This window comes from Paraburkholderia sp. J8-2 (assembly GCF_905220195.1).
In the GTDB taxonomy this organism is placed as follows: Bacteria; Pseudomonadota; Gammaproteobacteria; order Burkholderiales; family Burkholderiaceae; genus Paraburkholderia.
In genome coordinates this window covers 1-56,998 of record NZ_CAJMZA010000033.1, presented here as the reverse complement: position 1 = coordinate 56,998, position 56,998 = coordinate 1, and the positions used below count along the sequence as shown (strand labels likewise).

Below are 56,998 nucleotides of genomic sequence, written 5' to 3'. Positions count from 1 at the left end.
ACGGTGGTAGCGCGCTCGCGGCCCACGCGTTTCGCGGTGGCGAGCAGTGCGACGCCCACTACGGCATAGGCGATCGTGCTGAGCGCGAGCGGCCCGCCAATCGCGGCGCCCACGCCAATTTCCTTGTGTGCGGGGTCCCCACCGAAAGCGACCGCAACGAGCGTGACCACGCTCTCGGGCAACGCCGTGCCGAACGCGGCGAGGATCGTGCCGGTGGCGGTCTGCGTGACCTTGAGCTTTTGACCGAGCCACTCGACGCTATTGACGAAGGTCTCGCAGGACAAGTAGATGATGCCGGCCGAGGCAACGAGCAGGGCGAACGTCAAGATCATGACGAACGCTCCGTGGCGCAAATGAGAAGGTGATGCGGGGCGAGACGAGTCATTGTTATTGCCGTATTGTGCGAGCCGGGCACCGAAACCATGACGCTTCCCTTCGCCCGGCCCGGGTGAAAGGGAAAACGTCATAGGTCTCGTCAGGCCGCGCTTTGCAGCGATTCGCTGCAGTCACTCGCAATACGGCTGCCGACGCCATGGTGCAGGGGCACCAATTATGTTGACGGCGGCGCAACGCCCAGGTTGGCGTTGCAGACTACTCCCCTAAGACAGGGGGCGATTATAGCCGAAGTTCATGGCGGCGAGCGATTTTCCGGCGCACTCGCCGCTCGATGCGAATTAGAACTTGTGACGCAGGCCGACCATCGCCATGGCCTGCTTGTCGTTGGTCGCATCGTTGCCGAAGTCGCCGAACGAGGCGACCGCGTTGACGAGTTCGCCCGTCCCCGCATCGATCGTCTTGCCCGAAGCCTTCTGGTAGCCCGCGAGCACGTAGATGTCGGTGCGTTTGGAGAGGAAATAGTCGCCGCCGAGGCTGAACTGGTTGTAGCTCGCGTCTACGCCGTTGCCGTGACCCTTCGTGTAGTTGTAGCCGAAGCCCACGAGCGCGACCGGCGTGACCTGATAGTTGATGAAGGCCTGGCCCGTGTTGAACTTCGTGTTGCTGTTCGCGCCGGCCGCGCTCTGATAGTTCGCGTATTCGACGTTGCTGTATGCGAGACCTGCCGTTACCGGCCCGTACGTGTAGTCGCCGGCTGCACGAATGATCTGCAGCGAGTTCGCGGAGACGAAGCCGCCCGTAATGGCGGTGGAATCCACGTTCACATCGGTGTTCGGATTCAGGCCGTCGAACGTCGCGGCCGTGCCGCCGTTGCTGTTGGCCTTGAAGTAGCCCGCGCCGAAGCCGAACGGACCATGGTTGTAAGCGGCCGCCACGGCCCATGTCTGTCCCGCGCCGGTGCTGCCGGGCTGGCCGCCGAACGCGTACATCGCGCTCATTTGCAGGCCGCCGAAGTTAGGGCTCGCGTACTTGATCGAGTTGCTCGTGCGGTAGCTGTTGTCGTAGTTGTCCATGTCGCCCGGCGTGGCGAACGCGGACCCGAATGCGCCGTCGTTGGTGAGCGGCTGCAGCAAGTCGATGAGCGGATCGTACTGGCGGCCGAGCGTGACGGCGCCGGCGGTGTTCGAATTCAGGCCGACCATCGCCGTGCGGCCGAAGAGACGACCACCCTGGTTCTGCTTGCCGTTGTCGATATTGAAGCCGCTTTCGAGCTTGAAGATCGCCGAAAGGCCGTTGCCGAGATCCTCAGTGCCGCGCAGGCCCCAGAGGTTAGGCGACAGGTTGCCGGACATCATCTGGAACGTGCCGCCCGAGCCGTTCTTGCCTTGCTGGTTGCCGAACCAGGCAACGGAGGTGTCGAGCGAGCCGTAGAGCGTCACGCTGCTTTGCGCGTGGGCGATGGAGGCGAAGGTTGCCAGCGTAAAGGCGGCGGCGAGAGCGGTTTTTTTCATTGAATGATCTTCGTTGATGAGTGGCGTAGGTGAGAGTGAATTCGCGGCGCGCGAAGGCACGTGAAGACACGATGCGGGCCGGCGCCCCGAAATTCAGCGGCGATTATGCGTATCGCCCTGCATGGACGAATTTGAAAAACGGAAAGACTGAGTTTCAGAAAGCGCATGAGCGCCAATGCACCGTCAGTTCGGCATCACAAGGCCGTGGCGTGTACCGGCGTTGTTTTTTCGCGGCAAGTTTCTGTGATTGATGAGAATGCCTAAATAAATTTCGAAGCCGGTATTGGCAGATCTCTGGTTAAATATTTCTTCATTTTCGTGCGGATGTTTGGCGAAAGTCGCGCCTCTATCCTTGCCTCAAGAGCCGCAACGCGACTCGATGCCGGAGCGCTCAACGCTTGCGGCCCTGACCGATGACCCCGGCCGCGAGGCCGCACAGGAGAAACGAGGTGAAGATATTCCAGAGCGGCGTGTGCGTCGCAATCATGCTGTCGATATCGGCGCTTGCGCATGCACAGGCGGCGAGCGCACCACAAGCACCCGCGCAGCAGTTGGCGAGCGCACAAGTTCCCCAGACCGACGCGCCGGTCACGCGCGCACAGGTGCGCCACGAACTCGTGCACGCCGAGCGCGACGGACAACTCCAGACGCTCGATCGAACGCTGTACGCGCATCACTGACGCCGCTTGCGCAATTGCGTCGCGGCGAAACTGGCCGCGCGTCGTGACGGAACTTCGCACCGCGGCCAGTCAATGTCGGCTCATCCCATCCCGTTCATGAAATCACGCGTTCTTTCTTATGTATTGCGCGCCGCGCTGTGCGTTACGGTCGCTGCGGCCTTCTCCGGATGCGCGAACCTGCATCCGCAGCCCAACGGCCCCGGCGATTGCGTCGGGCCGGCCGGCTTTTGCGTGCCGTTCTTCGGTTCGTAGTTCTCGCGGCGGGTCTTTTCGCTGTCGTGTTCGCGCGCCGCTACGGGTTTCCAGCGGCGCGCATAATACGCGTTTGCGCGGCACATCCGCCATCCGCGCTGACCAGGAAACCCATGAATCGCGATATCCGCACCGACGCCGAAGTTCTCGCATCGTGGCAGCGCAACGCGACGCCCTGGATCGCTGCCGTGCGCGGCGGCGAGATCGCGAGCCGGCGCCTCGCGACGGATGCAGCCGTGCTCGACGCCGTGCTTGCGCGCTCGCCGCGCCGCGTGATCGATCTCGGCTGCGGCGAAGGCTGGCTCGCGCTGGCGCTCGCGCGCCGCGGCGTCGCGGTCACAGGCGTGGACGCGGTGCCGGCACTCGTGGAGGCCGCGCGTGAGGCGGGGCTCGCGGACTGCCGTCTGCTAACCTACGAGCAGATCGCGCAAGGTGCGCTGGACTGCCGCGCCGATGCGGTGGTGTGCAATTTTTCGCTCATTGGCGCGACCTGCGTGGATGATCTGCTGCGCGCGGTGCCCGCGTTGCTGGAGCCGCACGGCACGCTCATCGTGCAGACGCTGCATCCGCTTATGGCATGCGGCGATGAACCTTATGTCGATGGCTGGCGCGCCGGATCGTGGGCCGGGTTCGGCCCTGCGTTTCGCGACGCGCCGCCGTGGTACTTTCGCACGCTGGAAAGCTGGATCGCGTTGCTCGATGCGAGCGGCCTCGCCCTGCGTGCGCTGCGCGAACCGCTCGACCCGCGCAGCGGCAAACCCGCTTCAGTGCTGTTCGAGGCGCAACGGCGCGGCTGACACCGCCCCCGAGCGGGGCCGCAAACCAGGAGGCAGAGACGATGGCGATGATGTCTCACGTCTATACCGGCGTGAACGATTTTGAGCAGGCATTTGCGTTCTATTCCCCACTCATGAAGGCGCTGGGCTTCGAGTTGAAATTCAGTGAGCCCGACTACCCCTGGGCAGGCTGGATGGAACCGGGCGTGCCACGCCCGCTCTTCCTGGTGGGCCGGCCGTGGGACGGCAACCCCGCGCAGCCCGGCAACGGCCAGATGATCGCGCTGCTCGCGCCTTCACGCGCGGCAGTCGACGCCGCTTATGCCGCCGCGCTCGCACACGGCGGCTCCGACGAGGGCGCGCCGGACCTGCGTCCTCACTATCACCCGAACTACTACGGCGCGTACTTTCGCGATCCTGAAGGCAACAAGCTCTGCGTCTGTTGCCACGATCCCGTGGGCAGCTGACACGCTGCCGCACGCGCCATCACACGGGCGTCCCATTCGCTGTGCTACCCTTGCCCTGCCTTGGGCCGAGGGTGCCGTGCGCGCGCGTGAGCGAGCGCCGGTGGGCGGCCCGGTGTATCGAAGTCGAAAATCGAAGTCCTGAACCAAAGTCCCGGGCCGCGTGTCATCGCGCGCATTTGCCGGGACAACGATCAATAACAGGAAGAAGACCCAGATGAAAAAGCACGAGATACAACGCGCAGGTTCGCGTGGCCGCTTGCGCACGCTGATGGCCGCTGTGGTGCTGGCCGGCAGCGCACAAGCCGCGCATGCCGCCACCGAAATCCAGTTCTGGCACGCCATGGAGTCCGAACTCGGCCAGCGCGTGAATGAGATCGCGCAGCAGTTCAACGCGTCGCAGAGCGAATACAAGATCGTGCCCGTCTTCAAGGGCACCTACGACCAGACGCTCGCTGCCGGCATCGCGGCCTATCGCAGCGGCGACGCGCCCGCCATCCTGCAGGTGTACGAAGTCGGCACCGCCACGATGATGAACGCGAAGAAGGCCGTGCTGCCCGTGTACGACGTGATGAAGACCGCCGGCGTGCCGCTCGACGAAAAGGGCTTCGTGCCGACGATCGCGAGTTACTACAGCGACGCGAAGACGGGCCATCTCGTGTCGATGCCATTCAACAGCTCGACGCCAGTGCTCTACTACAACCGCGACGCCTTCAAGAAGGCCGGCCTTCCCGACGCGCCGCCGAAGACCTGGCCCGAAGTCGCTGCGGCTGCCGCGAAGCTCAAGGCCTCGGGCATGAGCTGCGGGTTCACCACGGGCTGGCAGGGCTGGATCCAGATCGAGAACTACAGCGCGTGGCATGGCGCGCCAATCGCGACGCGCAACAACGGCTTCGACGGCCTCGACGCACAGCTCGAAATCAACAAGCCGCTGCAGGTCGCGCATATCGCCTTCCTGCAGGACATGGCGAAGCAGGGTACGTTCACGTACGTGGGGCGCAAGGACGAGGCCAACGCCAAGTTCTATAGCGGCGACTGCGGGATCATGATGGGATCGTCCGGTGCGCTCGCGAACGTCCAGCAATATGCGAAGTTCAAGTTCGGCACTGGCATGATGCCGTATGACCCGAGCGTGAAGGGCGCGCCGCAGAACGCCATCATCGGCGGGGCGAGCCTGTGGGTGCTGGGCGGCAAGAATCCGGAGGTCTACAAGGGCGTGGCGAAGTTCCTCGCGTATCTGAGCTCGCCGGCCGTGGCCGCGAAATGGCATCAGGACACGGGCTATCTGCCGGTTACGAAGGCCGCCTACGAACTCACGCAGCAACAAGGCTTCTACGCGTCGCACCCGGGCGCCGACACGGCCACGAAGCAGATGCTCAACAAGCCGCCGCTGCCGTGGACCAAGGGCCTGCGCCTTGGCAACATGCCGCAGATCCGCACGGTCGTCGACGAAGAACTCGAACAGGTGTGGACGGGCGCCAAGACGCCGCAACAGGCGCTCGACTCGGCCAATTCGCGCGGCAACGAACTGCTCCGGCGCTTCGAGCAGCAGGCGGCGAACTGAGGCGCGTGGGCTCGTGAGTTGAAGTGATGTGATGCGGTGCCTTCGCGCGAGGCGTCGCGCAGCGCCCCAAACGGCGGACTTCAGTCCCGCCTTTTGGGGCGCTTTGCTTTTTGGCGCGGCGTTAGACTGCCGCGCCGCCGCGACTACGATGGTTTCGTGTTGCCGTTGGCAGCGGATGGCGCAGGCGGAGTCCAGCCGTAGCCCAGCGCCTTGTACAGATTCACGATCTCCGCGAGCCGCTGATCCTGAAGCTGTGACTGCTGCAACTGCGCGTTGAAGAGACTGCGCTCCGCGTCGAGCACTTCCAGGTAACTCGTGTAGCCGCCTTCATAGAGGTCGCGCGAAAGCCCCGCATACTCCGTAAGCGCGCTCACCTGCCGCGTGGTCGCATCGAGCTGATCGCGCGTGCGCGCCGCGCCCACGAGCGCGTTCTCGACATCGGCAAATGCCTGCTGGATCGTCTTCTCGTAGCTGAAGAGCGCCTCCTGCTGCGCTGCCTCGGCCTGATGCACGGAACCCGCGATCGCGCCGCCCTTGAAGATCGGTTGTGTGACCGCGCCGGCGAACGACCATACGCGAGCGGGTCCCGTCCAGAGGCCCGAAAGCGCGGTGCTCGCCGCGCCGAACATGCCGGTGAGCGAGATATCCGGGAAGTATTGCGCGCGCGCCGCGCCGATCTGCGCGTTCGCCGCAATGAGCGTTTGCTCCGCCTGGAGAATATCGGGGCGGCGCTCCAGCAAGGTGGAAGGCAACCCCGAGGGAATGGCCGGCGCGCTCAGGGCGGTGATCGCCTTGCCGCGTGGAATTGGGCCGGGATTCTGGCCGAGCAGCAGCGAAATTGCATCCTCCTGCTGCGCGATCTGCTGCTGGATGCTGAACACGGAAGTTTGCGCCGACGCGTACTCCGAACGTGCCTGGCTCAACTCCACCTTCGACACGACCCCGCCGGCAAAGCGCTCCTCGAACAGGTCGAGCGACCCCTTGCGGCTCGCGAGCGTGGCCTGCGCGATCTGCAACTGGTTGTCGTAGTCGCGCAGTTGCAGATACGACGTCGCCACGTTCGAAATGATGGCGATGCGCGTGGCCTGCGTACCGAGATAGTCGGCGCGCGCGGCCTCGGTCATGCGGCGCAGCCGGCCGAACAGGTCGAGCTCCCAGGAGACCATGCCGTTCAGCTGGAACTGGTTGCCGACCACGGGCGCGAAGCCGCCCGCCGGCACGCCGCGGCTGCGCGTCGGGTCGAAGTTCACGCCGATTTGCGGAAACAGGCCCGCGCGCGTCGTGACATAGCGACCATAGAACTCCTCGACCCGCGCGGCGGCGATCAAGAGATCCTTGTTCTGTGCGATCGCCTTGGCGATCAGGTCATCGAGCACAGGGTCGTTGAATTGGCGCCACCACTCGAGCGAGCCGTCGACTGCCTCGGCCTGCGGCGAGGCGTAACGGTAGGACGAGGGCGTATCCACCGCCGGGCGGTGATAGTCGGGCCCTACCGCGCAGCCGCCGAGACTGGCCACGCTCACGATCAGTGCAAGAGGGCGCAGCGCGCAATGCATACGGCTTTTCATCGCTCAACCCTCCTGTGACGGCGCCGTGGGCGTCGTGGCTTTGCGCTTGCCGCGTTCGGAAAGCGTTTCGAGGCCCCAGAAGAACATGGGGATGAAGAAGAGCGCGATCAGCGTGGCGCCGAGCATGCCGAACACCACGCCCGTGCCGAGTGAGCGCCGGCTCGCCGCCGATGCGCCGCTCGCGATGGCGAGCGGGATACAGCCGAGAATGAACGCGAGCGAGGTCATCATGATCGGCCGCAGGCGCATTTTCGCGGCCTTCACCGCCGCGTCGAATGGCGAGAGTCCTTCCTTCTCGCGCATCTCCACGGCGAACTCGAAGATCAGAATGGCGTTCTTTGCCGCGAGCGCGATCAGCACGGTCAGGCCGATCTGGAAGTACACATCGTCTTCCATGCCGCGCAGCAGGATGCCCACCAGCGCGCCGAAGACCGCGAATGGCACGGCCAGCAGCACGCCAACCGGCAGCGACCATTTTTCGTACTGCGCCGCAAGGATCAGGAACACCATGAGCAACGCAAAGCCGAACACGAGCCCGGCAGTGGAGCCCGCCGTTTTCTCCTCATAGGACTGCCCGCTCCATGCGTAGCTGTAGCCTTCGCCCAGCGTTTCCTTCGCAATCTGCTCCATCGCCGCGATCGCCTCGCCCGAACTGTGGCCTGGCGCCGCGTCGCCGATGATCTGCGCTGCGGGAAAGTTGTTGAAACGCGTGACGATGTCGGAGCCCGGCACGAAGCGGAAGGTGGTCACCGCCTTGATCGGCACCATCTGTCCGCTGTGATTGCGCACATAGAGCTGCTGGATATCCTCAGGCTGCGTGCGGTACTGCGGCTCGGCCTGCACGATCACCTGGAAGAGGCGGCTGCCCTTGGGGAACTGACTCACGTACGAAGAGCCGAACATCGTCTGCAGCGCGGTGTAGACGTCCTGCACGGCCACGCCGAGCGATTCCGCGCGCTCGCGGTCCACTTCCACGAGCAGCTGGCGCGAGCGCGAGTTGATGGTGGAGTTCACGCCGCGCAACACCGGATTCTTCTTCGCCGTGGCGATGAATTCGCGCACCTTGTCTTCGAGCTGCTGATAAGAGCCGTCGCCTGTGCTTTGCAGCCAGAACTGGAAACCGCCCGTCGTGCCGAGGCCTGGAATGGAGGGTGGACTGAGCGTGACGACCACGCCGTCCTTGAACCCGGCGAACGCCTTGTTGGCGGCAAGCACCAGGTCCTGCGCGCTGCCATTCTCGCCGCGCTCCTTGAAGCCCTTGAGCGCGATGAAGAGCGTGCCGGCATTGGCCTTGTACTGCGAGTCGATCAGGCTGTAGCCGATCGGCGCCGCCACCGCGCTCACGGCCGGCTGCTTCGCGAACCAGTCTTCCGCCTTCTTCGAGACGTCGCCGGTGCGGTCGAGACTCGCCGCATCGGGCATGACCACCGCGCCGAGCAGATAGCCCTGGTCCTCGACCGGCACGAACGAAGACGGGATGTGCTTGAAGAGCCCGCCTGTCGCGATCAGCATCACGGCGATCAGCGCGACGGAAAGCGTCACGCGCCGGATGGCGGTCTGCACCCAGCTGCCATAGCCTTCGGTGAGCCGTTCGAACTTGTCGTTGAACCAGCGGAAGAAGCGGTTCTTCTTCTGCTCGCCGGGTTTGAGCAGGATGGCCGCGAGTGCGGGCGAGAGCGTGAGCGCGACGATGCCCGAGAGCACCACCGAAACCGCGATCGTTACCGCGAACTGCTTGTAGAGCTGGCCCGTGATGCCGGAGAGAAACGCCACCGGAATGAACACCGCGAGCAGCACGAGCACGATTGCAACGACCGGCCCGCTGACCTCGTCCATGGCGCGTTTGGCGGCTTCTCGCGGCGCGAGCTTGAACTCCGTCATGTTGCGCTCGACGTTCTCGAGCACGACGATCGCGTCGTCCACCACGATGCCGATGGCAAGCACCATGCCGAACAGCGTGAGCATGTTGATCGAAAAGCCGAACGCCAGCATGCCGATGAACGCCCCGATGATCGACACCGGCACGGCCAGAAGCGGCACGAGCGTCGCGCGAAAGCTCTGCAGGAACAGAAACACCACGATGATCACGAGGATCACGGCGTCGCGCAGGGTCTTCACGACTTCCATGATCGACTCGTGCACGAACTCGGTCGTGTCGAGCGCGATGTCGTACTTGAGTCCGGGCGGGAAGCTCTTGTTCAGCTCGTCGAGCGTTTGCCGCACCTGTTTGGCCACCTGCAACGCGTTCGCGCCCGGCTGCTGATACACGGCGATCAGCGTGGCGGTCTTGCCGTTGTAGCGGCCGCGCAGCGTGTAGTCCTTCGCGCCCAGTTCCGCGTGACCGACGTCCTTCAGGCGCACGAGCGACGCATCGTTGCTGGTGCCCGCGCGCAGGATGATGTTGTCGAACTCGGCGGGCTCGGTGAGGTGGCCCTTGGTGGCAACGGGAAAGGTCTGGTTCACCGGTCCCTGGGTCGGCGCCTGGCCGAGACGGCCCGCCCCGAACTGCTGGTTCTGCTCGCTGATTGCGTTCTGCACGTCGGATACGGTAATGCCGAGTCGCGCCATGCGGTCGGGCTTGAGCCAGATACGCATGGCGTAGTCCGCCGAGCCGAGAATGGCCGCCTGGTTCGCGCCCGGAATGCGCTTGAGCGCGTCGAGCACATAGACGTTCGCGTAGTTCGCCACGTAATCCTGGCTGTAGGCGTTCTCAGGCGAGTAGACCGCGATCACCATCATGAACGCCGACGAGCGCTTCTGCACCTGCACGCCCTGTGACGTCACGGCGTCGGGCAAGTTGGGCATCGCGAGGTTCACGCGATTTTGCACGTCCACCTGTGCGAGCGAAGGATCGGTGCCGATGTTGAAATAGGCGGTGAGCGTCATGTCGCCCGTCGAGGAGCTCGACGAACTCATGTACATCATGTTGTCCGCGCCGTTGACCTGCTGCTCGATGGGAGCGGCCACGTTCTGCGCGACGATGTCGGCGTTCGCGCCGGGGTAGCTCGTGCTGACCGTGATCTGCGGCGGCGAGATATCGGGGAACTGAGCGATCGGCAGATTGAACATCGCCACGAGACCCGCGACCACGAGAATGATCGAGATCACCGAGGCGAAGATCGGCCGGTCGATGAAGAAATGCGAGAACTTCATCGCTCAGCCTCCCGCGGCGTGCGTGCCGGACGCGGGGGCGGCTCCAGCAGCGGCGCTGCCAGCGCTGGGCGCGCTCGCTGCCGGCGCGCTCACGGGATGCTCCTTGACCGGCGCGCCCGGCATGAGCCGCAGCGTGTTGTCGACGATCACGTGATCTCCGGCATGCAGGCCGGACTGAATGATCCAGGCATTGCCGTTCCACTGGCCGGTTTCGACCGCGCGCTGCTGTGCCTTGCCGTCCTTGTCGACGGTCCAGACGTACGCGCCTCGCGGCCCTTGCTGCACGGCGTTCTGTGGCACGGCGATCGCGTTGGGGCGCACCGCGCCGATCAGGCGCACACGCACGAACTGGCCGGGACGCAGCGAGCCGCCGGGGTTCGTCACGACGGCGCGGATCAGATAGGTGCCGGTTTCCTCGCTCAGCGATGCGTCGGTAAATGAGATATGCCCACGTTCTGGATAGACGCTGCCGTCGGCGAGCACGATTTCCACTTCGAGCTGGCCGCGCTCGGGAAGCTTGAGCGTGCCGTTCTGCGTTTGCGTGCGCATGTCTAGCATCTCGTTCTCGGAGAGCGAGAAGTTGATCCACATGGGATCGAGCTTGGCCACGTAGGTGAGCAGGCTGTTGGAGGTGTCGATGTACGAGCCGTCCTGCTTCTTCGCGAAGCTCGAAAGGCCGGTTACCGGCGCCGTGATCGTCGTGTAGCCGAGGTTGAGCTTCGCGGTCGTGACATTCGCGCGCGCCTGCTCGAGCGCGGCGGCCGCGGCACGCTGCTGGCCGATCGAATCGTCGAGGTCCTTCTGGCTCAGCGCGTTCTTCGCGGCGAGCGGGCGCACGCGGTCGAGGTTGGCCTGTGCCGTCTCGAGCCGTGCCTGCTGTTGTGCGTACTCGGCCTGCGCGGCCTCGAGCGCGGCCTGGTAGGGCTTGCGGTCCATGACGAACATCACGTCGCCTTCGTGCACCAGCGTGCCTTCCTGATACACACGCCTTTCGAGAAAGCCGTTTACGCGCGAGCGGATTTCGACCTGCTGCGAGCTTTCGGTCTGGCCGACATATTCGAAAGCGACCGGCACCTCGCGCAGCGCGACCGTCATGGCGTCGACGTTTGCGGTCGGCAGGGCGCTCTCGGGGGGCTTGGCCTTATGACACGCACTGATACCGAGACAGAGCCCGAGTGTGACGCTGGCTAAAGCGTACTGAAATGGTCGAATCATTGAGTTTTTTACGTGGACGTACCGCCGCGAATTGCTTCATTTCCACCTGGCTGGAAATGGCAACAAGAGGTTGACGGTGCGTATCGGGAGGAAAGGTGAAAAATAAATGAAGATTGCTGCATCTCGAAACTAATCGAGAATGAGTTCTTTGCTTATCGTCATAAGCGGCCGTAATGACTGACAGCGGATGTTTTAGAAACGTATTATTTGGATGGAGGAAATGAGACGATTCTTAAATTTAGGTCGACTTTTCGATCCTTCGTCATCAATAGCCCGACCGGACGTGCTTTACCCAATTCGTGAAAGGTCGTTTCCGCTTTACCTTGCGCATCGCGCGCGAAGTGACCTACGGCCGGTGCATCACGACGCGTTTGCCGTCTGCGTCGAAGACCTGCGGCCAGCCATGCCGGGCGGTAGGGTGCGTTGTGTCGTCCTGCTGCTTTTCCACCAGATTCCACGCGCGCGCAGTGGTGGTGAGCAGTGACGCCACGGTGACTTCGCGTTTGATCGCCGAACCCTTTGCCTGTAGGTTCGTAGTCCTCTTTGAATTCAACATCATGGTGCAAATCGGGAGGGTTGGAAGGTGCGCCATCGCGGGTAGGAGCCGGGATGGCGCACGCGGGCGGCGAAAGGCGAGCGGAGGGCGGCTACAAGCCGCCGTCGACTCGCCGCGTTACGCCGGTGCCGTGACGCTTAGAAGCGGTGGCGAATGCCCGCGCTCACGAGGTACTGGCTCTTGCTCGCCGAGGGCGCGTCTGTGCCGTTGATCTGGGTCATGTTTGTGCCGACCTGGTTGTTGGCGCCGATTTGCGCGACGCTTTCGGCATAGAGGTCGGTGCGCTTGGAGAGCGAGTAGTCCGCCATCAGGCCGAACTGATTCCAGTGCGCGGCGCGGTTGTTCGTGTCGCCGCTGGCGGGGGTGTTGCGCAGACTCTGCGTGTACGTGTAGGCCGCGCCCACAAAGAAGGCCGGCGTGAAGTTGTAACGCGCGTTGACCTCATAGTTGTTGTAGCGCACGGAGATGTCCGCAACCTTGTCCTGGAAGCGCGTTTGCGTGAACACGGTGCCGATGACCGCCGGACCGAACGCATAGTTGGCGCCGAGGCCCCAGACACGCTGATTCTGGATGCCGAGGTCAAGGGCAGCGCCATTCTGCAGCGCGCCGTTGGTGTTGCCGGAGTTCAGGCCTTGCAACTGCAGGTAGGCTGCCGCAACCTGCAGGCCGCCGTAGGTATAGCCAGCGCCCACGCTATATGCGCGGTTGCTGGCGAAGCCGCCTGCCTTGTTCGAGAAGCCATACATGCCGTTCATCGAGAACCCGGCATAGTTCGGGCTTTGATACTTGATCGAGTTGTTGACGCTGAACGTGCCGTTCAGGTTGTCGGCGTCGTCGACGTGGGCGAAGTAGGTGCCGCCCCACGAGCCGGTTGCGGAAATCGGCGCGAGGTAGTCGACCATCGAATCGTACTGACGGCCCATCGTTACCGTGCCGTAGTCGCTCGCGAGACCAACCACCGCCTGGCGATTGAACAGCGAGTTGTCGGCGGTCTTGCCGTTAGTCACGTCAAAGCCGCTTTCGAGGTTGAAGACGACCTTGAGTCCGCTACCAAGGTCTTCCACGCCGCGCAGGCCCCAGCGGCTTTGCTGAACATTGCCGCCGGTCAGGCCGAACATGGCCTTGCCGTTCGACAAACCGCTGGACGTCATATCCGAAGTCGACGCCACCTCGTTGCTCACGTATGTCAGCCCTGCGTCGACGAGGCCATATAGCGTGACGCTGCTTTGGGCGTGTGCTGCGCCGGCAAAGGCTGCGCAAGCCGCTGCGAAAATCAGGGTTTTCTTTTTCATGGGTGATTTACCTACAGAATCTGATCACTAATCGGAGAATGACTACTTCGCGCAGGGGTTATTCTGAAAATCCGGTATCGAGATCGGAATCGGAAATCGCGGCGATGTAGCGCGAACGAAATATAAGATTTATTTGATCATTGAACTACAGATAAACGGGAATTTAATGTTCAAATTATGTGAATAAAAAGCGGGTATATGGGGCGGCATCGAGCGTTTGACTGAAATTTCCTGGCTCATATCTCTAATTAGCTTCGCTTTTTATTCGATTTTGCGTTGTCGCTTCACAACAGGTAATTTGTCTTAAGAAGTTTAAATTGGTAAAAAAACAAATTCGGCCGAAAGAGGTAAATCATGCTTTTTTCTAATTTCCTGAAATATCAGCAAAAGAGTCTGAAGAATCATGTTGAATCAACTGCAGGCAATGCGCGTTTTTCTTAAAGTTGCCGAGAACAACTCCTTCAGCCGGGCCGCAGCGAGTCTCGATCTGTCCAATGCCGCCGTTACGCGCTACGTGGCGCTGCTCGAAGCTCACCTCAATACGCGCCTCATCAATCGCACCACACGCAGCCTCTCGCTGACCGAGGACGGTCGGGCTTATGTGCAGGGATGCCGTCAGATGCTCGAGTTGATGGACTCGATCGAGTCGTCGGTCGGGGGTGGGTCGTTGGAGCCGAGCGGTACGCTCAAGCTGGTGGCGTCCGCTTCCTTTTCGCTGGTCGGATTGCCGCCACTCGTCATGAATTACTGTCAGCGCTATCCGAAAGTGAAGGTGGACCTGACGCTGCTCCATCGCAATGTCGATCTCGTCGAAGACGGCTTTGACGTCGGTATTCTCACGTCGCGCCAGGTGAGCAGCGGTTCGCTGGTCAGGCGGCCGCTTGCGTCGTTGCGCCCGGTCGTGGTCGCGTCGCCTGGCTATCTCGATACGTACGGCGCGCCCGCCACGCCGGCGCAACTGCCGCTACGCGGGTTTCTCGCGCCTTCGCGTGCGATTCACGGGCGCGAATGGTGTTTCGTCAATGCAGCCGGAGAGGAGGAGACGATCAGCATCGACCCGCGCTGCACGGTCAACGACATGATCATGTTGCGCCAGCTGGCGCTGGTGCATATGGGCCTGGCGATCCTGCCCGAAGCCTATGTGAAGGACGACATCGAGAACCGGCTGCTCGTGCCCGTGCTGCGCGAGTACGAAATCCGGGAAGGCGCCAAGGAGTTAGCGCTCGTTTATCCTGGAAGGCGGCATGTTTCAGCGAAGGTGCGCACTTTCGTCGATCTGGCGCTCGAGCATTTCGAGGTTACCCTTGCTTCGACGAACCACCCCGCCATCGCCGATCGCTCGCTTCAGAGTGCGCACGCCCACGGCGAAGTGTGAGGGCCAAGGCACACGTCCCGCGTGACGGGCGTCGTGCAAGCGCAATAGACCCGCGAGTTGAGTTGCGGCCGCCATCGTTGCTCTCATGGGAGAAAGCTGGCCGTCGCAGGGGGCTAGTGAGTCCCCCTGGAACGCACATACCGGGGCAATCGTTGCTTCAGAACCAGGCGTCCTGCATGTCGAGTGTCGTGCGATCGAGCGAAGCAAGCAGGTCGAATTGCGCGCCCGTCTTCGGAAGTTCCCACGCGAAGAAATACGCGGCCGCTGCGAGCTTGCCGCGATAGAAGTCCGCCTCCTCACCGCTTGTTCCCGCATGCGCGGCGAGCGCCGTGCGCGCCACGAGCGCCTGTTCGAGCCACACCCAGGCCATGACCACGTGGCCGAACGCTTCCAGGTACACCGAAGCATTGGCGAGCGTCACCGCCGGGTCGCCTGCTGCCCACAACTGCCGCGTGACTTGCGTGAGCCGCTCGAGTGCGGCCGCGAGCGCGCGGGCGTTGGCGGCGTCGTCGGCTGCGCCCGAAGCGTGCGCGCGCTCGAGTGTGGCCTGCACGCGCTTCACGAAGATCGTGAGCGCGGCGCCGTCCTTGATCACGACCTTGCGGCCGAGCAGGTCGAGCCCCTGAATCCCGTGCGTGCCTTCGTGAATCGGATTGAGACGGTTGTCGCGATAGAACTGCTCGACGTTGTACTCGCGCGTGTAGCCATAGCCCCCGTGCACTTGAATGGCAAGATCGTTGGCGGCGAGACACCATTGCGAAGGCCAGCTCTTCGCAATGGGGGTGAGCAGGTCGAGGAGCAGTGAGAGCGGCTCGCGCTCGGCGGCGCTGGCCGCGTTCGCTTCGTCCACGAGTTTGGCGCACCAGAGGTTGAGCGCGAGTGCGCCTTCCACATAGCTCTTTTGCGCGAGCAGCATGCGGCGCACGTCGGCGTGCTCGACCAGCCTCACCTGCGGCGAAGCCGGGTCTTTGCCCGCCGCGCCCAAAGGACGCCCTTGCGGACGATTGCGCGCGTAATCGAGCGCATGCAGATAGCCGGTATAGCCGAGCATCGTCGCGCCGAGGCCGACACCAATGCGCGCCTCGTTCATCATGTGGAACATGTACGCGAGCCCGTGGTGCGGCTCGCCCACGAGATAACCGATCGCGCCCGCCCGGCCGCCCGGCGTGTGTTGCGTGCCTTCGCCGAAATTCAGCAGGCAGTTCGTCGTGCCGCGATACCCCATCTTGTGGTTCAGGCCTGCGAGCACGACGTCGTTGTGCTCGCCGCGCGAGCCGTCCTCGTTCACGAGGTACTTCGGCACGACGAAAAGCGAGATGCCTTTGACGCCCGCAATGAGCTTGCCGTCGGGGCCGGGAATCTTGGCGAGCACGAGGTGCACGATGTTCTCGGAAAGCTCGTGCTCGCCGCCCGAGATCCACATCTTGTTGCCGCGCAGACGATATTGGGCGCCGAGCGGCGAGTCGCATTCGAAGTCGGCGCGCGTGGCGACGTCTGAAAGCGAAGAGCCCGCCTGCGGCTCGGAAAGACACATCGTGCCGAAGTAGCGGCCGTCCAGTTCGGGGCGCACGAACGTGTCGATCTGTTTGGCGCTGCCGTGCGCGAGCAGCAGGTTCGCGTTGCCGATGGTAAGGAACGGATAGGCGCTCGTGCCCACGTTCGCACCTTTGAACCACGCGAAGCCCGCTTTCTCGACGACAAGCGGCAACTGCATGCCGCCGTATTCATAGTCCTGGCCCGCGGCCATCAAGCCCGCGTCGCTGAAGGCCTTCAACGCCGTCTTCACTTCGGGGATGATCGTGACCGTTTCGCCGTCGAAGTGCGGCTCGTGCTGATCGTTCTTCTTGTTGTGCGGCGCGAAGAGGTCAGTGGCGATCTTTTCGCACGTGTCGAGTGCGGCGTCGAAGGTCTCGCGCGAGTGGTCGGCGTAGCGCGCGATGCGCGTGAGGCTTTCGACATCGAGCCATTCGTAGAGCAGGAAGTTCAGATCGCGGCGGGAAAGGATCAGCGACATGGCGGAACGGTCTCGCATCATGGGAGGAGAAGTTGAGAAGCCTACCTAAAATAGAACGATCGTGCTATTGGTAATTTCTCCTGCCTGAAGGAGCCGAAGGCGTGGACGGACGGCATTCCCACGCGCAAACCCATGTGTTTTCATTCCGTGTAAGAAATTAAAATAGGACCATAACGCTGCAAACGTTTGCAAATACTTGTCCTGTAAAGGGTTTCCTGAAGTTTCGCCAGGCGTTGCCGTAAACTCGTTCGCGGGTCCCGATTATCTTGCCGAGCCCGCCAACGAGTCGCGCCGACGCCATTACGGCGGTCCTTCTTGCAGCCGGATTCCATCAGTCGCTCGAAGGTCCACCAGCCGCCGCCGCTTTAACGCCCACCTGCAACTTACTTTTTCCTCATCAAAGTGTCGTTCATGCTGGCAGATTCGCCGGGTCGCACGCAGCCGCTTCGACCGACCGGCTCGAAACAGCGCGTGGCCATTCGCGCGCTCGACGACGTCGCGCGCGCCGCCGACGCAGTGATGTATTGCACGCTCGTTATCTCCGCTCTCGCGGCGGTGCTGATCGGCTTCGTCTATTACGAACCGCAGCTTGCGCTCGCGGGCGCCGCGCTGTTCCTCGGCGCCGGCAGCTTCGTGTTTTTCTGCGCGCGCGGCACCGCGCTTTCGCGCGTCGTGCTCACGCTCGCCAACGCGGCGCTCGTCGCGCTCCATATTCAGGCGGCGCATGGCATGACCGAGTTCCATTTCGGCGTGTTCGTGCTGCTCGGCCTGTTGCTCGTCTATCGCGACTGGCGCCCGATTGTGCTCGCGGCCGGGTTCTTCGCCGTGCATCACCTCGCGTTCGACCGGCTGCAGGCGCTCAACTTTGCCGTGTACTGCACGCACGAAGCGAATCTGCCGCGTGTGCTGCTGCATGCCGCCTACGTGGTCGCGCAAACCGCCGTTGAAATCGTGCTTGCGCACCGTTTGCGCGTGGCGGCCATCGAGGCGGCGGAGCTGTCGGACATCGTGCGCAGCGTGGTGCGAGAGCGCGAGGTGTGCCTCGCGGTAGAAGGCGTGCCGGCGAGCGCCCCCACGGCGATCGCGCTCAAAGGGGCGATCGCCCAGCTGGCGCGCGCCATGCAAGAGGTGAGCACGAGCACGGCACATGTGGAGCAAGCCGCGCTCGAAATCGCGGAAGGCAACGCGAACCTGAGCGCGCGCACCGAGCACCAGGCGGGCAGCCTCGAAGAGACGGTCGCCTCGATGGACGTCTTCACGCGTACGGTCAGGGCGAGCGCGGAGCACGCGCGGGAGGCGAGCGCATTCGCTCGTGAAGCGTCGACGGTTGCACAGGCAGGCGACGATGTCGTGGCGCGCATGACCACGACGATGGGCGCCATCGAAGCCTCGGCCAAACGCATCTTCGAGATCGTCGACGTGATCGAGGGCATTGCGTTCCAGACCAACATTCTCGCGCTCAATGCGGCCGTGGAAGCCGCGCGCGCGGGCGAGCAGGGACGCGGCTTCGCCGTGGTCGCCGGCGAAGTGCGCAGTCTCGCACAGCGCGCCGCGGCCGCCGCGCGCGAGATCCAGCAACTCGTGGAGAACTCGGCGAACGAGGTCGGCGCGGGCACGCAGCTCGCCGGCGAGGCGCGCGCCGCGATGGAGGGCGTGGTGCGCAGCATTGGCCGCGCGGCCGACATCATGGGCGAGATCACCGCGTCGAGCCACGAGCAGGCGCAGGGCATCGAGCAGGTCAACGCCATGGTCGCCCAGATGGACGACACCACGCGCCGCAACGCCGCTTTGGTGAACGAAGCGGCCGCCGCGTCGTCGTCGCTGCACGCGACAAGCGCGAAGTTGCGGGAGGTGCTCGGCCTCGTCGCATTGTCGTGATAATGTGGCGCGATGCCCGGGGTGAACGCGTGGTGAACCAGGAGACTTTCCCGTGATGAGCGTAGTGGGCTGCATCGTCTACAAGCACAATCTGTGGCTCGTCGTCGTCGCGCTGCTGATTTGCGCCGCGGGCTCGTGGGTCACGGCGCGGCTGCTCCTGCGCGCGTTCGCGACGCATTCGCTGCAGCGTCTCGGCTGGTCGTTCATCGCGGCCGTGGTCGCCGCCGCCGACATCTGGTGCACACACTTCATCGCCATGCTGGGCTTCGAGCCGGGCGTGCCGATCTCCTTCGATCCCGTGCTGACCATTACGTCGCTGCTTATCGCGCTCGTGGGCAGCTTCCTCGGGTTTCTGCTCGCCACGAGCCAGGTCGCGAACCGCGCGACGCGCGCCGCGCCCGCGCTCGGAGGCGCGATTGTCGGGCTGGCGGTCGCGCTCATGCACTACGCGGGCATGCTCGCGTATCGCGTGCAAGGCATCGTGATCTGGAATCGCGTCGGCATCGCCTTGTCGATCGCGTTCGCGGTCGCGATCTGTGCGCTGGCGCTGCATCTTGCCGGCGTGACGGCGAGACGGCCGCAGGAGAACGCGGCCAGCGCGCGGGCAAACGCCGAAGCCGGCGCGCGCGTCGTGGCGGGCGTGCTCGCACTTGCCATTGCCGCGCTGCACTTCACCGGCATGTCCGCGTTCCAGGTCGTGCCGATGCCGATCGACGGCCACTTCTCGAATCCCGCCGCGCTGCAGGCGCTCGCGCTTGCGGTGGCGTGCATGGCGCTCGTGATCGCGGGCGCGGGCTGCGTGAGCTTTCTGCTCGACGACAGCGTGCGCGCCGAATCCGTCGAGCATCTGCGCACGATGGCAATGAGCGACATGCTCACGGGCCTGCCCAATCGCGCGAGCTTCAACGCACGCATCGACGCCGAACTGGCGCGCACGCAGGACACGCGCAAGCTTGCGCTCGTCGGCATCGACCTGAACCGCTTCAAGGAAATCAACGATCTGCACGGCCATCATGCCGGCGACGAAGTGCTGCGCATTCTGGCACGGCGTCTTTCGAGCCTGATGCACGAAGGCGAGTTCATTGCACGCGTGGGCGGCGACGAGTTCGTGGCGCTCACGCGCTTCGCCTCGCGCGAGGAACTCGGCGATCTGCTTTCGCGCCTCGAAACCGCGCTCTACCGGCCCGTGCGCTACGACGACGCCGAAGTGCTTTCGGGCGCGAGCCTGGGCGTTGCGATCTATCCCGACGACGCCACCACCAAGACGGTGCTCATCAACAACGCCGACCTCGCCATGTACCGCGCGAAGGCGGACCTTTCACAGTCGGTGTGCTTCTACGAGCCGGCGATGGACGAGATCGCGCGGGCGCGCCGCTCGCTCACGCACGACTTGCGCGAGGCGCTCGCGCGCGGGCAGTTGAGCGTGCACTACCAGGTGCAGACCTCGATCGCAACGGGCGACATTTGCGGCTATGAAGCGCTGCTGCGTTGGGAGCATCCGCGGCTTGGCTTCATCTCTCCCGCCGAATTCATTCCGCTTGCCGAAGAGAACGGTCTCATTCTCGGCATTGGCGCCTGGGTGCTGCGCGAAGCATGCACGCGCGCCGTTTCGTGGTTGCCGCCTTACAAGGTGGCCGTGAATCTGTCGCCCATACAACTCTCGCACGCTGATTTGCCGAAGCTCGTGGAGACCGTGCTGGTCGAGACTGGCCTCGCGCCCGAACGCCTGGAGCTCGAGTTGACCGAGACCGCCATTTTCGCTGACCGCGAGCGCTCGCTCGACGTGCTGCAGCGGATCAAGGCCATTGGCGTGAGTATCGCGCTGGACGACTTCGGCACCGGCTATTCGTCGCTCGACACGCTGCGCTCGTTTCCGTTCGACAAGATCAAGCTCGATCAGTCCTTCATCGGCGAGGCCGAATCGAACCGGCAGGCCACCGCGATCATTCGCGCGGTGCTCGCGCTAGGCAAGAGCCTTGGCATTCCGGTGCTGGCCGAAGGCATTGAAACCGAGGCGCAGCTCACGCTGCTCGCCGACGAAGGCTGCGACGAAGTGCAGGGCTATTTGCTCGGCCGCCCGGCGCCGCTCAGTCATATTGTCGCGACCGGCCAGCTTTCGTTGCTCGCCGACGATGAAGCGACGCTGGGCGAGGTGCGAGGCTAAGCGCTCGCGCCGCCGTAGCTCACGAAGCGCGGCGCGCATTGCGGCTGCCACGCCTCGCCGCTCTGCGCGAACGCGCCGCGCGCGGTGTTGTGCGCATCGAGCGGCGCTTCCGCGAGACTCAGCACGGGCGTCACACACGCATCGCTGCCTTCGAACACGGCGGTCCATGCGTCGCGCGTGCGCGTGGCAACGGCCTCGGCAATGCGTGCCTGCACTTGCGGCCAGTGCGCCCGGTCACGTTGCGGCAGCGCCAATAGATCTTCCGCGCCGATTCCCTTCATGAACGCCGCATAGAACTGCGGCTCGATGCAGCCCACGGCGATATAACGGTTGTCCGCGCAACGATACGTGCGATAAAAGGGCGCGCCGCCGTCGAGCAGGTTCGTGCCGCGCTCGTCTTGCCAGTGCCCCGCCGCGTAGAAGCCGTACATCATGCTCATGAGCATGGCCGCGCCGTCGGTCATCGCGGCGTCGACCACGCAGCCAACGCCGGTCCCTCGTGCGCGCAGAATCGCGGCCACCACGCCGAACGCGAGCAGCATGCCGCCGCCGCCGAAGTCGCCAACCAGATTGAGCGGCACTACAGGCTCGCCGCCCGCGAGACCCACCGCATGCAGCGCGCCCGAGATCGCGATGTAGTTGATGTCGTGGCCCGCCGTGTGCGCGAGCGGGCCGGTTTGCCCCCACCCGGTCATGCGGCCGTAGACGAGCGAGGCGCGGCGGGCCTGGCACACTTGCGGGCCGAGCCCTAGCCGCTCCATCACGCCGGGACGAAAGCCTTCGATCAATGCGTCGGCACTCGCGATCAGGTCGAGTGCGCGGGCAACGTCGGCGTGGCGTTTGAGGTCGAGGGCGACGTATTCGCGCCCGCGCGCAAGCGGTCCGGTTGGCTCGGGCGCACCCGCGCGGCCGATGCAGATCACGCGCGCGCCCATTTGCGCGAGCAGCATGCCGCAGAACGGCGCGGGGCCGAGCCCCGCGAACTCCACGACGGTAACGCCTTCCAAAGGCTTGATCATGTGTGCCAGTTTCCCGGTGTGTCGCTTGGCGCGCCGTTACAGCGTGCGCGCGATGATTTCCTTCATGATCTCGTCGGTGCCGCCGTAGATGCGCATGACGCGCGCGTCCACCCACGCGGTGCCCACCACATACTCGGACATGTAGCCATAACCGCCGTGCAACTGCAGGAATTCGTCGAGCAACTGGTTCTGCAGTTCCGTGGCGTTGAGCTTCGCCATCGCGGCGTCCACCGGCGAAAGCTCGCGCCGCAGATGTCGCGCAATGCAATCGTCGACATAGATGCGCACCATTTCCGCCTTCGCGCGCGCATGCGCGAGCTTGAAGCGCGCGTTCTGGAAGTCGAAGATCGCCTGGCCGAACACCTTGCGATCGCGCGTATAGCGAATCGTGCGCTCGAGCATGCCTTCGATCGATGCGGCCGCGCGCACCGCAATCACGAGCCGCTCCTGCGCCAGTTCGCGCATGAGGTACGAGAAGCCCTGGTTTTCCTCACCAAGCCGCTGCGTAATGGGAACGCGCACGTCCTCGAAGAAGAGTTCGGACGTGTCTTGCGCGCGCAGGCCGATCTTGTCGAGCTTGCGGCCCTTGCTGAAGCCGGGCGTGCCTTCCTCGACCACGATCAGCGAAACGCCCTTGCCGCCGAGTTCCGGCGCGGTTTTGCAGACCACAACCACGAGGCTGGCGTTCTGGCCATTCGTGATAAAGGTTTTCTGACCATTGATGACGTAGTGATCCCCGTCTTTGCGCGCAGTGGTGCGCACCGACTTGAGATCGCTGCCCGTGCCGGGTTCGGTCATGGCGATGGCGCCGATATGCTCGCCGCGCGCGAGCTTCGGCAGCCATTCGCGCTTTTGCGCCTCACTGCCGTACGCGAAGATATAAGGCGCGACGATATCCGAATGCAGTGGAAAGCCAATGCCGCTCGCGTTCACGCGCGCGAGTTCCTCGATCATGATGGCCGCGTGGCCGAAGTCGCCGCCGCCGCCGCCGTATTCTTCAGGAATCGTGCAGCAAAGCAGACCTTCCTCGCCCGCACGCCGCCATACCGACTTCGGCACGATGCCTTCTTGTTCCCATTGATGATGAAACGGCACGATTTCGCGCTCGATAAAGCGCCGGGCCTGTTCGCGGAAAATTTCGTGATCGTCGCGGAATACGCTGCGCATACTTTGTGTCTCCAGTATCTTTAGTAACTTCGTTATCCGTATCAAACTGCCGGCTGGCGGTAGCGCTCCTTGAGAATGCGCCGTAGCAGCTTGCCGTTGTCGTGGCGCGGCAGCGCCTCCTCGAATTCGACCGAGCGCGGCACCTTGATATGCGAAAGCCGTGCCCGGCAAAACGCAATCAACTCCTCGGCGAGCTGCGGGCTGGCGGCGTCGCGCTCGCGCGGTTGCACGACCGCCTTCACGGCCTCGCCGAACTCGGGGTGCGGCACGCCGATCACAGCAGCGTCGGCCACGGCGGGATGCTCGGCGAGCACGTTCTCGATCTCCTGCGGGTACACGTTCACACCGCCGCTGATGATGAGGTCCACGCGCCGGTCGCTCAGGTACAAATAGCCTTCTGCATCGACATGGCCGATGTCGCCGTAAGTGGCCCAGCCATGGCGGTTGTAGACGCTGCGCGTCTTCACCGGATCGTTGTGGTACTCGAAAGCGGGGCCGCCTTCGAAGAACACGCGACCGATCTCGCCCACGGGCAGTTCGTGGTCCTCATCATCGACGATATGGATCTGTCCGTACTTCGAGCGTCCCACCGAGCCACGATGCGCGAGCCATTCGTCCGAGGCGATCGCCGTGAGGCCCACGCTTTCGGAGCCGGCATAGTACTCGTAGATCACCGGGCCGAACCACGCGATCATCTGCTCCTTGATGTGCGGCGGGCACGGCGCGGCTGCGTGAATCGCCACGCGCAGGCTGCTCACGTCGTATTGCGCGCGCGTGGTCTCGGGCAGGTTCAGCAGGCGGATGAACATCGTTGGCACCCACTGGCTGTGCGTGACGCGGTAGCGCGCGATGGCGTCGAGCGCCGCCTCGGCGTCGAACTTCTGCAGCACGATGGCGCGGCCCCCGGTGTGCAGCATGCGCATGAGGTAACGCAGCGGCGCGGCATGGTAGAGCGGCGCGGTGCTCAGGTAGACCGAGTCGGCGCTAAAGCCGAAGGTTTGACGCCACGCTGCGGTTTCGGTGTCGTCGGCATCGCGCTGCTCGAACGGCACGAGCGGCTTGCGGATGCCCTTGGGCAGGCCGGTCGTGCCCGACGAATAGAGAAAGTCGCGGCCGCGCGGCAACGGCGGCAATGGCGCGCTCGCATCGACACCGGCCAGCGCCGCTTCGAGCGAGGCGAAGCCAGGCTGCGCCTCGGAAGCACCGGCAACGAAGCAGGCGACGCCCGGCGCCGCGCCCTCGGCCACGAGCGTCGCCGCGAGTTCATGCATGGCCTGCGAGGCGATCAACACGCGCGCGCCGCAGTCCTTGAGGACGTGCGCGGCCTCGCGTGTTTTCAACTGGATGCTGATCGGGGTGTAGTAGAGGCCGGCGCGCTCAGCCCCGATGGCGATGACGGCGAGCGCCGGATGATTCTCGAACAGCAGCGCAATGCCGTCGCCGGGTTGCAGGCCGAGGCCGAGGAGCCAGTGCGCGATACGCTCCGCGCGTTCGTCCAGCTCCTGGTAGGTGATGCTCTGCTTGAGTGCGGGGAAGCACAGGGCTTCCCGCGTGGGTGCTGCTACAGCTAGTTCGCGGACACGCTCCACGGTCTCGTCTCCATGTCATGCGCGGCCCCAGTCATGCTGCCGAGCGCTGCCTCCACGCGCCTGACGAGCGACATCAGCCGCGGGGCGATGTCGTCGGTCAACTGGTTGCCGCTGATGTTGAAAACTGCAATCGAACAGCCAAAAACCCAATACTCGTCGTCGATCGGGGCGGACAGCGCAATCGCCACCGAATGGATCTCGCGCTGCATGTCGCCGTGCGAGATCGTGCAACCGTGCGCGCGCAACTCCTGCTGCGCCTGCGCGAGGCGCTGCGAGAGCAACTCGCCCTTCGCGGGATCGCGCGCGAGCGTTTCCTGCAGGTACTGCTCGCGCTCAGCGCCTGGCACGGTCCACAGATACGCGCGGCCCGACGCCGTGCGCGAAAGCGAGAGCCGCGTGCCCGTTTCCGAGCGGTACACCGCGCTGCCTTCGCCCTGAATCACTTCGGCGTACGCCATGTTCAGGCGGTAGCCCACCGCGAGCGTGACCTGGCCGTGGCAGTAGTCGGCCAGCTCCTGCATCATCGGCCGCGCGATCTGCCGGATCGTCATGCGGCCAAGCGCCGGGGCGGCGAGACTCAGCATCTCCGTGCCAAGCACATACTTCGAAATGCGCTCCGAATAGCGCAGCAGACCGAACTCCGCGAGCGTGTTGATGAGCCGCAGCGCCGTGGGCTTGGGCAACCCCGTGCGCTCGACCAGATCGCGCGCCGAAAGCTCCGCGTCGCCCATCGAGAAGCACTGGAGGATCCGGATGCCGCGCGCGAGCGCGCTCACGAGCTGCGAGTCGGGTTGTGACTCGGCGGCGTCGTCGGTGCGGGAGTTGGCCTGGTCGTTCATTTCGGGTCCTTCGTCGGGGTAAGGGTGCGGCGTGCCGATGTGGCCCGCGGCAAACCCCGGATTCTAGCTTTCCGATACTCGCCGGAACAATTTTTTAAGACGCCAGGCTCATTTTTTCGCCCTCGCGATGCGGCGCAGCGCTCCGCTGCGCGCCGATGTCTCCTTTTTCGGTCTTGTGGTGTCAAGTCGTGCAAACAGTGTTGCGGATCGTGAACGAGAAATCAATAAAAATGATCCTAGAGAACCGAAATATGTTTACCACTATTGAAATTGTGATTCGATGAGGTGTATTTTGAGTCAAGCGATTCATTTTCCATGACACTTCCAACCGTTGAGAGAACCATGACCCATAGCGCGGTAATCGTCGACGCAGTGCGCAGCCCGATGGGCCGGACCAAGGCAGGCGGCGCGTTCGTCGACCTGCATCCTGTGGATCTGCTTTCGCAGGTCCTCAAGCAACTGATCGAGCGCAACGACCTCGACCCCGGCAGCGTGGACGACGTGATGATCGGCTGCGTGAGTCAGGTGGGCGAGCAGGCCTCGACGCCCGGCCGCCTCGCGTGGCTCGCGGCGGGCTTTCCGCAGCACGTGCCTTCCACCACCATCGAGCGCAAGTGCGGTTCGAGCCAGCAAGCCATCCATTTCGCGGCGCAGGCGATCATGGCGGGCGTGAACGAGATCGTGGTGGCCGGTGGCGTGGAGTCGATGAGCCGTGTGCCGATGGGGTCGTCGCGCATCGGCCGCGATCCGTATGGCGCGCTGTACCACGTGCGTTATCCCGAAGGCATGGTCGGCCAGGGCGTGAGCGCCGATCTCGTGGCGCAGAAGTGGGCGCTCACGCGCGAGGCGCTCGACGCCTACTCGGCGCAATCGCACAGCCGTGCCGACGCCGCGCGCGCGGCGGGCCAGTTCGCGCGCGAGATCGTGCCTATCGAGGTTCCGGGACCCGAGGGCGTGCGCCGTGTCGACCTCGACGAAACGATTCGCGCCGGGACCACGGTCGAGCGGCTCGCGGGCCTCGCGCCGTCGTTCGAAAGCGCGGAGCTGGAAGCGCGCTTTCCGGGCATCCGCTGGAACGTGACGGCGGGCAATGCCTCGCAAATCTCGGACGGCGCCTCGGCGCTGCTCATCATGAGCGAGCAGAAGGCGGCGCAGCTGGGGTTGAAGCCGCGCGCACGCATTGTGGCGTTCGACGTTTGCGGCGACGATCCGCTCATGATGCTGACGGCGCCGATTCCCGCCACGCAGCGTTTGCTGAAGAAACGCGGTCTCACCATCGGCGATATTTCGCACTTCGAAGTGAACGAGGCATTCGCCGCTGTGCCGCTCGCCTGGCAGAAGTCGCTGGGCGCGGACGCGGCGCGCCTGAACCCGGCGGGCGGCGCGATTGCGCTCGGGCATCCGCTCGGCGCCTCGGGTGCGCGCCTCATGACGACGATGCTCAACGCGCTCGAAGTGAGCGGCGGCCGCTACGGCTTGCAAACGATGTGCGAGGCGGGCGGGATGGCCAACGCGACGCTCATTGAACGCCTCTAAATAAAGCAACCACGAACGACGAAGGAGAAACGACACATGGACGAGCAGAACAAATTCGCCGGCACGGTGGCGGTGGTGACGGGCGGTGCATCGGGTCTGGGTCTCGCGAGCGCGCAGCGCCTGCTGGCTAAAGGCGCACAGGTCGTGATCGCCGACCTCGCCAGCTCGCGCGGCGCGGCGGTGGCCGACGAACTCGGCGCGAACGCGAGCTTCGTGGCCGCCGACGTGACGAGCGCCGACGACATGGCCGCCGTGTTCGAAGCGGCGACCAAGCGCGGCACGCTGCGCTCGCTCGTGCATTGCGCGGGCCGCGGCGGTGCGGTGCGGGTAATCGAAAAGGACGGCTCGCCGGGCTCGCTCGAAGCCTATGAAAACGTGGTGCGCGTGAATCTGTTCGGCACCTTCAACGCACTGCGTCTCGCGGCGGCGGCCATGGCGCGCAACGAGCCCGACGCGGGCGGCGAGCGCGGCGCGTGCGTGCTCACGGCGTCGGTAGCGGCATACGAAGGGCAGATCGGGCAGGTGCCGTATGCGTCGTCGAAGGCGGGCGTGGTGGGGATGACGCTCGTGGCCGCGCGCGACCTGGCGAGCAAGGGCATCCGCGTATGCACGATCGCCCCGGGGCTGTTCGACACGCCGCTGCTTGCGCGGCTGCCTGAGGAGATTCGCGAATCGCTTGGCCGCATGGTGCCGTTTCCGCCGCGCCTGGGTGTTGCCGACGAATTCGCCGCGCTCGCGCTGCATATACTCGAGAATCCGATGCTCAACGGCGAGACCATTCGCCTTGACGGCGCGATTCGCATGCAGCCGCGCTGAGTGAGGCCGACCATGAGCGACGAATTGCTGATCGAGTATCGCGACGGAATCCAGATCCTCACGATCAACCGTCCCGAGGCGCGCAACGCCTGCACGAAAGCGGTGGCCGAAGCGATAGCCGCCGCGCTGGACGAACTGGAACGGCGCGACGACCTGCGGCTCGCCATCATCACCGGTGCGGGCGGCACCTTTTGTGCGGGCATGGACCTGAAGGGCTTTCTGAAGGGCGAACGGCCGAGCCTGCCGGGCCGCGGCTTCGCGGGCCTCACGCAAGCGCCGCCGCGCAAGCCGCTCATCGCGGCGGTGGAAGGCTATGCACTCGCGGGCGGCTTCGAAGTCGTGCTCGCGAGCGACCTCGTCGTGGCGGCGAACAACGCGCAGTTCGGGCTGCCTGAAGTCAAACGCGGGCTGTGTGCGGCGGCGGGTGGATTGTTGCGTCTGCAACAGCAGTTGCCGGAGCGCATCGCGATGGAGCTAGTGCTAACGGGCGACATGTTCGGCGCGCAACGCGCGTTCGAGTTCGGCCTCGTCAACCGCCTCACCGCGCCGGGCGAAGCGCTGGCGGGCGCGATCGAACTCGCGCAGAAGATTGTGGCGAACGGCCCGCTTGCGGTGGCCGCGAGCAAGCGCGTGATGCGCGAGTCGCGAGACTGGTCCAGCGCGGAGATGTTCGAGCGTCAGCGCGAAATCACCGACCCGGTGTTCGCTTCCGCCGACGCGCGCGAGGGCGCTTCGGCGTTCGCGGAAAAGCGCAAGGCGGTTTGGCAGGGGAAGTAGGACCGCCCCTTCCTCAGGCGTGTTTGAGCGTTCTTCGCAGCGCTGCGAAGAACAGTTCCGACTGCAATCGCTCACCCTGAATCTGGTCCGCCACGCGCTGCGCCACATCGGCCGCTACGGGTCGCAACGCGCGCCCGGTCGAGCCCGCGAGCACCTGCGCGGCGCATGCGCGCTCGAGGTAATAGAGGTCGTCGAACGCGTAGTCGATACGCTCGCCGCACACCACCACGCCGTGGTTGCCGAGGAAGCCGATGTCCTTGCCGTCGAGCGCATGCGCAATGCGCTCGCCTTCCTCGGGACCGAGCGCGAGGCCGTTGTATTCGCGGTCGAGCGCGATGCGGCCGTGGTAGCGCATGGCGTTCTGCGACAAGGTGGTATCGAGCCCGCAGTCCTGTGTGAGCGTGAGGGCGGTGGCGTACGGCATGTGGGTATGCAGCACACAAGCCTTCTTTGCGATGGCGTGGATGGCGGCGTGAATGAACATCGCCGTGGGCTCCACGGCATGGCGGCCCGCCATCACGCGCCCTTGTGCGTCGACAATGACGATGTCGTCGGCCATGACCTCGCTCCACATCAGGCCGCGCGGGTTCAGCAGGAAGAGGCCGTCTTCGCCGGGAAGCGCGACGCTGAAGTGATTGCAGACGCCTTCACCGAGCCCGTAATGCGCGGCGGCACGCAGCGCGAGCGCGAGGTCGGCCCGCAGCGTGGCGACTTCCGGGTGGTGGAACAACGCGTCACCTTCAATGGCTCCAGCATGATGCGCCGTGTTGCTCATGTGTCGTGGCTCCTGTTTTCCAAAGGGCTGTGTTGCGTCGAAATGCGCGTTTCTCATTCGCCGTTCAGCGCGAGCGGCACTTCGAGCCCCACCTTCACGCGGCTCATGCTCACCAGCGTCTTGAACCGCTTCACGTTGTTGTTCGAGAAGAATAGCTCGCGCGTGAGTTCCGTGTACTGGTCCATGTTGCGCACCGCGAAAATGAGCACGAAATCCCACTCGCCCGCGACGTAGTAGCACTGCTGAATCTGCGGGCATTGCGCAAACGTGCGCTTCATGGCGTCGAGCAGGTCGATCTGTTCGCTTTCCACCTCGACGGTCGCGACGATCGTAATGGGATGATCGACCTTCTCGGGCGAAACGATCGCCGCGTAATGGTCGATCACGCCATCGTCGACGAGACGGCGCAAACGCCGGTTCACCGCCGCCGTGGAGAGATTCACGCGCGCGCCGAGTTCGTTCTGAGGAATCTGGGCGTCGCGCTGGACTTCCATCAGGAGCTTGCGGTCGAAGGAGTCGAGATGTGTCGCCATTTGCGCGGGGGCCTGAAAGTCGATATTTTTTTGCGTGATTCGACCGCATTATGAGACTTTTTCGCGGGGGCTGCGCAATATCATTTCGACATCGCAAGTTCACCGGAGCCAACCCATGCTGATCGCCAACCCCCGCGCCACGCGCAACGCCTACCCGGAAACGCTCAGGGAGATCTTGAACGTGAAGTCGGGCGACGAGAGCCGGGCCTGGCTTGCCGGGTGGGCGTTGATCAGCCCGGAGCCGACGCCGCTTTGGGATCTGGGCGGGGCGGCGGCGCGCCTGGGCGTTGCCCGCATTGGCCTCAAGGACGAATCGTTTCGTTCTCCTCTTGGCAGCTTCAAGGCGCTGGGCGCACCGATTGCGCTGATGCGTCTCATCATGCGCTTGTGGCCCCTGCAGGACGTCGATCCTCGCATGCTGATCGAGGGCCGCTACCGCGAGATGGTCACGAACCTCACGGTCATCAGCGCAACCGATGGCAACCACGGCAAGGCGCTTGCCGCAGCCGCGCGCTCGATCGGCTGCCACTGTGTAATCGTGCTTCATGCGAACGTCAGCGCGGAGCGAGAAGCGGCGATTGCCGCGTATGGCGCGCGGATCGTTCGAATCGCGGGCAACTACGACGAATCGGTGGAGCACGCGGCCCAACTCGCGAAGGCGAGCGGCTGGCACGTCGTTTCCGACACCTCTTATGAAGGATACGAGGCGATCCCGCGCGACGTCATGCAAGGCTACGGCACCATCGCGGCGGAAGTGATCGAGCAGTCTGGCGGTGCCGCATGGACGCATGTGTTTCTGCAAGGCGGCGTGGGCGGTCTGGCGGCCGGTGTGGCGAGCTATCTGTGGGAGCACCGTGGCGCCGCGCGTCCGCGCTTCATCGTGGTTGAACCGCGCCAGGCAGACTGCCTGTATCAAAGCGCTGTTGCGGGCCGCGCGGCGATTGCCACCGGATCGGTCGATTCGGTGATGGCGGGCCTGGCGTGCGGGGAGACGTCGCCGCTCGCATGGACGATACTCGAACCGTGCGTCGACAACTTCATGTTGATCGACGACGCGGACGCCATAGAAGCGATGCGCAGCCTCGCCAACGGCGCGGCTGGCGACGTACCGGTCGTATCGGGCGAGTCAGGCGCGGCGGGTTTCGCGGGCCTCGCGAAACTCATGCACGATCCCGATCTCGCGCGTGCAGCAGGGCTCGATGCGGGCTCACGCGTGCTACTGATCAGCACCGAGGGTGCCACGGCGCCAGGCCTGTACGCGGAGCTTGTCGGCGCGTCTGCGCAAACCGTGGCGGCGCGTCGCGACGCGTGGCTGACCCAGCTCACGCAGTAACCGGAAAGAGGACATCGACATGGAAAGCACGCTGCAAGGCCAACTCAAAAGCTGGCGACAGCATTTGCACCAGCGTCCCGAAACCGGCTTCGAGGAGATCCATACCGCCGACTACGTGGCGAAGATCCTCGAGACACTGGGGCTCGACGTGCATCGCGGCATTGGCGGCACGGGGCTCGTGGCGAACCTCACGGTGGGCGACGGCAAGCGCGCGATCGGCGTACGCGCCGACATGGACGCGCTCAATATCGCGGAGCATGCGCCGGGCCGCGCGCATGCCTCGTTGAACGCCGGAAAAATGCACGCGTGCGGGCATGACGGCCATATGTCGATGGTGCTCGGTGCGGCGCGGCTGCTCGCCGAGCGGCGCGATTTCAACGGCACGGTGCGCTTCATCTTCCAGCCGGCCGAGGAGCACGGCCGCGGCGCCAAGGCGATGATGGCCGACGGCCTGTTCGAACGCTTTCCCGTCGACGCGATCTTCGGCGCGCACAACATGCCGGGCATGCCCGCCGGCACGTTCGCCACGCGCGCGGGGGGCATCATGGCGAGCGAGGATAATTTTGTTATCCATATCAAAGGCCGTGGTACGCACGCGGCGCGCCCGCATATGGGTGTCGATCCGATCGTCATCGCGTCGCAAATCGTCCTGGCACTGCAAACCATCGTGTCGCGCAATCTCGACCCGAGCCTGCAAGCCGTGATCTCCTGCACGGAATTCATCACCGACGGCATTCGCAACGTCATCCCGTCGAACGTGATCATCAAGGGCGATACGCGCAGCTATTCGAAGGCCGTGCAATCGCTGCTCGAAACCCGCATGCGAGAGGTCAGCATAGGCATTTGCCAGGCCCACGGCGCCGAGTGCAGCTTCGAGTACACGCACGAGTTCGCGCCAACGGTCAATTCGGAGCAGTTCGTCGAGCTGGCGGCGAACGCCGCGCGCAACGTAGCGGGAGAAGCCGCCGCGAACGCGAACGTGCAGCCGATGATGATTTCCGAGGATTTCGGCGCGTTCCTGCAGGTCGTGCCGGGCAATTTCATTTTCATCGGTAACGGCGACGTGCCGGAGCGCGGCGGTATTCCGCTGCACAACGCCAGCTACGACTTCAACGACGATATCCTGATGACCGGCGCGCGCTATTTTGCGGAAATCGCGCGCCTCGCGTTGCCGGTCGGAATCAACGATTACGTCGCGACCGCCGCCGCTTCGTCGAGCGCATCGTAAATGCCGATGACGCCCGCCGCAACGTTGCTCCAATGATCGATGGCGTGCGTTCCGACGACATCGTCCCAGAACGACTCCGATCCATATTGCAGACGTTGCGCGTGCAAGCGCCGCGTGTAGAGTTGCAGGTCGTACTCCTCGGTGATACCCATCGCGCCCACCAGCGCGTGCGCGCCGTTCGCCACCAGCGGTGCGGCGCGGCTCGCGCGCGCCTTCGCAATGGCCGCCGCGATGCGCTGCTCCGAAGTGTGGTGGCCCGCACAGCCCAACTGGGCCGCGACGCGCGTGGCGGCCACGTGCTCGGCCATGACGCTCAACTGCTGCTGCACGGCCTGGAACTTGCCGAGCGAGCGGCCGAACTGCTGGCGCTCGTTCACGTAGCCTAGCGTCATGTCGAATACGCGCTGCATGCCGCCCGCCATCGTCGCGGCCGTGGCGAGCGCGCCCAGCTCGCCCACGCCACGCACGCTTGCGGGCAGCGCGCGCGCCGCGTGCGCCGGGTAGGTGAGTGTGGCGTCGAGGCTGTCGCCGTGCGCGCGCAATTCGGCATTGTCGAGCGGGACGAGGCTCGCGCCATCCGCGGTTTCGACGATGAGCGTGTCGGCCACGAGGCCGTAGGGCACGAACGCCGTGCCTTGCCGCGAGGCATTGCCAAGCGCGATGGCGATGGGACCGCGCGGCGCTTCGACGCCCGCGCGGGCAAGCAGGTCACGCGCAATCATCGTGTGCGCGGCCGGCAGCGGCAGCGCGTGCGCGCCGAATTCGAACAGCGCGCCCGCCGTGGCGGCGAGGCGCATGCCCGAACCGCCTTTCTCCTCGGGCACGAGTGCGTCGAGAAAGCCGAGCGCGTCGAGCTGGTCCCACAGGGCGCGTCCCGCGTTGCGCTCGCGAGCCGCTTCCACGGTGCGTACGAATTGCGGCGTGCAATGGCGTGCGAGCACGTTGTGCGCCGATTCGGTCAGCATGTCATCCACGGTGTTCTTCTCCATGTTCGTCGTTCGTTTAGCGCAGCCCGAGGCCGCGCGCGATCATGCCGCGCAGGATCTCGCGCGTGCCGCCGCGCAGCGAGTACGACGGCGCGATCTTCGTCACGTAGTCCAGCGTATCGGCAAGCTCGCGGGGCACGGCTTGCTGCGGTTGCGCGCCGAGCGCGTCGCCGATCAGCGTGGGCACGCTCTGCTCGAAGCTGGTGCCAAGGTCCTTCACGAGGGCGGCCTGGGTGGCGGGGCTTGCGCCGTCGGCAAGCGCGCCCGTGACGGCGACGGACATCGCTCGCAACGTGGCCAGTTCGGTCACGAACGCGCCGAGCGTGCGGCGCTCGCTTTCGCCAACCGGCGTGCGGGTTGCGCGCGCGGCTTCGCGCAGCGTATGCGCCCATTCTTCCAGCAGCACGATGCTCGAATAGATGCGCTCGGGACCGCTGCGCTCGAACGCCAGTTCGGCGGTGACCTGTTCCCAGCCCGCGCCTTCGGTGCCGATCAGCGCGCTCTCGGGCAATTCGACATCGTCGAACGTGACTTCGGAGAAATGCGCGTCGCCGGCGAGGTCGCGGATCGGCGCGACATGCACGCCTGGCAGCGATAAATCGACGATCAGTTGCGAAAGCCCGCGATGGCGGTCTTCGGGTACGCCCGAGGTGCGCACGAGGGCAATCATGAAATGCGAATGCGGCGCGTTCGTCGTCCAGACCTTGCGGCCCGAGAGGCGCCAGCCGGTGGCCGTGCGCTCGGCGCGCGTGCGCACGCTCGCGAGATCGGAGCCCGCGTTCGGCTCACTCATGCCGATGCAGAAAAACGCTTCGGCCTTGCAGATGCGCGGCAAGTAGAACGCTTTCTGCGCTTCGGTGCCGTAGCGCGCGATGAGCGGGCCGCTTTGGCGGTCGGCAATCCAGTGAGCCGAAACCGGCGCGCCGGCCGCGAGCAGTTCTTCCACGAGCACGAAGCGCGCGAACGGACTGCGGCCGCCTCCGCCATATTCGCGCGGCAGCGTGAGGCCCAGCCAGCCTTGCGCTGCGAGCTCGCGGCTGAAGTTGGCGTCGAAACCTAGCCACGAACGCGCGCGTACGGCGGGCGGCACGCCTTTGAGCGCTTGCGCGAGAAATGCGCGCACAGGCGCGCGCAAGGCTTCGTCTTCGGGGGGAATCGTTCTGAGTGCGAATGGGTCGTTCATAACGTGCTGCGCGTTACAGCGCAGTTCCTGGCAGTGCGAAGTCGTCGGGCGCTTGCGCGCTCATTCGGGGCGGCCGGCGAGCATGCGCTTGACGGTGTACGAGAGCACGAGTTCGTCGCGCTGATTGAGTACTTCCACGCGGCTCGTGACCACGGCGCGATTGTGCTTCGAGGTGGGCTTCACTTCCTCGACTTCCACCACGCCGCAGATCGTGTCGTTGACGAGGACCGGCGCGTGCGCCTTCATCGAAAACTCGAGCATGGCGAGGCCGGTGCCCTGCACCATGGTCTGAAACAGCAAGCCTTCGATCAGGCCGCTCGTGAGTGCGCCCGGCACGGGGCGGCCGCTCATGGCGCCGTGTTCGAAATGCGCGTCGATGAAGATCGCCTCCAGCATGCCGGTAGCCGAAATGAAATTGACCAGATCGGTTTCCGTCACCGTGCGCCGGAAGGTGCGAAAGCGCTGACCCGCTTGCAGCTCCTGCCAGTAGAAGCCGCGTCCGAGCAGTTGGGCGTCCTCGTGTGTCGTCATGCCTGTCTTCCTCCAGTGTTGGATGGCGCGTTGCGCCGGTATCGTGTTCCGATTCTAGAATCGTGTTTCGATATCGGCAACACTGTTCGAATATCGGAACAGCATGGTCGAGTTGTGAAGGTGCAATAAGCTATTGTTTACAAGGAGAAATAGACTATAAATTGGGCGTTTCGCGGGTATACGCCAGGCGTAGCGTTCGTTCGACATTCGGAATCCAGTGCTACATTCGGAACCCGTGACCGGTTCCGCCGGCCGAGCAGCCAGAACGATTCGAATAAACCTGAAAACAGGAATCAAGGAGACAAGCTGGATGAACGCCAACCCCGAAATCGCGCAGGCAGGCGCGGCAGCCGAAGCGGTGCCGCGACGCACGGCCAGCGTCATATTCGCCGGCAGTGTCGGCAACGTGGTGGAGTGGTTCGACTGGTCGGTGTACACGACCTTCGCGATCTACTTCAGCAAACAGTTTTTCCCCGCCGAGAACGACACGGCCTCGCTGCTCGCGACCTTCGCCGTATTCGCCGTGGGCTTCTTCATGCGGCCGCTGGGCGGCTGGGTGATCGGCGGCTTTTCAGACCGCTTCGGGCGGCGCGCCGCACTCACGCTCACCATCATGATGATGGCGGGCTCCTCGTTGCTGATCTCCGTGCTGCCCACCTATGCGAGCATCGGCGTGCTCGCGCCGGTGCTCATGACGGTGCTGCGCATGGTGCAGGGCCTCTCGGTCGGCGGCGAGTACGGCGCGGCCACCACGTTCCTCGCGGAATCCGCGCCCGCGAAGCATCGCGGGCTGTATGGCAGCTTCCTGTTCTTCAGCATCGCGGCGGGCCTGCTGCTCGCTTCCGCGCTTGCCAGTGTGATGACGAACGTCATGCCGAAGGAAGCGCTCGTCGCTTGGGGCTGGCGTATTCCGTTCTTCATCGGCGGCTGCGGCTCGCTCGCGGGCTTCTGGATGCGCCGCAACGTGGGCGAAACGCACGCGTTCGAGCAGCTGCGCCGTTCGGGCCGCATCGAGCGCCGCTCGCTGTGGTGGACATGGACGCAACATCGCACGGCTGTCCTGCGCCTCGTGGGCATTAGCGTGCTGGGTGCGTTCAGCTTCTACCTCTTCATCAGCTTCATGCCGATCTACGCGATCCGCCACGCGGGCGCAACGCCGGCCGACGCGTTTCTGGCGAGCACGCTCAGCATTGCCGTCTTCATGATCGCGCAGCCGTTTTTCGGTGCGTTGTCGGACCGTTTCGGGCGGCGTCCGCAATTGATGGTGTTCGCGCTGGCCTATCTCGTGTTCCTGTATCCGGTCGTGCGTGCGATCGGACCGAGCATCACGTCGATGCTGCTCGTCGAATGCTTCGGGCTGCTCACTTACGGACTCTATTCGGCCATCGCGCCCGCGATCATGGCTGAGCTGTTCTCGACCGCGGTGCGTGGCATCGGCATTGGCGCCGCGTACAACCTCGTGGTCGCCTTGCTCGGCGGCACGACGCCGTATCTCATGACCTGGCTGCAATCGCAGCAGCGCGAAGGCTGGTTTCTCGCCTACGTGTGCGCAGGCGCGGCCGTGAGTCTTGTTGCTTACTGGCGCATGCCCGAAACGGCGGGCAAGCCGCTCGAATGAAATTGCGCGCGCGCCGCGCGCATGAACGTGCAGTTCCGCACTCCAGGCAGAGGTCATTTCACATGCAGCAGATGAAAGCAGCATCGCCATCGCAGTCGACGAAAACGCAGGCACAGCAACAAGCGCAGCAAAAGCGCGGCCGCCCGCTGGAAGGCATACGGGTGCTCGATCTTTCCCGCGTGCTGGCAGGGCCGTGGTGTACGCAGAATCTCGCCGATCTCGGCGCGCAGGTGATCAAGATCGAACGGCCCGGCCCGGGTGACGAAACGCGTGCGTGGGGACCGCCCTATCTGCGTGACGAAGCGGGACGCGACACGGTGGAGAGCGCGTATTACCAGTGTGCGAACCGCGGCAAGCTTTCGATGGCGGTGGACATCGCCGCGCCCGAAGGTGCCGCGCTGATTCGCGAACTGGCGCGTCAGTGCGACGTGCTGGTGGAGAACTTCAAGGTGGGCGGCCTGAAGAAGTACGGGCTCGACTATGAGAGCCTCGCGGCGCTCAATCCCGCGCTCATCTACTGCTCGGTCACGGGGTTCGGTCAGAGCGGGCCGCTCGCACACCGCGCGGGGTACGACTTCCTCATTCAAGGCATGGGCGGCCTCATGAGCGTGACGGGCGAGCCCGACGAAACGCCCGGCGGCGGTCCGCAGAAGGTCGGCGTGGCGGTCACGGATCTCATGGCCGGCATGTATGCGACGACAGGCGTGCTCGCCGCCGTAATCGAGCGGCAGCGCAGCGGCCTCGGACAGCACATCGACATTGCGCTGCTCGACTGCCAGCTGGCGATGCTCGCGAACCAGTCGATGAACTACCTTTGCTCGGGCGAGGTGCCGCGGCGCCTGGGCAACGCGCATCCCAACGTCGTGCCGTACCAGACCTTCGCGGCGAGCGACGGTCATCTGATTCTCGCGTGCGGCAACGACAGCCAGTTCCGCTCGCTGTGCGGCGCGATGGATCTGAACGAACTTGCGGCGGACCCGCGCTTCGCGACCAACAGCGCGCGCAGCGTGAATCGCGCGCTGTTGCTGCCGGTGCTCGAAAAGGCGTTTCGCACGCGTACGCGCGATGCGTGGATCGCCGCGCTCGAAGCGTGCGGTGTGCCGTGCGGGCCGATCAACGACGTGGCGCAGGCGTTCGGCTCCGAGCATGCGCGTGCGCGTGAATCCGTGCGCCGCATTGCGCATCCGCTGGCGGGCACGTCGCCGAGCGTGGCGAGTCCGCTGCGCCTGTCGGCCACGCCCGTGCAATACGACGTGCCGCCGCCCTTGCTCGGCGAGCACACGCACTCGCTGCTCGGCGATCTACTCGGGCTCGATGCGGCGCACATCGACACGTTGTGCGCGAGCGGGGCGATCGCCACTGGCGCGCGAGTGCACACGCGCGGCGAGCATGAGGAAGCCGTTTGAGCAGGCAACGGCGATACCGTCATGGACGGTTCGCCTCTCTTTTGAGGGCAGGGCGGCATGTATAATTTTTCGCACCGTTCAACCGTCAATCGATCCATGGCGCACCACCCCGAAGACCGCGAACCGGGCACCGAATCCACCGCGTCGCCCGGGCCGCGGGCCACTACGCGCATCGTGCAGGTGCTGCGCATTCTCGCCGACCATCCGCAGGGCGCCACGCTCACCGAACTGGCGGACTTGAGCGCCACGCCGAAAACGAGCCTGCTCGCGCTGCTGCGCGCGCTCACGCACGCGCACTATCTCACGCATAACGGCGGTAAATACGCGCTTGGCGTGGAAGCCTTCAAGCTCGGGGCGGCCATCGTCGCGCAGCGGCGCTTTCCCGAAATCGCTCGCCCGGTAATGGAGCGCCTCGCACTCGAGGCGGGCGAAACGATCCTGATCGGTCAGCTCGCGAGCGACCGGCCTTCCATGGTCTACGTGATGTCGGCGGAGAGCCGCAGCGCGATCCGCTTCATTGCGGGCATAGGCGAGCGGCGCGAGCTGTTTTCCTCCTCGGGCGGGCGCGTGTTGCTGGCCGCGATGAGCGAGGCGCAGCAGGCCGAGTATTTCCGCACCGCCGAGTTGCGTGCCCACACGCCGGTCACGCGCACGCAAAAGCGCGAGCTGAAGGCGCTTCTCAAGGAAGTGGCCGAGACCGGCGTGGCCGTCACGGTCGAGCAAAGCTCAGCCGATGTGGTGGGCTTTGCCGCGCCGATACGCGACGAATCGGGCACGGTGATCGCAGCGCTCGTGATGGGCACGCCGGTAAGCCGCGGCGTGCCGGGCATGGAGCGCTTCAAGGCGCTGATCGCGCGCGGCGCGGTGGAAGTGTCGGCGCTGCTTGGGTATGCGGGACCCAGTACTTTGGCGTTTTCAAAGCCGGCGGCATAACCCGGCTCGCCTGATCGCATGTTGGCTGCCCGATGATCGGGCAGCCATTTGTCTAATCAAATAATTGATTTGGATAACGAAGTTATTGCCGGCTTTTACCCGTTGATCTGTCACTTACAACGAGATAAACGCGTAAACCGCCTCAAGCTCGACGCGTTTGAGCCGTTAGTAGGGGAAAGCTCAGATGTCACGTGAAAAAGCAGCCGTGCCGATGGACGCGGGGTCGCCGCGCGCCGACATTAAGGTCCGGCTCGCCGGCTGCAAATTGTCTCCCTCATGCGCCGGAGACCCGCACCGAGACAAGCCGGATGACCGGTTCCCGAGCCGGTTCGCGACAGAACATTACGGAGTGCAAAGTGAAGTCAATGCAACAACATGGCGTGGATGAGCGTACCACCCTGACGAGCAATAACCGGCTCGAACTGCTCCTCTTTCGCCTGGGTTCGGCGCGCAAGGGCGCGGCGCGCGGCCTTTACGGCATCAACGTCTTCAAGATTCGCGAAATCGCGACCATGCCCGAACTCACGCCCATTGCGGGCTCGCCCGAGCATCTGGCCGGTGCGGTGGATATTCGCGGCCAGATCATCCCGGTGATCGATATCGGCTCGATGATCGGCTCTGTCTCGGAGAAGCCGCCCGGCATTCTGCTCGTGACCGAGTTTTCGCGCGGCACGCAGGCGTTCGCTGTGGAGGAAGTGGAGGACATCGTCCGGCTCGAATGGAGCGAGGTGCTGAGCGCCGAGTCGAGCGGCACGACGGGCTACGTGACGGGCGTGGCGCGCATCAATCCGGGCACCGAAAACGCGCGTCTGGCGCAGTTGCTCGACGTCGAGCAGATCATGCGCGACGCCTTCCCCGAGCAGCATACCGAAGTGGGCGCCGACGCCGTGGGCGAAGCGGTGCGCCTCGCGGGCGGCCGCATTCTCGCTGCCGACGACTCGGGCTTTGCCCGTGCGCTGATCGGCCAGGCGCTCACCGCGCTCGAAGTGCCGCACGTGATTGCTCACAACGGCCAGGCCGCATGGACGATCCTCCAGCAGATGGCCACCGACGCGCAGAACGAGGGCATTCCGGTTCGCGACAAGGTGTCGCTCGTCATCACCGACCTCGAAATGCCCGAGATGGACGGCTTTATGCTCACACGCAAGATCAAGGCGGACCAGCGATTGAAGCACCTTCCCGTGCTCATCCACTCGTCGCTTTCGGGCAGCGCGAATGAGGCGCACGCGCGCAACGCGGGCGCGAATGGCTACGTCTCCAAGTTCGCCCCGGCGGAGCTTTCGGCGGCGATCCGCAAGGCGCTGGCAGCCTGACCTGGACTACCCAAACGGGCGCGCGCCGGGCGCCGTCACTGCCCCGGCGGCGCCGTTCCGGGTGGCCGCGCCGGTTTGACGCGAAAGCGCTTCGGCCGCCGCAATTCCATGAACACCCCCCCTTAAACCCGGCTTTTCCATCGATTAACCGGGGGGTGGTTGGCTGACAATCTCTAGAAACGCGGGGTGGGCTCGCACTTTCTCGAGGCAGATATGTCAAGCAGCATTACGATCACGGACGAACTGGTTGCGGAAATCGCGGAACGGATGGCCGACGAGGGCCAGAAGGTTTCTCCCATGGCCATTTGGTCCGAAGTGCATACCGGCTCGGTGGTCGCAGTTGCTGCGTCGCTGCGCAAGTGGCGCGAAGAGCGGGCCCCGCGCGTGCAGCAGGTCGTGGAACGCCCGGCGTTGCCGGAAACTGTGACGGACACGATGCGCGACGCGCTCGACCGTCTGTGGACCTCGGCGCAGGACGAGGCTGAGCGCGCCGTGGCGCGCCGGCTGCAGTCGATGCGCGAGCGCGTCGAAGACGCCTGCAACGAACGCGACAATGCGCTCGAAGAGCTGCAGACCACCGTCCAGGAGCTCGACGCCCTGCAAGTCCAGCTGGACAAGATGACGCGTGCCTACGAGACGAAGACCGACGCCGGGTCGGGTCTGGAAGAAGACATCGCGAGCGCGGTGCAGCGTGCCGAGGCAGCGGAAAAGCGCGCCGAGGAACTGGCGGAGCGCGTCTCGACCCTCGAGGCGGAACTTGAGCGCGCGGTCGCCGAATTGGCAGCCGAGCGCGAGGCGCATGCGAGCCAGGCCGCCGAAGGCGCGGCAGGCGAAGCCGCAGCCGCGGAGGCGGCCGAGCAAGCCGAGCCTGCCGTCTCGACCGAACATGAAGAAGCGGAGCGCGCCGCGCTGGACGCGGCTCATGCAGAGGCCGTTGCGAAGCTCGAAGGCGAACTGGAGGCCATTCGCGCCGCGCTGCAGGCCGAGCAGGAAGCCCACGCGGCCCAGCGCGAACAGGTCGCCGGTGCGCAGGCCGAACGCGACGCCGCCGCAACCGAACTGCAGAACGCCCAGCAGCAGCTCGCCAGCCTGAGCGAAGAGCGCACGGCCGACGCTTCCGAAATTGAACGTCTGACGGCGAGCTTGACCGAAGCGCAGGAGCGCGCCGAAGCCGCACAGCAGCGCGCGACCGAACTGGCCGAACTGGGCGAATTCGCCAATGCCGCGGCGTCGAGCGAAGCGGCCGAGGGCGCAGCCGAGGCAGAGACGGCCGCCGCCGACCCGGAAGAAGTCGAGGCGCTGAAGGCCCAGCTTGCCCACGAGACGGCAACGCACGCCGCCGCGATTACCGATGCACGCGAGAACATCAAGCGCTGGTCCGAGTACGCAAACGGTCTGAAGCAGCAACTGGCCCAAGCCAACGAAAAGGCGATCGTGGGCCTTGCCCGCAGCGCAGGCGAAGCCTCGCTGAGCCGCCGCCTTGCCGCCGAGCTGGGCCAGGTCGCGCCGGAGCATGACCTGCTGCGCAAGGAGGCCCAGCAGCAGGTGGTCGTCGAAGCGGTCAGCGCTCATCTGGAGCAACAGGGCTATGCCTACGACGCCAAGACCGGCATGGTCTCGAAGCTGGCCACTGAAAACGCGCCGGCCTGAGCGCATCCATAGACCGTCCGTTTGACGGCGCACACCCTGTGTAGTGCGCCGAGCCGTTCCCCAAGACCGCTGCCTGAGTGCAGCGGTTTTTTTTCGCCCCTCCTCAATGGCTCCGCCGGCTGCGCGTGCCCACGCATCGGGACAAATGCCGACTTCCAGCCAGCCGAACGCCCGCTTTCCCGAAAACGAATTGTTGGCCCCGCCCGGCTGAACCACACTGGCACCTGTCCAGTAGTGGCGCGTACAGGCGAATCAGACGGCCGCCGCGCAGCAACACGCCAAAGTACACAAAAGCCCCGGAAGGCAAAGGAGGAGACATGACGCGACTCAAGACGCGCGCGCAGCACGCGGGCATCGGCAAATCCGCACGTGTGCGGCCCGCGCGGGCGCGCCTGCGCAACGCGCTGGCGGCGGCACTGGCCATCGCCCTCGCGCCGTCGCTTGCGCACGCAACGGAATGGCGCGTGGGCGTGGAGCTGCCGCTCACCGGCGCGCTCGCGCAGGCGGGCACAGAGATGTACCGCGGCATCCAGGTGGCGGCCGACATCTACAACCGGCGCCATCCGCAGGACAAGATCACGCTCGTCGCCGTGGACGACGAATCGAACCCGGCCAAGGCCGTTGCCGCCGTCGAACAGCTCGCCTCGCAGCATGTGGTCGCGATTGCGGGCGCGGCCAATTCGAACTGCGCCGGCCCGGCGTCCGAAGCCGCGAACAAGGCCGGGCTCGTCTACGTGACCTCGGGCGGCACCAGCGACGACATGGTCACGCGCGGCCTGAAGAACTTCTTTCGCGTGAGCAACACGCCCGGCTACACGAAGGGCATGGTGGGTCTCTTCAACTCGCTGGGCGTGAAGTCGGTCGCGATCCTCTACTCGACGAAGGACGCGACGAGCGACCTCGCCAAACAGCTCGACACGGCGCTCAAGGCCCAGGGCGTGAAGACGTTCCTGCATGCCTACGATCCCTCGATCAGCGACTTCAAGCCGCTCATCAACAAGGTCAAGCTGCAGGACAAGCCCGACGCCATGGCGATGCTCGGCTACGAAAACGATTACGTGGGCATACTGCGCGCCTCGCGCGTGCTCAAGCCCGACCTGAAGGCGATTGCGGCGCCATGGGCGTTCGCGAGCCCGAAGATGGCGCAGTCGTTCCCCGACCTCGTGCCCAACGTATACGGCGCGACCGTGCTGTCCTCGCCGGCTGACTACCGCTCGGCGGACCAGCGCGACTTCTCCGACACCTACCAGCGGCTCTTCAAGACCACCTCGAACTATCAGTCGCAGACGTCGTTCGTCTACGCGCAACTGCTCTTCGACGCGATCGCCTCCGCGCAGAAAGCCGGCACGCTCGACAAGGGCGGTCTCGCCGACACGCTGCGCGCCACGCAGCGCGACGACACGTTCCTCGGCAAGGTGGCGTTCGACGCGCGCGGCGACAACACGAACTACGTGGCGCACATGGGCCAGTTCGCGCACGACGGCAAGCTCGCGCTCGTATGGCCCGCCAACTACGCAACGGCGAAGGCGGTCTACCCGGGCGTGCCGTGGTAAGCAAAACATAGAACAACGAAACAGGGCGAGCGCCGCGTATGAACGGCGCCGCTACCTATCACCGAGACTAAGGTTTGGAGGTTCGATGGTCCGCTTCGCTACTCGCAGCAAGCCGCGCGCCCTCGTGCGCGCGCTCTTTCGCATCGGCGCGGGGGCGGCCAGCGCCTGCGCGCTGCTCGCCCACACGCCCGCCGCATTTGCCGACACGCTGCCCGTGGGCGTGGAGTTGCCGCTGACCGGGTCGATGGCGCGCGCAGGCAACGCGCAGCTCGAAGGCATTCGCCTCGCCGCCGATCTCTTCAACAAGGGCAGCGGCAAACATAAAGTGGCGCTCACCGTGGTCGACGACGAGGCACAGCCCGCGAAAGCTGTTTCCGCGGTGGAACAGCTCGCCTCACAAGGCGTGCTCGCCATTACGGGGGGCTACGGCTCCAATTCGGTGAGCCCGGCTTCTGAAGCGGCCGACAAGGCCGGCGTCGTCTATATCACCTCGGGCGCCGTGGACAGTGCGATGACCTCGCGCGGCCTCAAGCATTTTTTCCGCATCGGACCCGCATCGGGCTATTCGAAGGCCGTGGTGGGGCAGTTGAACGCCATGGGCGTGAAGTCGGTTTCGATTGTCGCCTCGACGAAACAGGCCACCACCGATCTTAGCAACGAAGTCTCCACGCAACTGCGCGCTCAGGGCGTGACGGTGACCGTGCACGCGTTTGACCCGGCGATGACCGACTTCAAGCCGCTCGTGAACAAGGTGCGACTGCAGGACAAACCTGAAGTGCTGCTGATGATCGCGTACGAGAACGACTATATCGGCATTCTGCGCGCCGCCAAGGTGTTGCGCCCGCAACTGAAAGCCGTGATGGGCGCGTGGTCCATCGTCACGCCGAAGATGACCACCGACTACCCGGACCTCGTGAACAACGTGATCGGCTGCGCGATGCTGCCGTACCCCGCGGACTTCGGCACGGCGGACGGCAAGGCTTTCGTGCAGGCGTATCAGGCTGCATATCACAAGGAACCGGACTACCTGGCCGAATTCGCCTATGTGCAATCGCGTCTGCTGTTCGATGCCATGGCGCGCGCGGCCGATGCGGGCACGCTCAAGCAGGACGGCATTGCCGCCGAACTGCGCGCGAAGCCGCACGACACGTTGATCGGCAAGGTGAGCTTCGCGCCGAACGGCGACAACCCCGCGTTCCTGAACAACATGGCGCAGATCCAGGGCAATCGCATCGTGCTCGTGTGGCCGAAGGAGCGCGCCACCGGCAAGCTGAACTACCCCGCGCTGCCGTGGTAATTGCGCGCGCAACGAAGGAGGAGCCGCGATGACGGACCTGTTGCTGCAATCGCTGTATTCGGGCGTGCTCGTGGGCGGCGCGTATGCGCTCGTCGCGCTGGGGCTCGCGCTGGTGTTCGGCTCGATGCGCATCATCAATCTCGCCCACGGCGAACTGGTGCTGCTGGCCGCCTATATCGCCTACACGTTCGAGACGAAGCTCGGTCTCAATCCTGTGTTCGCGATTCCGGTGGCGATTCCCGTGGTCTGCGTGGCTGCGGCGGCTGCGTGGTATCTCGTGAGCCGCATCAAGCGCGACCGCGAGCTGAACTCGCTGATCCTCACCTACGGCATCGGCATCGTGCTGACCAATGCCGTGCTGCTCGGCTGGGGCGCCGACGTGCGCTCGACCGGCAGCGCATGGCTGCAGGACAGCGTGATGCTCGGCAGCCTGCTTTCCATGCGCAGCGAAGTGCTCTCGTTCGGCATCAGCGTGGTGTTGATGCTCGCACTCTGGTGGTGGCTCTCGCGTTCGTGGTATGGCCGCGCCGTGCGCGCGATCTCCAGCAACCGCGACGCGGCGCGCCTGATGGGCATCGACCCGCGCAAGACCGAACTGATCTCGTTCGTCGTCGCGGGGCTGCTCGCTTCGTGCGCGGGCGTGTCGATCTACGCGTCGAGCGCGATCCAGCCTTCCATTGGCGAGGCGCTGACCGTCAAGGCGTTCATCATCACCGTGCTCGCGGGCGTGGGTTCGATTCCGGGCGTGCTGGCGGGCGCGATGCTGCTCGGCATTACCGAGGCGCTCACCGTCACGCTCGCCAGTTCGGCGCTGCAGGAGCTCGCGGGCATGCTGCTGTTCCTGCTCGTGCTCTACGTGCTGCCGAACGGCTTGTTCGGCGTGGCGAAACGAAGGGGATGAGAACGATGTCGACATTGAAAACCACAACGGCCGGGTCCGGCCCGCGCGTGGCCGTGCTCACCGTGGTGCTGGTCGTGCTCTACGCGGGCGTGCCGCTCGTGTTCGGGCAGAACCTGTATCTCATGAGTCTCGCGGTGGCCTCGCTCACGATCGCCGGCGTGGCGCTGGCGTGGGCGCTGCTCGGCAACCTCGGCGGCATGGTGAGCTTTGGGCACGCGGCGTTTTTTGGCGTGGGTTCGTATATTTCCGCACTTCTTACGCTGAAGGCCGGCTGGCCCGTGTTTCCCGCGATGCTCGCGGGCGGTGTGGGAGCCGCAATCGCCTCGCTCGCCATGGCGCCCGCGCTGCGCCTGAAGGGGCCGTACTTCGCGCTCGCCATCCTCGCGTATGCGCAGATCTTCCGCATCATCGCGACCGAATGGTCCGATCTCACCGGCGGCGCGAGCGGTCTCTCGAGCATTCCGGGGCTGCCGAAGGTCGCGGGCTTCGACTTCGGCAGCAAGAGCGGCGGCTATCTCGTCGTGCTCACGCTCGTGCTCGTGTTCGCCGCGATTTATGCGCGGCTGCGCGGCAGCCACGTGGGACTCGCGCTGCGTGCGATGCACGAGTCGGAGGACGCCACGCGCGTGGTGGGCGTGAACAGCGTGATGCTCAAACTCGCCATGCTGATGCTCTCGGCGCTGATGACGGGGCTCGTCGGTGCGTTCAACGCGCACTACATCAACTTTCTCGAACCCGACTACGCGTTCAATGCGAGCTGGGCCGTCGTGCCGATCATCGCGGCGATCTGCGGCGGCTATCGCACCATACTCGGGCCGCTGGTGGGCGCGGTGACGGTTTATCTCGTGGATCAACTCGTGCTCAAGAGCCTGCTGCCAACGGGGCACCAGATCGTGCTGGGCATCCTGCTCGTGGCAATGATCATCGTGAGCCCCGCGGGTCTGACCGCGCTGCGCTTCAAACGTACCCGGCGAGGTGTTTATGCAGCAAGCTGACCAGGCAGCGGAACTGCGCTTGCAGGACGTATCGATCCGTTTTGGCGGGATCACGGCAGTCAACGGTGTTTCGCTGTCGCTCGGCACGCGCGACGTGGTGGGTCTGGTTGGCCCGAACGGCGCAGGCAAGACCACGCTCTTCAACGCGATTTCAGGGCTCGTGCGGCCCACGAGCGGCTCGATCCGCTTCGGCAACGTCGATCTTCTGAAGTCGCCGCTTTATCGCCGCGCGCGTCTTGGCATCGGGCGCACGTTCCAGGTGCCGCAGCCCATGCACGAACTCACGGTGCGTGAGAACCTGATCGTCGCGCAACGCTTCGGCACCGGACGCGTGGACGAGGCGCGCATCGACGAGATCCTCGCTTTCATGGGTCTCGAGGGCAAGGCGCAGCGCGACGCGGCCACGGAACTCGCGCTGACCGAACTCAAGGCGCTGGAAGTGGCGAAGGCGCTTGCCACGGGGCCGAAGCTGCTGCTGCTCGACGAGGTTCTGGGCGGCCTCGAGACCGCTACCAAACGCCGCTTCATGCAAACGCTGCTGGCGGTGCACGAGCGTTACAACGTAGGCATCCTGATCATCGAGCACGATATCGAAACCGTGATGAACCTGTGCCGCCGCGTGTGCGTGCTCAACTTCGGCAAGCTGATCGCCGACGGCCCGCCCGCCGATGTGTTCCGCGATCCGGAAGTCGTGCGCAGCTATACGGGGGAGGCCGCCCATGCTTGAAGTCAGCAGCGCCCGCGCAGGCTATGGCGCGATCAACGTGTTGTGGGACGTTTCGCTCAATATTGTGAGCGGGGAAGTCACGACCATCGTGGGCCCGAACGGCGCAGGCAAGACCACGCTGCTGCGCGCGATCATGGGGCTCGTGCCGCTCGAGCGCGGTCAGATCACCTTCGACGGCGCGCCGCTCGCGGGCGTGCCTACGTGGGACATGGCGCAGCGCGGCATTGCGATGGTGCCCGAAGGGCGCATGATCTTCCGCGACATGTCGATCGAGGAGAACCTGATGCTGGGCGCGTTCGCGAAAACGCGGCGCGCTGGTGCGAAATCGCAGCTCGAAGAGGTCTACGCGCTGTTTCCGTTGCTCAAGGAGCGCCGGGCGCTGCCCGCCGGCACGCTATCGGGTGGTCAGGCGCAGATGCTGGCGCTGGGGCGCGGGCTCATGTCGTCGCCGCAACTCATGCTGATCGACGAGCCTTCGCTTGGGCTTGCGCCCGTCATGGTGCAGGAAGTGTTCGCGATTCTCGAACGCCTCAAGGCTGCGGGGCGCACCATCGTACTGGTGGAGCAGAACACCAACATGGCGTTGCGCCTGGCCGATCAGGTGTATCTCATGCAGGGCGGCAAGGTCACGTTCGCTGCGCGCGCGAAGGACGTGAACGTGGATGAGCTTCACGACATGTACTTCGCGCGCTAGCTTTTACACCGAGCCGGTGTCGAGGCAGTTCTCGGCGTGCCAGCCGTAGAGCCATTGCAGCGAGTCGTAGAACTGGTCCTGGGTGCGGCCCACCCACAGCGCATTGCGCACCAGACGGTCCACGCCCTTCGCGTGGTAAATGCGGCCCATTTCGCGCGCGGAGTAGAGCACACGCGCCGTGCGCGGAATGCGCGCCGCTTCATAGCGCTTGAATGCCTCGACGAAATCGCCATCGGCTGCCTTGACGGCAACGCCCAGCGTGACCGCGTCTTCGAGCGCCTGGCAGGCGCCCTGCGCCATGTACTGCGTCATCGGGTGCGCGGCGTCGCCGAGTATCGTGGCGCGCCCGAAGCTCCATTGTTCGACCGGGTCGCGGTCGGCCGTGGCCCAACGCTTCCACGACGTGGGCCGGTCGAGCATCTGGCGCGGCAGGGCGTCGATTCCCTGGAAGTACGAAAGAACCTCCTCCTTGCTGCCGTCGCGCACGCCCCAGACTTCCTGCTCACGGCTGTGGAAGGTCACGACGAGGTTGTACTGGCGGCCGCCGCGCAACGGGTAGTGCACGAGGTGGCAGTGCGGCCCCGCCCACACCACGGGCGCGTTGATCTGCAGATCCTTCGGCATGTTGTCCACGTCTACCACGGCGCGGTAGACCACGTGGCCCGTCACGCGCGGCTCGTCGCCGATCAACGCCGCGCGCACCGCGGACTTCACGCCGTCGCAGCCGATCACGGCGTCGGCGCTGTAGCGCTCGCCATGCTGATCGATCACGGTTACACCTGACTCGTTTTGCTCGAGCGATTTGATTTGCGTGTCGGTGCGGAACTGGATGAGCGGGTTGTCTTTCACTGCTTCGAGAATCGACAGATGAATGTCCGCGCGATGAATCACGCCATACGGATTGCCAAAGCGCTCGCGAAAGCGCTCGCCCGTTTCGATGCGCGCAACGGGCTTGGCGTTGGTCGCGTCCATGAGCGTGAGCGAGTCGGTGAATACCGCGCGATTGCGCGCCGCTTCACCCGCGCCGAGTGCGTCGAGCGCCGTGAACGCATTGGGGCCGAGCTGGATGCCCGCGCCGATCTCGCCGATCTGCGGCGCCTGCTCGAGCAGCAGCACACGAACGTCGGCCCGCGCGAGCGCGAGCGCCGCGGCCAGTCCGCCGATACCGCCGCCCACCACGATCGCGCTGCGCCTGCCGTTAGAGGTATGCATGTCTTGTCTCCTGAATGATTTGTTTGAGGCGCGTGGCTAGCGGGTGTAATCGGGCTGACGCTGCGGCTCGGCCGCTGCGAATGCGGGGTGCTCGCTAGCGTGCCGATACACAGCCATGCTGCGTTCATAGGCTGAGAGGTCGCAGCCCATACGAAGCGCATTGGCGATTTGCGGCACGAGGCAGCAGTCGGCCAGTGTCGGCGCCGCGCCGAAGCACCATGGTCCATCGTGCGCCGTTGCCGCTTGCGCGAGCAGGCGCTCGACGCCCGCCATGCCTTCTGCGATCCAGTGGCGATACCACGCGTTCTTTTGTTCCTGCGTGACGTCCAGCACGTCCTGCAGATACTTGAGCACGCGCAGGTTGTTGACCGGATGGATATCGCAGCCAATCAGATACGCGAGTTCAAGCACGCGCGCACGCGCTTGCTCCTTGGCCGGAATCAGGCGCGGCTCCGGATAGCGCGCGTCGAGCCAGTCGATGATGGCGAGCGACTGGCCAAGATGGAGGTCGCCTTCGACGATCGCCGGCACCGCCGCCGAAGCGTTGATGTGCTCGACATAGTTCGGCGCGCGATGCTCGCCGGTGCGGATGTTCACGCCGAGATAGTCATGCTCGACGCCCTTGAGCCGCAACGCGATGCGCACGCGGTACGAAGTCGAGCTATTGAAGAAGCTGTAGAGCTGCACGATGGACTTTCCTGTAAAACGGCTGCGCTTCAAACCACCTTGACGGTCAGCTCGCCCAGGCGTTCGACGCCCACCTTCATGGTGTCGCCGGCTTTCACGGGGCCCACGCCTTCGGGCGTGCCGGTGAAGATCACATCGCCCGGTTCGAGGCGGAAGAACTTCGAGAGATACGAAACCGTTTCGGCCACCGACCAGATGAGGTGAGAGACATCGCTCTTCTGTTTCGTTTCGCCGTTCACTGTGAGCCACAGGCCCGCGTTGTCGAAGTGGCCGGCGACGCTTGCCGGATGCACGGGCCCGACCGGCGCGGAAAGATCGAACGCCTTGCCGATCTCCCAGGGGCGGCCCATTTCGCGCATCTTCATCTGCAGGTCGCGGCGCGTCATGTCGAGGCCCACGGCGTAGCCCCACACGTGCGAGAGCGCATCTTCCAGGGCGATGTCCGAGCCTGCCTTGCCGATCACCGCCACGAGTTCGGCCTCGTAGTGGTAGTTCTGCGTTTGCGCGGGATACGGGAGTTCGAGCGTTTGCCCATAGGCCACGGGCACGATGGCGTTATCGGGCTTGCAGAAGAAGAAGGGCGGCTCGCGGTCCGGGTCGAAGCCCATTTCGCGCGCATGCGCGGCGTAGTTGCGGCCCACGCAATACACGCGGCGTACGGCGAACTGATCGGTCGAGCCGGCAACGGCAAGGGCGACGGGCGCCTCGGGCTGAAAAACGAATGCCATGATGGTTGCTCTTTGGGAGAGTGACTAGGTTGATATGGATTGCGAATTAATGGGTAAGCCCGTATCGAATCGGACACGCGCTTGCCACAAAGGCGTTAGCCGATGCGTTCCTCGCGCAGCAGATTGAGCGCGGCGAGCACAGGGCGATCGGAATAGCTGAAGAGCACGGCGTCGCTTTGTGCTTCGAGTTGCACCGGCACCCATGAAGGCGCGACGAACACGTCGTGCGGGTCGAACGTGAAGCGCTCCTCGCCGACGCGCACCGCGCCGTGGCCTTCCACCACGCAATAGACGGTCGAATCGGTGCTGCGGTAGGTCTTACCCTTGAAGCCCGCAGGCAAGAACTGCATGAAGGTCGCCATGGTGGGCATGGGCCAGCCGCCCGTGGCCGGATTCACGTAGCGCAGCTTCACGCCGTCCCAGTTGTCGAGTTCGCCGTTGCGGTAGAGCGTCTCTAGCGCTTCGCGGCTGCGCGCATACGGGTAGCTGAAGATCGGCGAAGTCGGATCACTCACCGTATGGCGCACGGGCAGCATGTTGTGGCCAAAGCGCGCGAAGCTGTCGCCTTCGGGGCGCGCGACGGGCTGCGTGGCCTCGGGGTAATTTTCGGCGAAGCCCGCGTCGAGATGCGCGATCAGCGGAATATCCAGACCGTCGAGCCACACCACAGGCTCGCCGCCTTCCTCGACCGACGGATTGCCATGATCGTGCCAGGTCCACGAGGGCGTGATGATGAAGTCGCCGGGGTGCATGGTGGTGCGCTCGCCGTTCACGGCTGTCCACGCGCCTTTGCCTTCGACGATGAAGCGAAGCGCCGATTGCGTATGGCGATGGCTCGGCGCGATCTCGCCGGGCAGGATCAGCTGCAGGCCGGCGTAGAGGTTGGGCGTCAGGCTCGATTTGCCTGGCAGTCCGGGGTTTTCAAGCACGAGCACGCGCCGGATCGCCTCTTCGGCGCTGATGACCGAGCCCGCCTGCATGACGAGTTCGCGCAGTTGCGCGTACTTCCAGATCGCGGGCAGGGCCTGCGGGCGCGGCGACTTCGGCACGAGGGCGTGCAGCGACTCCCAAAGCGGCGACATGCCGCTGCGCGCGATCTGCGCGTAGTAGGCCGCGCGTTCGGGCGTGACTGCGTTGGCTGACATGCTGGACATGCGAGTCTCCTGTGTTCCGGTGTATTTGTCGGTGCTGCGTTCGTTTCCATTGCCGCTGAACGAATTTATAAGTCAGCAAGCCATATCCGGTAAAATCACAAATTCTTCTTATCCATATGTTTTTGGATATAGCTAGGCGGGGGACACATGGACTGGACACATCGCCTGCGTTTGCGGCACCTGCAGATGCTGCTTTCCGTGGCGCAGACCGGCAATCTGAGCCAGTCGGCCGAAGCGCTCAACACCACACAGCCGGCGCTCTCAAAGTGGCTCAAGGACCTCGAAGCCGACATCGGCTTGCCGCTGTTCGAGCGCCACGCGCGCGGCCTGCGGCCCACGCCCTATGGCGAGGCGCTGATCGAGCACGCGCGGCGCATCGAGGGCCACCTCGACAGCGCGCGCGACGACATGGACGCGCTGCGCGAGGGCGGCAGCGGGCTGATCTCGATTGGCACGTCGGGCGTGTCGGCGGCGGACACGGTGCCGCTCGCGGTCGCGCGGCTCATTGAGACGATGCCGCGCGCGCAGGTGCGGCTCGTGGAAAGCACGATGAACCTCATGATGCCGGCGCTCGTGCACGGGGACCTCGACGTCGTAGTGGGACGCGCGGCCAATGCGCAGGTCGACCCGACGCTCGAAATGGAGACGCTCTATCGCGACCCCGTGAACTTCGTCGTGGGGCTCGGGCATCCGCTAGCGAAACGCCGCAAGCTGGACTGGCCCGATTTGTTCGAGTACGCGTGGATCGTCTGGCCGGCGGGCACGCCCATTCGCACGGCGCTCGAAACGGCGCTCGCGGCGGCTGGGCGCAGCATGCCGCGTCACACCGTGGAATCGAATTCGTCGATGCTCAATGTGACGCTGCTGAACCAGACGCGCCTGATCGGCGTGGCCTCGCATCGCGCGGCCGTGCGCTTCGAGCGGCTCAACGTGCTGCGCGTGCTTGCCATGCCGATGCCGCTTGGCAGTTCGGGCGCGGTGGCCATGTACTGGCGGCGTGACAGCGTGAGCCGCGCGGCCGTGGGGCTGGCGCTGGATTGTTTGCGCGAGAGTGCGAATCCGGCGGGGGATGGCGCGGGGCAATGAAGTGAAACGCTGACGAGGGACAACCTGATGCAACCAGCCTGACGTTATGCTGCGCGGCTGGATTTTTCCCATGCATAGTTTCTACCCCGAAATGAAAAAGCTCACCCTCGCAGGATTCGTACTCGCCAATGTGCTGTGCGCCGGCAGCGCGCTTGCGCAGACTCCGTTTCCACAGACGGCCCGGACCGCGGCGACTGCGGCACAGGTCCAGGCTCCGGCCCCGGCCCCGGCCCCGGCCCCGGCCCCGGCACCGGCACAGAACCAGGTCCCCACGATCGATCAGGGCGACGTCTTCCTCGGCGTATGCCAGAAGCCCGAGAATGTCGACGCTTGCGTCATGTATTACGCCGGCTACACGAACGGCGTGCTGGTGCAGTCCCTCGTCGACAAGCAGCGGCCACGGTACTGTGTGCCGCCGAATATCAGCCGCAAGGACCAGCTCGCCGCCGTGACGGCATGGATGAAGCGCAACCTCGATCATGTTCTCGAGCCGACCGCGGCCCTTATCTACAAGGCGCTGGTCGGAACGTTTCCCTGCAAGTAAGCGCGACGCACTTTTACACTGTGCGGCAGGCGCTTATCCCGCCTCGTCGACAGCCAGCTCGAAGCCTTCGTCGAGCCAACCCGTTACACCGCCGATCATCACCTTGACGGGCCTTCCCAACTGCGCGAGCCGGATCGCACCACGCGTTGCCCCATTGCAATGCGGACCGGCGCAGTACGTCACGAACAACGTTTCGGCGGGCCAGGCCGCGAGCTTCGACGCGACGATCTTCCCGTGCGGCAGGTTGACCGCGCCGGGCACATGGCCGGCTGCATAGAGCGCGGGACCACGAACGTCGAGCAGAACGAAATCCGGCGGTTCGTTGCCCGCGAGTGCGGCATGCACATCGGAGCAGTCGGTTTCAAAACACAGCGACGCGGTGAAATGCGTGAGCGCTTGGGCGCTGCCGGCGGCAGGAATGGCGGATACGGTCGACATGAATACGGCTCCTGAGTGGCGCGTTGAGATGGCATCCATTGTGCGAGGCAGGCTGCATGACGAGCCAGTGGCGCGATTGCCAATCTCCGGTAACATTGCGCCATGAATGAATCCACCGATCATCTTGTCGTCGCGCTCGCCTACGACAAGCTGTGTACCTTCGAATTCGGCTGCGTGACGGAATTTTTCGCACTCGAGCGGCCGGAGCTGGACGTCGACTGGTATCGCTTCGCCGTGTGCGCGCTCGAGCGCGGGCCGCTGCGCGCTGCCGGCGGCATCACGGTGCAGGCGCCTTATACGCTCGCGATGCTCGATCGGGCGCAGACCATCGTCATACCGGGCTGGCGCGACGCGGACGAGTTGCCGCCCAAGGCGCTGCTCAAGAAGCTGAGTGCGGCCTACGCGCGCGGCGCCCGTCTTTGCTCGATCTGTTCCGGAGTGTTCGTGCTTGCCGCCGCGGGGGTGCTGGACGGCAAACGCGTGACGACGCATTGGCGCTACGCCGAGCGCCTGCAGCAGCGCTATCCGCGCGTCATCGTGGAGCCGCAGGCGCTGTACGTCGACGAGGGGCAGATTCTGACTTCGGCGGGCTCTGCTGCCGGGCTCGACATGCTGCTTCACCTCGTGCGGCGGGATCATGGCCCTGCGGTCGCCAATCGCGTGGCGCAGCGGCTCGTGGTCGCGCCGCATCGCGAAGGCGGACAGGCACAGTTCGTCCCGCGCCCCATGCCGCCCGACGAGGCCAGCCGTCTCGCGCAACTGATGGACTGGGTGCGGGCGAATCCGAAGCGTGAGCACAGTGTCGAGTCGTTGGCCGCCAGGGCCTCCATGAGCCCACGAACGCTGCAACGGCAGTTTCAGGAGGCAACGGGCATGGGGCCGTATGAGTGGGTCTTGCGTGAGCGCGTGGCGGTTGCGCGCGATCTGCTCGAGTCCCGGCCTCGCCTCGCCATCGCACGTATTGCCGAGCTTGCGGGATTCGGTTCCGAAGAATCGATGCGGCGGCACTTCAGGCGCATCGCGCTGACGAGCCCGAGCGCATACCGGGCGAAATTCGGTGCGCGCACAGCTAACGGGACTGCGTGAGGCATTGCGGGCGTGACCGTCACGCCTGCGCGTATTCGTCGATTTCGTCTGCGAGCGGCGCTTCAAGACGGCCCGTGTTTGCTACCCGCAAACCCGCGCGCTCGCCGGCGACCGTACGGCAATCATGCTAGGATGCGGCCTTTCGTCCGTCCGGACCGCGCCATGGCGCGCGTGCGCCTGCACGGGCCTCCTGAAAGCGGCGCCACACCGCCGCTTCGCGCGCCGAGCTTTCCCCGCCGCCTTTCGAGCCCACGCGCCGCGTGGGGCGTGGTAACGACATCCAGCCAATCTGCCGCAAATCCCTAACGCTTCATGGAATCCGACCGTTCCGGCTCGCGCCGCTCTTCCCGCTTTTCGTCGCTGCGTAGCGAACTGCTCGCGGGCATCACGTCGTCGTTTGCGCTCGTGCCTGAATGCATCGCCTTTGCGCTCGTCGCGCGCGTCAATCCGCTCGCGGGCCTGTACGGCGCATTTTTCATCTGTACGATCACGGCGCTGTTCGGCGGCCGGCCCGGGATGATTTCGGGCGCGGCGGGGTCGATGGCCGTGGTGATCGTCGCGCTCGTGGTTCAGCATGGCCCGCAGTATCTGTTTGCCACGGTCGTGCTGAGCGGCATCGTCATGGTGCTGTTCGGGGCGTTGCGCCTCGGCAAGCTGATTCGCATGGTGCCGCATCCGGTGATGCTCGGCTTCGTCAATGGCCTCGCGATCATCATTGCGCGCGCACAGTTCGAGCACTTCAAGGTGCCCGGCCCGCAGGGGCCGCAGTGGATGCACGGCCCGGCGCTCGCGCTGATGGCGGGGCTCGTTGCGCTCACCATGGCGATCGTGTACGTGCTGCCGCGCGTGACGAAGGCCGCGCCGCCCGCGCTCGTGGCGATCGTTGGTGTGGGGCTTGCCGCGCAGTGGCTGCACCTGCCGGTGCGCACGCTCGGCGACATGGCGCACATTGCAGGCGGCCTGCCCACGTTTGCGCTGCCCGCCGTGCCGTTCGACCTCGCCACGCTGAAGATCGTGCTGCCCTACGCGGTACTGATGGCGATGGTGGGGCTGCTGGAGACGCTCCTCACGCTCAACCTCACCGACGACGTGACGGCCACGCGCGGCCGCCCCAACCGCGAGTGCGTGGCGCTCGGCGCGGCCAACGTCGCTTCGGGCCTGTTCGGCGCGATGGGCGGCTGCGCGATGATCGGCCAGACCGTCATCAATCTCGGCTCGGGCGGTCGCGCACGCATCTCGGGCGTGACGAGCGGCGTAATGATCCTGCTCTACATTCTTTTCCTTTCGCCGCTGATCGAGCGCATTCCACTCGCGGCGCTGGTGGGCGTGATGTTCGTGGTGGCTGCGCAAACCTTCGCTTGGGGCTCGCTGCGCGTGCTGCACAAGGTGCCGCGCAACGACGCCGTGGTGATCGTTGCGGTCACAATCATCACCGTGTGCACGGATCTCGCGACGGCGGTGCTTTGCGGCATCGTGATCGCATCGCTCAATTTTGCGTGGCAGCATGCGCGCGAGTTCCGCTGCGAGACACGCGACACCGCTGCGGGCGAGCGCGTGTACGTGCCGCGCGGTACGCTGTTCTTCGCCTCGGCCACGCACTTCCAGATGTTGTTCGATCCGCAGAGCGATCCCGCGCACGTCACGATCGACTGCGCGCATCTGCATGTGGCGGACCATTCGGCGATCGCCGCGCTCGAAGCGGTGCAGGGGCGCTACGAGCGCGCGGGCAAGCGGGTCGTATTCGCGCATCTTTCGCCGCGTTGCAGCGGCTTGCTGGCGCGCGCGGAGGTGGAGGTGCGGGTTTCCGTATGATGTGCCGAAGGCGGGGATACCCCGCCTTTTTTGTTTATGCTTGCGCGATGCGAT

The 56,998-nt window shown here is 64.9% G+C and carries 49 protein-coding genes and 1 riboswitch (1 of these 50 cut by a window edge); of the genes, 27 read left to right on the top strand and 22 right to left on the bottom strand.

All coding sequences use genetic code 11. The features are described 5' to 3' along the window. Nucleotides 1-332: the 5' portion of a sodium:calcium antiporter gene (locus U5A52_RS36690; protein ID WP_321916543.1), read on the bottom strand. The gene continues 667 nt to the left of window position 1, outside the view; only the first 332 of its 999 coding nucleotides appear in the window; it begins with the start codon at nt 330-332; its stop codon lies off the left edge, out of view. A 73-nt stretch (nt 333-405) separates the two neighbouring features. Then, a riboswitch (yybP-ykoY riboswitch) is annotated at nt 406-612 on the bottom strand. Nucleotides 613-674: 62 nt separating this feature from the next. Next, the gene (locus U5A52_RS36685) at nt 675-1,847 is read right to left on the bottom strand and encodes a porin (protein WP_321938961.1); all 1,173 of its coding nucleotides are present in this window, start codon (nt 1,845-1,847) and stop codon (nt 675-677) included. A 449-nt stretch (nt 1,848-2,296) separates the two neighbouring features. Here U5A52_RS36685 and U5A52_RS36680 point away from each other — a divergent pair, with 449 nt between their 5' ends. From U5A52_RS36680 to ugpB, 4 genes are all read left to right on the top strand, one after another. Next, nucleotides 2,297-2,527 (top strand): DUF4148 domain-containing protein, encoded by a 231-nt coding sequence (locus U5A52_RS36680; RefSeq protein WP_321916539.1) that lies wholly within the window; start codon nt 2,297-2,299, stop codon nt 2,525-2,527. Nucleotides 2,528-2,892: 365 nt separating this feature from the next. Further along, complete coding sequence (locus U5A52_RS36675; RefSeq protein WP_321916537.1) at nt 2,893-3,576, top strand: methyltransferase domain-containing protein; 684 nt, start codon at nt 2,893-2,895, stop codon at nt 3,574-3,576. A 47-nt stretch (nt 3,577-3,623) separates the two neighbouring features. Beyond that, a complete protein-coding gene (locus U5A52_RS36670) occupies nt 3,624-4,022 on the top strand; it encodes a VOC family protein (protein WP_321916569.1) in 399 nt (132 codons plus the stop codon). A 268-nt stretch (nt 4,023-4,290) separates the two neighbouring features. After that, a complete protein-coding gene (gene ugpB, locus U5A52_RS36665; RefSeq protein WP_321916568.1) occupies nt 4,291-5,583 on the top strand; it encodes a sn-glycerol-3-phosphate ABC transporter substrate-binding protein UgpB in 1,293 nt (430 codons plus the stop codon). A gap of 143 nt (nt 5,584-5,726) precedes the next feature. Here the strand turns inward: ugpB and U5A52_RS36660 are convergent, their stop codons facing one another. From U5A52_RS36660 to U5A52_RS36640, 5 genes are all read right to left on the bottom strand, one after another. Continuing rightward, a complete protein-coding gene (locus U5A52_RS36660) occupies nt 5,727-7,151 on the bottom strand; it encodes an efflux transporter outer membrane subunit (RefSeq protein WP_321938959.1) in 1,425 nt (474 codons plus the stop codon). Between the two features lie 3 nt (nt 7,152-7,154). Beyond that, a complete protein-coding gene (locus tag U5A52_RS36655) occupies nt 7,155-10,304 on the bottom strand; it encodes a multidrug efflux RND transporter permease subunit (RefSeq protein ID WP_321938957.1) in 3,150 nt (1,049 codons plus the stop codon). Nucleotides 10,305-10,307: 3 nt separating this feature from the next. Next, nucleotides 10,308-11,519, bottom strand: coding sequence for an efflux RND transporter periplasmic adaptor subunit (locus tag U5A52_RS36650; RefSeq protein ID WP_321938955.1), 1,212 nt, complete (start codon nt 11,517-11,519; stop codon nt 10,308-10,310). Between the two features lie 346 nt (nt 11,520-11,865). Continuing rightward, a complete protein-coding gene (locus U5A52_RS36645) occupies nt 11,866-12,078 on the bottom strand; it encodes a hypothetical protein (protein WP_321938953.1) in 213 nt (70 codons plus the stop codon). A gap of 134 nt (nt 12,079-12,212) precedes the next feature. Further along, on the bottom strand, nt 12,213-13,367 hold the full coding sequence (locus tag U5A52_RS36640) for a porin (protein WP_321916528.1): 1,155 nt from the start codon (nt 13,365-13,367) through the stop codon (nt 12,213-12,215). A 403-nt stretch (nt 13,368-13,770) separates the two neighbouring features. On the opposite strand from U5A52_RS36640, the gene U5A52_RS36635 reads away from it, so the two are divergent. Continuing rightward, nucleotides 13,771-14,742, top strand: a complete 972-nt coding sequence (locus U5A52_RS36635) for a LysR family transcriptional regulator (RefSeq protein WP_321938951.1) — start codon at nt 13,771-13,773, stop codon at nt 14,740-14,742. 157 nt (nt 14,743-14,899) lie between these two features. Here the strand turns inward: U5A52_RS36635 and U5A52_RS36630 are convergent, their stop codons facing one another. Further along, a complete protein-coding gene (locus U5A52_RS36630; protein WP_321916525.1) occupies nt 14,900-16,756 on the bottom strand; it encodes an acyl-CoA dehydrogenase in 1,857 nt (618 codons plus the stop codon). A 411-nt stretch (nt 16,757-17,167) separates the two neighbouring features. Between U5A52_RS36630 and U5A52_RS36625 the strand changes: the two genes are divergently transcribed. Then, nucleotides 17,168-18,634, top strand: a complete 1,467-nt coding sequence (locus U5A52_RS36625) for a methyl-accepting chemotaxis protein (RefSeq protein WP_321938949.1) — start codon at nt 17,168-17,170, stop codon at nt 18,632-18,634. Nucleotides 18,635-18,689: 55 nt separating this feature from the next. Beyond that, the gene (locus U5A52_RS36620; protein WP_321938986.1) at nt 18,690-20,798 is read left to right on the top strand and encodes a putative bifunctional diguanylate cyclase/phosphodiesterase; all 2,109 of its coding nucleotides are present in this window, start codon (nt 18,690-18,692) and stop codon (nt 20,796-20,798) included. On the opposite strand, the gene U5A52_RS36615 is transcribed toward U5A52_RS36620, so the two are convergent. The 4 genes from U5A52_RS36615 to U5A52_RS36600 are packed head-to-tail and all read right to left on the bottom strand — an operon-like array spanning nt 20,795 to nt 25,412. Then, nucleotides 20,795-21,817: a CaiB/BaiF CoA-transferase family protein gene (locus tag U5A52_RS36615; protein ID WP_321938948.1), complete on the bottom strand. Its 1,023-nt coding sequence runs from the start codon at nt 21,815-21,817 to the stop codon at nt 20,795-20,797. The genes U5A52_RS36620 and U5A52_RS36615 overlap by 4 nt on opposite strands. 36 nt (nt 21,818-21,853) lie before the next feature. Then, nucleotides 21,854-22,984 carry an acyl-CoA dehydrogenase family protein gene (locus U5A52_RS36610; RefSeq protein ID WP_321916520.1) on the bottom strand — a complete coding sequence of 377 codons (1,131 nt, stop codon included), beginning with the start codon at nt 22,982-22,984 and terminating at the stop codon, nt 21,854-21,856. A gap of 41 nt (nt 22,985-23,025) precedes the next feature. Then, nucleotides 23,026-24,573 (bottom strand): AMP-binding protein, encoded by a 1,548-nt coding sequence (locus tag U5A52_RS36605; protein ID WP_321938946.1) that lies wholly within the window; start codon nt 24,571-24,573, stop codon nt 23,026-23,028. Beyond that, nucleotides 24,552-25,412, bottom strand: coding sequence for an IclR family transcriptional regulator (locus U5A52_RS36600; RefSeq protein ID WP_321916516.1), 861 nt, complete (start codon nt 25,410-25,412; stop codon nt 24,552-24,554). The genes U5A52_RS36605 and U5A52_RS36600 overlap by 22 nt, the downstream gene beginning before the upstream one ends. A gap of 342 nt (nt 25,413-25,754) precedes the next feature. Between U5A52_RS36600 and U5A52_RS36595 the strand changes: the two genes are divergently transcribed. Genes U5A52_RS36595 through U5A52_RS36585 form a run of 3 tightly spaced genes read left to right on the top strand, consistent with a single transcriptional unit; the run spans nt 25,755 to nt 28,541 of the window. Then, nucleotides 25,755-26,948, top strand: a complete 1,194-nt coding sequence (locus tag U5A52_RS36595; RefSeq protein ID WP_321938944.1) for a thiolase family protein — start codon at nt 25,755-25,757, stop codon at nt 26,946-26,948. A 36-nt stretch (nt 26,949-26,984) separates the two neighbouring features. Then, nucleotides 26,985-27,764: an SDR family NAD(P)-dependent oxidoreductase gene (locus tag U5A52_RS36590; RefSeq protein ID WP_321916512.1), complete on the top strand. Its 780-nt coding sequence runs from the start codon at nt 26,985-26,987 to the stop codon at nt 27,762-27,764. 12 nt (nt 27,765-27,776) lie between these two features. Continuing rightward, nucleotides 27,777-28,541: a crotonase/enoyl-CoA hydratase family protein gene (locus U5A52_RS36585; RefSeq protein WP_321916511.1), complete on the top strand. Its 765-nt coding sequence runs from the start codon at nt 27,777-27,779 to the stop codon at nt 28,539-28,541. 13 nt (nt 28,542-28,554) lie between these two features. Here U5A52_RS36585 and U5A52_RS36580 read toward each other — a convergent pair whose 3' ends face one another. Together U5A52_RS36580 and U5A52_RS36575 are read right to left on the bottom strand one after the other, a co-directional pair. Then, on the bottom strand, nt 28,555-29,316 hold the full coding sequence (locus tag U5A52_RS36580) for an aldolase (protein ID WP_321938942.1): 762 nt from the start codon (nt 29,314-29,316) through the stop codon (nt 28,555-28,557). Between the two features lie 53 nt (nt 29,317-29,369). Next, nucleotides 29,370-29,849 carry an Lrp/AsnC family transcriptional regulator gene (locus U5A52_RS36575; RefSeq protein WP_321916507.1) on the bottom strand — a complete coding sequence of 160 codons (480 nt, stop codon included), beginning with the start codon at nt 29,847-29,849 and terminating at the stop codon, nt 29,370-29,372. Between the two features lie 115 nt (nt 29,850-29,964). Here U5A52_RS36575 and U5A52_RS36570 point away from each other — a divergent pair, with 115 nt between their 5' ends. Then, nucleotides 29,965-31,182: a diaminopropionate ammonia-lyase gene (locus U5A52_RS36570; protein ID WP_321938940.1), complete on the top strand. Its 1,218-nt coding sequence runs from the start codon at nt 29,965-29,967 to the stop codon at nt 31,180-31,182. A gap of 19 nt (nt 31,183-31,201) precedes the next feature. Next, on the top strand, nt 31,202-32,410 hold the full coding sequence (locus tag U5A52_RS36565) for a M20 aminoacylase family protein (RefSeq protein ID WP_321938938.1): 1,209 nt from the start codon (nt 31,202-31,204) through the stop codon (nt 32,408-32,410). Here the strand turns inward: U5A52_RS36565 and U5A52_RS36560 are convergent. From U5A52_RS36560 to U5A52_RS36550, 3 genes are read right to left on the bottom strand one after another with little or no spacing between them, the layout of a single operon-like run. Further along, nucleotides 32,371-33,399 (bottom strand): acyl-CoA dehydrogenase family protein, encoded by a 1,029-nt coding sequence (locus U5A52_RS36560; protein ID WP_321916502.1) that lies wholly within the window; start codon nt 33,397-33,399, stop codon nt 32,371-32,373. The two genes, U5A52_RS36565 and U5A52_RS36560, sit on opposite strands and share 40 nt — an antisense overlap. A gap of 13 nt (nt 33,400-33,412) precedes the next feature. Next, complete coding sequence (locus U5A52_RS36555) at nt 33,413-34,579, bottom strand: acyl-CoA dehydrogenase family protein (RefSeq protein ID WP_321938936.1); 1,167 nt, start codon at nt 34,577-34,579, stop codon at nt 33,413-33,415. A gap of 60 nt (nt 34,580-34,639) precedes the next feature. Then, nucleotides 34,640-35,110, bottom strand: coding sequence for a MaoC family dehydratase (locus U5A52_RS36550; protein ID WP_321938935.1), 471 nt, complete (start codon nt 35,108-35,110; stop codon nt 34,640-34,642). Nucleotides 35,111-35,420: 310 nt separating this feature from the next. Between U5A52_RS36550 and U5A52_RS36545 the strand changes: the two genes are divergently transcribed. The 11 genes from U5A52_RS36545 (at nt 35,421) to U5A52_RS36495 (ending at nt 48,197) form a co-directional block, all read left to right on the top strand. Beyond that, nucleotides 35,421-36,728, top strand: coding sequence for an MFS transporter (locus tag U5A52_RS36545; RefSeq protein ID WP_321938933.1), 1,308 nt, complete (start codon nt 35,421-35,423; stop codon nt 36,726-36,728). A 71-nt stretch (nt 36,729-36,799) separates the two neighbouring features. Then, on the top strand, nt 36,800-38,134 hold the full coding sequence (locus U5A52_RS36540) for a CaiB/BaiF CoA transferase family protein (protein WP_415774109.1): 1,335 nt from the start codon (nt 36,800-36,802) through the stop codon (nt 38,132-38,134). 96 nt (nt 38,135-38,230) lie between these two features. Then, on the top strand, nt 38,231-39,067 hold the full coding sequence (locus tag U5A52_RS36535) for an IclR family transcriptional regulator (RefSeq protein ID WP_321938929.1): 837 nt from the start codon (nt 38,231-38,233) through the stop codon (nt 39,065-39,067). A 365-nt stretch (nt 39,068-39,432) separates the two neighbouring features. Next, nucleotides 39,433-40,380 carry a chemotaxis protein gene (locus U5A52_RS36530; protein WP_321916566.1) on the top strand — a complete coding sequence of 316 codons (948 nt, stop codon included), beginning with the start codon at nt 39,433-39,435 and terminating at the stop codon, nt 40,378-40,380. A gap of 213 nt (nt 40,381-40,593) precedes the next feature. Beyond that, nucleotides 40,594-42,030, top strand: a complete 1,437-nt coding sequence (locus tag U5A52_RS36525) for a DNA-binding protein (RefSeq protein ID WP_321938927.1) — start codon at nt 40,594-40,596, stop codon at nt 42,028-42,030. Between the two features lie 317 nt (nt 42,031-42,347). Continuing rightward, nucleotides 42,348-43,583: an ABC transporter substrate-binding protein gene (locus tag U5A52_RS36520; protein WP_321938925.1), complete on the top strand. Its 1,236-nt coding sequence runs from the start codon at nt 42,348-42,350 to the stop codon at nt 43,581-43,583. Between the two features lie 85 nt (nt 43,584-43,668). Further along, nucleotides 43,669-44,880 (top strand): ABC transporter substrate-binding protein, encoded by a 1,212-nt coding sequence (locus tag U5A52_RS36515; protein ID WP_321938923.1) that lies wholly within the window; start codon nt 43,669-43,671, stop codon nt 44,878-44,880. 28 nt (nt 44,881-44,908) lie between these two features. After that, entirely contained in the window at nt 44,909-45,781 is an 873-nt protein-coding gene (locus U5A52_RS36510) for a branched-chain amino acid ABC transporter permease (RefSeq protein ID WP_321938921.1), read from the top strand. Between the two features lie 5 nt (nt 45,782-45,786). Beyond that, on the top strand, nt 45,787-46,776 hold the full coding sequence (locus tag U5A52_RS36505) for a branched-chain amino acid ABC transporter permease (RefSeq protein WP_321938920.1): 990 nt from the start codon (nt 45,787-45,789) through the stop codon (nt 46,774-46,776). After that, nucleotides 46,763-47,503, top strand: coding sequence for an ABC transporter ATP-binding protein (locus U5A52_RS36500; RefSeq protein WP_321938918.1), 741 nt, complete (start codon nt 46,763-46,765; stop codon nt 47,501-47,503). Before U5A52_RS36505 ends, U5A52_RS36500 begins: the two co-directional genes overlap by 14 nt. Beyond that, nucleotides 47,496-48,197 (top strand): ABC transporter ATP-binding protein, encoded by a 702-nt coding sequence (locus U5A52_RS36495; protein ID WP_321916480.1) that lies wholly within the window; start codon nt 47,496-47,498, stop codon nt 48,195-48,197. Before U5A52_RS36500 ends, U5A52_RS36495 begins: the two co-directional genes overlap by 8 nt. A gap of 3 nt (nt 48,198-48,200) precedes the next feature. Here the strand turns inward: U5A52_RS36495 and U5A52_RS36490 are convergent, their stop codons facing one another. The 4 genes from U5A52_RS36490 to gtdA form a co-directional block, all read right to left on the bottom strand. Continuing rightward, nucleotides 48,201-49,409: a 3-hydroxybenzoate 6-monooxygenase gene (locus U5A52_RS36490; RefSeq protein WP_321938916.1), complete on the bottom strand. Its 1,209-nt coding sequence runs from the start codon at nt 49,407-49,409 to the stop codon at nt 48,201-48,203. Nucleotides 49,410-49,445: 36 nt separating this feature from the next. Then, complete coding sequence (gene maiA / locus U5A52_RS36485) at nt 49,446-50,096, bottom strand: maleylacetoacetate isomerase (RefSeq protein ID WP_321938915.1); 651 nt, start codon at nt 50,094-50,096, stop codon at nt 49,446-49,448. Nucleotides 50,097-50,125: 29 nt separating this feature from the next. Then, nucleotides 50,126-50,824 carry a fumarylacetoacetate hydrolase family protein gene (locus tag U5A52_RS36480; protein ID WP_158762985.1) on the bottom strand — a complete coding sequence of 233 codons (699 nt, stop codon included), beginning with the start codon at nt 50,822-50,824 and terminating at the stop codon, nt 50,126-50,128. A 95-nt stretch (nt 50,825-50,919) separates the two neighbouring features. Continuing rightward, entirely contained in the window at nt 50,920-51,969 is a 1,050-nt protein-coding gene (gene gtdA, locus U5A52_RS36475; protein WP_321916564.1) for a gentisate 1,2-dioxygenase, read from the bottom strand. Between the two features lie 156 nt (nt 51,970-52,125). Here gtdA and U5A52_RS36470 point away from each other — a divergent pair, with 156 nt between their 5' ends. Further along, nucleotides 52,126-53,064: a LysR substrate-binding domain-containing protein gene (locus tag U5A52_RS36470; protein ID WP_321916473.1), complete on the top strand. Its 939-nt coding sequence runs from the start codon at nt 52,126-52,128 to the stop codon at nt 53,062-53,064. A 70-nt stretch (nt 53,065-53,134) separates the two neighbouring features. Next, nucleotides 53,135-53,608, top strand: a complete 474-nt coding sequence (locus tag U5A52_RS36465) for a Rap1a/Tai family immunity protein (protein WP_321938913.1) — start codon at nt 53,135-53,137, stop codon at nt 53,606-53,608. Between the two features lie 33 nt (nt 53,609-53,641). Here the strand turns inward: U5A52_RS36465 and U5A52_RS36460 are convergent, their stop codons facing one another. Further along, entirely contained in the window at nt 53,642-54,046 is a 405-nt protein-coding gene (locus U5A52_RS36460; RefSeq protein WP_321938911.1) for a rhodanese-like domain-containing protein, read from the bottom strand. A gap of 102 nt (nt 54,047-54,148) precedes the next feature. Here U5A52_RS36460 and ftrA point away from each other — a divergent pair, with 102 nt between their 5' ends. Together ftrA and U5A52_RS36450 are read left to right on the top strand one after the other, a co-directional pair. Beyond that, complete coding sequence (gene ftrA, locus U5A52_RS36455) at nt 54,149-55,132, top strand: transcriptional regulator FtrA (protein ID WP_321938910.1); 984 nt, start codon at nt 54,149-54,151, stop codon at nt 55,130-55,132. A 312-nt stretch (nt 55,133-55,444) separates the two neighbouring features. Further along, nucleotides 55,445-56,944, top strand: coding sequence for a SulP family inorganic anion transporter (locus tag U5A52_RS36450; protein WP_321916464.1), 1,500 nt, complete (start codon nt 55,445-55,447; stop codon nt 56,942-56,944). Nucleotides 56,945-56,998: the final 54 nt, after the last annotated feature.

Excerpts from the sequence above, each read along its gene's own strand:
- U5A52_RS36570 (WP_321938940.1), top strand. The coding sequence starts at position 29,965 with ATGCTGATCGCCAACCCCCGCGCCACGCGCAACGCCTACCCGGAAACG.
- U5A52_RS36525 (WP_321938927.1), top strand. The coding sequence starts at position 40,594 with ATGTCAAGCAGCATTACGATCACGGACGAACTGGTTGCGGAAATCGCG.
- U5A52_RS36565 (WP_321938938.1), top strand. The coding sequence starts at position 31,202 with ATGGAAAGCACGCTGCAAGGCCAACTCAAAAGCTGGCGACAGCATTTG.
- U5A52_RS36545 (WP_321938933.1), top strand. The coding sequence starts at position 35,421 with ATGAACGCCAACCCCGAAATCGCGCAGGCAGGCGCGGCAGCCGAAGCG.
- ugpB (WP_321916568.1), top strand. The coding sequence starts at position 4,291 with ATGGCCGCTGTGGTGCTGGCCGGCAGCGCACAAGCCGCGCATGCCGCC.
- U5A52_RS36495 (WP_321916480.1), top strand. The coding sequence starts at position 47,496 with ATGCTTGAAGTCAGCAGCGCCCGCGCAGGCTATGGCGCGATCAACGTG.
- U5A52_RS36600 (WP_321916516.1), bottom strand. The coding sequence starts at position 25,412 with ATGAACGACCAGGCCAACTCCCGCACCGACGACGCCGCCGAGTCACAA.
- U5A52_RS36550 (WP_321938935.1), bottom strand. The coding sequence starts at position 35,110 with ATGACGACACACGAGGACGCCCAACTGCTCGGACGCGGCTTCTACTGG.
- U5A52_RS36580 (WP_321938942.1), bottom strand. The coding sequence starts at position 29,316 with ATGAGCAACACGGCGCATCATGCTGGAGCCATTGAAGGTGACGCGTTG.
- U5A52_RS36625 (WP_321938949.1), top strand. The coding sequence starts at position 17,168 with ATGCTGGCAGATTCGCCGGGTCGCACGCAGCCGCTTCGACCGACCGGC.
- U5A52_RS36585 (WP_321916511.1), top strand. The coding sequence starts at position 27,777 with ATGAGCGACGAATTGCTGATCGAGTATCGCGACGGAATCCAGATCCTC.
- U5A52_RS36465 (WP_321938913.1), top strand. The coding sequence starts at position 53,135 with ATGCATAGTTTCTACCCCGAAATGAAAAAGCTCACCCTCGCAGGATTC.
- U5A52_RS36505 (WP_321938920.1), top strand. The coding sequence starts at position 45,787 with ATGTCGACATTGAAAACCACAACGGCCGGGTCCGGCCCGCGCGTGGCC.
- U5A52_RS36595 (WP_321938944.1), top strand. The coding sequence starts at position 25,755 with ATGACCCATAGCGCGGTAATCGTCGACGCAGTGCGCAGCCCGATGGGC.
- U5A52_RS36685 (WP_321938961.1), bottom strand. The coding sequence starts at position 1,847 with ATGAAAAAAACCGCTCTCGCCGCCGCCTTTACGCTGGCAACCTTCGCC.
- U5A52_RS36610 (WP_321916520.1), bottom strand. The coding sequence starts at position 22,984 with ATGCGCAGCGTATTCCGCGACGATCACGAAATTTTCCGCGAACAGGCC.
- gtdA (WP_321916564.1), bottom strand. The coding sequence starts at position 51,969 with ATGTCAGCCAACGCAGTCACGCCCGAACGCGCGGCCTACTACGCGCAG.
- ftrA (WP_321938910.1), top strand. The coding sequence starts at position 54,149 with ATGAATGAATCCACCGATCATCTTGTCGTCGCGCTCGCCTACGACAAG.
- U5A52_RS36530 (WP_321916566.1), top strand. The coding sequence starts at position 39,433 with ATGCAACAACATGGCGTGGATGAGCGTACCACCCTGACGAGCAATAAC.
- U5A52_RS36620 (WP_321938986.1), top strand. The coding sequence starts at position 18,690 with ATGAGCGTAGTGGGCTGCATCGTCTACAAGCACAATCTGTGGCTCGTC.
- U5A52_RS36520 (WP_321938925.1), top strand. The coding sequence starts at position 42,348 with ATGACGCGACTCAAGACGCGCGCGCAGCACGCGGGCATCGGCAAATCC.
- U5A52_RS36575 (WP_321916507.1), bottom strand. The coding sequence starts at position 29,849 with ATGGCGACACATCTCGACTCCTTCGACCGCAAGCTCCTGATGGAAGTC.
- U5A52_RS36650 (WP_321938955.1), bottom strand. The coding sequence starts at position 11,519 with ATGATTCGACCATTTCAGTACGCTTTAGCCAGCGTCACACTCGGGCTC.
- U5A52_RS36645 (WP_321938953.1), bottom strand. The coding sequence starts at position 12,078 with ATGATGTTGAATTCAAAGAGGACTACGAACCTACAGGCAAAGGGTTCG.
- U5A52_RS36540 (WP_415774109.1), top strand. The coding sequence starts at position 36,800 with ATGAAAGCAGCATCGCCATCGCAGTCGACGAAAACGCAGGCACAGCAA.
- U5A52_RS36560 (WP_321916502.1), bottom strand. The coding sequence starts at position 33,399 with ATGGAGAAGAACACCGTGGATGACATGCTGACCGAATCGGCGCACAAC.
- U5A52_RS36500 (WP_321938918.1), top strand. The coding sequence starts at position 46,763 with ATGCAGCAAGCTGACCAGGCAGCGGAACTGCGCTTGCAGGACGTATCG.
- U5A52_RS36630 (WP_321916525.1), bottom strand. The coding sequence starts at position 16,756 with ATGTCGCTGATCCTTTCCCGCCGCGATCTGAACTTCCTGCTCTACGAA.
- U5A52_RS36490 (WP_321938916.1), bottom strand. The coding sequence starts at position 49,409 with ATGCATACCTCTAACGGCAGGCGCAGCGCGATCGTGGTGGGCGGCGGT.
- U5A52_RS36670 (WP_321916569.1), top strand. The coding sequence starts at position 3,624 with ATGATGTCTCACGTCTATACCGGCGTGAACGATTTTGAGCAGGCATTT.
- U5A52_RS36615 (WP_321938948.1), bottom strand. The coding sequence starts at position 21,817 with ATGATCAAGCCTTTGGAAGGCGTTACCGTCGTGGAGTTCGCGGGGCTC.
- U5A52_RS36535 (WP_321938929.1), top strand. The coding sequence starts at position 38,231 with ATGGCGCACCACCCCGAAGACCGCGAACCGGGCACCGAATCCACCGCG.
- U5A52_RS36510 (WP_321938921.1), top strand. The coding sequence starts at position 44,909 with ATGACGGACCTGTTGCTGCAATCGCTGTATTCGGGCGTGCTCGTGGGC.
- U5A52_RS36675 (WP_321916537.1), top strand. The coding sequence starts at position 2,893 with ATGAATCGCGATATCCGCACCGACGCCGAAGTTCTCGCATCGTGGCAG.
- U5A52_RS36555 (WP_321938936.1), bottom strand. The coding sequence starts at position 34,579 with ATGAACGACCCATTCGCACTCAGAACGATTCCCCCCGAAGACGAAGCC.
- U5A52_RS36590 (WP_321916512.1), top strand. The coding sequence starts at position 26,985 with ATGGACGAGCAGAACAAATTCGCCGGCACGGTGGCGGTGGTGACGGGC.
- U5A52_RS36460 (WP_321938911.1), bottom strand. The coding sequence starts at position 54,046 with ATGTCGACCGTATCCGCCATTCCTGCCGCCGGCAGCGCCCAAGCGCTC.
- U5A52_RS36450 (WP_321916464.1), top strand. The coding sequence starts at position 55,445 with ATGGAATCCGACCGTTCCGGCTCGCGCCGCTCTTCCCGCTTTTCGTCG.
- U5A52_RS36640 (WP_321916528.1), bottom strand. The coding sequence starts at position 13,367 with ATGAAAAAGAAAACCCTGATTTTCGCAGCGGCTTGCGCAGCCTTTGCC.
- U5A52_RS36655 (WP_321938957.1), bottom strand. The coding sequence starts at position 10,304 with ATGAAGTTCTCGCATTTCTTCATCGACCGGCCGATCTTCGCCTCGGTG.
- U5A52_RS36635 (WP_321938951.1), top strand. The coding sequence starts at position 13,771 with ATGTTGAATCAACTGCAGGCAATGCGCGTTTTTCTTAAAGTTGCCGAG.
- U5A52_RS36660 (WP_321938959.1), bottom strand. The coding sequence starts at position 7,151 with ATGAAAAGCCGTATGCATTGCGCGCTGCGCCCTCTTGCACTGATCGTG.
- U5A52_RS36515 (WP_321938923.1), top strand. The coding sequence starts at position 43,669 with ATGGTCCGCTTCGCTACTCGCAGCAAGCCGCGCGCCCTCGTGCGCGCG.
- U5A52_RS36470 (WP_321916473.1), top strand. The coding sequence starts at position 52,126 with ATGGACTGGACACATCGCCTGCGTTTGCGGCACCTGCAGATGCTGCTT.
- U5A52_RS36480 (WP_158762985.1), bottom strand. The coding sequence starts at position 50,824 with ATGGCATTCGTTTTTCAGCCCGAGGCGCCCGTCGCCCTTGCCGTTGCC.